General features: G+C 70.7%; 50 protein-coding genes, 3 tRNA genes and 1 pseudogene (2 of these 54 only partly in view). 27 read left to right on the top strand and 27 right to left on the bottom strand.

Annotated elements, in window-relative coordinates; translation table 11 throughout:
• Nucleotides 1–424: the 5' portion of an SSI family serine proteinase inhibitor gene (locus OEIGOIKO_RS19835; protein ID WP_125055183.1), read on the bottom strand. It extends 167 nt beyond the left edge of the window; the window shows 424 of its 591 coding nt (coding positions 1–424); it begins with the start codon at nucleotides 422–424; its stop codon lies off the left edge, out of view.
• A 470-nt stretch (nucleotides 425–894) separates the two neighbouring features.
• On the opposite strand from OEIGOIKO_RS19835, the gene OEIGOIKO_RS19830 reads away from it, so the two are divergent.
• The 7 genes from OEIGOIKO_RS19830 (at nucleotide 895) to OEIGOIKO_RS19800 (ending at nucleotide 5,306) form a co-directional block, all read left to right on the top strand.
• Nucleotides 895–985: transfer RNA gene (locus OEIGOIKO_RS19830), tRNA-Ser, on the top strand.
• 261 nt (nucleotides 986–1,246) lie between these two features.
• Entirely contained in the window at nucleotides 1,247–2,020 is a 774-nt protein-coding gene (locus OEIGOIKO_RS19825) for an HD domain-containing protein (RefSeq protein WP_125055182.1), read from the top strand.
• 132 nt (nucleotides 2,021–2,152) lie between these two features.
• Nucleotides 2,153–2,225: transfer RNA gene (locus OEIGOIKO_RS19820), tRNA-Arg, on the top strand.
• A gap of 722 nt (nucleotides 2,226–2,947) precedes the next feature.
• Nucleotides 2,948–3,199 (top strand): hypothetical protein, encoded by a 252-nt coding sequence (locus OEIGOIKO_RS19815; RefSeq protein WP_246177431.1) that lies wholly within the window; start codon nucleotides 2,948–2,950, stop codon nucleotides 3,197–3,199.
• Entirely contained in the window at nucleotides 3,199–4,446 is a 1,248-nt protein-coding gene (locus OEIGOIKO_RS19810) for a putative T7SS-secreted protein (protein WP_125055181.1), read from the top strand. Before OEIGOIKO_RS19815 ends, OEIGOIKO_RS19810 begins: the two co-directional genes overlap by 1 nt.
• Complete coding sequence (locus OEIGOIKO_RS19805; protein WP_125055180.1) at nucleotides 4,443–4,946, top strand: hypothetical protein; 504 nt, start codon at nucleotides 4,443–4,445, stop codon at nucleotides 4,944–4,946. Before OEIGOIKO_RS19810 ends, OEIGOIKO_RS19805 begins: the two co-directional genes overlap by 4 nt.
• A 286-nt stretch (nucleotides 4,947–5,232) precedes the next feature.
• Nucleotides 5,233–5,306 (top strand) — tRNA-Met (locus OEIGOIKO_RS19800).
• Between the two features lie 63 nt (nucleotides 5,307–5,369).
• Here the strand turns inward: OEIGOIKO_RS19800 and OEIGOIKO_RS19795 are convergent.
• Nucleotides 5,370–6,149, bottom strand: a complete 780-nt coding sequence (locus OEIGOIKO_RS19795) for an NAD(P)H-dependent oxidoreductase (protein ID WP_125055179.1) — start codon at nucleotides 6,147–6,149, stop codon at nucleotides 5,370–5,372.
• A 151-nt stretch (nucleotides 6,150–6,300) separates the two neighbouring features.
• Between OEIGOIKO_RS19795 and OEIGOIKO_RS19790 the strand changes: the two genes are divergently transcribed.
• The 3 genes from OEIGOIKO_RS19790 to OEIGOIKO_RS19780 all read left to right on the top strand — a co-directional run bounded on the left by OEIGOIKO_RS19790 (nucleotide 6,301) and on the right by OEIGOIKO_RS19780 (nucleotide 9,390).
• Nucleotides 6,301–7,371 (top strand): GlxA family transcriptional regulator, encoded by a 1,071-nt coding sequence (locus OEIGOIKO_RS19790; RefSeq protein ID WP_125055178.1) that lies wholly within the window; start codon nucleotides 6,301–6,303, stop codon nucleotides 7,369–7,371.
• A gap of 5 nt (nucleotides 7,372–7,376) precedes the next feature.
• Nucleotides 7,377–8,393 (top strand): DUF2797 domain-containing protein, encoded by a 1,017-nt coding sequence (locus tag OEIGOIKO_RS19785; protein ID WP_125058803.1) that lies wholly within the window; start codon nucleotides 7,377–7,379, stop codon nucleotides 8,391–8,393.
• Between the two features lie 118 nt (nucleotides 8,394–8,511).
• Nucleotides 8,512–9,390, top strand: coding sequence for an amidohydrolase family protein (locus OEIGOIKO_RS19780; RefSeq protein ID WP_125055177.1), 879 nt, complete (start codon nucleotides 8,512–8,514; stop codon nucleotides 9,388–9,390).
• Between the two features lie 6 nt (nucleotides 9,391–9,396).
• Here the strand turns inward: OEIGOIKO_RS19780 and OEIGOIKO_RS19775 are convergent, their stop codons facing one another.
• Complete coding sequence (locus OEIGOIKO_RS19775) at nucleotides 9,397–9,948, bottom strand: NADPH-dependent FMN reductase (RefSeq protein WP_125055176.1); 552 nt, start codon at nucleotides 9,946–9,948, stop codon at nucleotides 9,397–9,399.
• A gap of 278 nt (nucleotides 9,949–10,226) precedes the next feature.
• On the opposite strand from OEIGOIKO_RS19775, the gene OEIGOIKO_RS19770 reads away from it, so the two are divergent.
• From OEIGOIKO_RS19770 to OEIGOIKO_RS19735, 7 genes and pseudogenes are all read left to right on the top strand, one after another.
• Nucleotides 10,227–10,976, top strand: coding sequence for a response regulator transcription factor (locus OEIGOIKO_RS19770; protein ID WP_125055175.1), 750 nt, complete (start codon nucleotides 10,227–10,229; stop codon nucleotides 10,974–10,976).
• 522 nt (nucleotides 10,977–11,498) lie between these two features.
• Entirely contained in the window at nucleotides 11,499–13,166 is a 1,668-nt protein-coding gene (locus OEIGOIKO_RS19760) for a sensor histidine kinase (RefSeq protein WP_246178059.1), read from the top strand.
• A gap of 26 nt (nucleotides 13,167–13,192) precedes the next feature.
• Nucleotides 13,193–14,752 carry a bifunctional glycosyltransferase family 2/GtrA family protein gene (locus tag OEIGOIKO_RS19755; RefSeq protein WP_125055174.1) on the top strand — a complete coding sequence of 520 codons (1,560 nt, stop codon included), beginning with the start codon at nucleotides 13,193–13,195 and terminating at the stop codon, nucleotides 14,750–14,752.
• Nucleotides 14,749–17,033, top strand: a pseudogene (locus OEIGOIKO_RS19750) (ArnT family glycosyltransferase). The gene OEIGOIKO_RS19755 and the pseudogene OEIGOIKO_RS19750 overlap by 4 nt, the downstream one beginning before the upstream one ends.
• Nucleotides 17,034–17,160: 127 nt before the next feature.
• Entirely contained in the window at nucleotides 17,161–18,786 is a 1,626-nt protein-coding gene (locus tag OEIGOIKO_RS19745) for an MFS transporter (RefSeq protein WP_246177430.1), read from the top strand.
• A 43-nt stretch (nucleotides 18,787–18,829) separates the two neighbouring features.
• Nucleotides 18,830–19,690 (top strand): TetR/AcrR family transcriptional regulator, encoded by an 861-nt coding sequence (locus OEIGOIKO_RS19740; protein WP_125055173.1) that lies wholly within the window; start codon nucleotides 18,830–18,832, stop codon nucleotides 19,688–19,690.
• Between the two features lie 169 nt (nucleotides 19,691–19,859).
• The gene (locus OEIGOIKO_RS19735; RefSeq protein ID WP_030017571.1) at nucleotides 19,860–20,096 is read left to right on the top strand and encodes a chaplin; all 237 of its coding nucleotides are present in this window, start codon (nucleotides 19,860–19,862) and stop codon (nucleotides 20,094–20,096) included.
• 99 nt (nucleotides 20,097–20,195) lie between these two features.
• On the opposite strand, the gene OEIGOIKO_RS19730 is transcribed toward OEIGOIKO_RS19735, so the two are convergent.
• From OEIGOIKO_RS19730 to OEIGOIKO_RS19710, 6 genes are all read right to left on the bottom strand, one after another.
• A complete protein-coding gene (locus tag OEIGOIKO_RS19730; protein WP_125055172.1) occupies nucleotides 20,196–21,053 on the bottom strand; it encodes a YceI family protein in 858 nt (285 codons plus the stop codon).
• Between the two features lie 211 nt (nucleotides 21,054–21,264).
• Nucleotides 21,265–23,760 carry an MFS transporter gene (locus tag OEIGOIKO_RS19725; RefSeq protein ID WP_461791929.1) on the bottom strand — a complete coding sequence of 832 codons (2,496 nt, stop codon included), beginning with the start codon at nucleotides 23,758–23,760 and terminating at the stop codon, nucleotides 21,265–21,267.
• 89 nt (nucleotides 23,761–23,849) lie between these two features.
• Nucleotides 23,850–24,323 (bottom strand): MarR family winged helix-turn-helix transcriptional regulator, encoded by a 474-nt coding sequence (locus tag OEIGOIKO_RS19720; protein WP_125045919.1) that lies wholly within the window; start codon nucleotides 24,321–24,323, stop codon nucleotides 23,850–23,852.
• 233 nt (nucleotides 24,324–24,556) lie between these two features.
• The gene (gene tgmC / locus OEIGOIKO_RS19715) at nucleotides 24,557–25,696 is read right to left on the bottom strand and encodes an ATP-grasp peptide maturase system methyltransferase (protein WP_246177429.1); all 1,140 of its coding nucleotides are present in this window, start codon (nucleotides 25,694–25,696) and stop codon (nucleotides 24,557–24,559) included.
• Nucleotides 25,693–25,884, bottom strand: a complete 192-nt coding sequence (locus tag OEIGOIKO_RS42895) for a hypothetical protein (RefSeq protein ID WP_246177428.1) — start codon at nucleotides 25,882–25,884, stop codon at nucleotides 25,693–25,695. Before OEIGOIKO_RS42895 ends, tgmC begins: the two co-directional genes overlap by 4 nt.
• On the bottom strand, nucleotides 25,881–26,558 hold the full coding sequence (locus OEIGOIKO_RS19710; RefSeq protein WP_125055169.1) for a TetR/AcrR family transcriptional regulator: 678 nt from the start codon (nucleotides 26,556–26,558) through the stop codon (nucleotides 25,881–25,883). The genes OEIGOIKO_RS42895 and OEIGOIKO_RS19710 overlap by 4 nt, the downstream gene beginning before the upstream one ends.
• A 64-nt stretch (nucleotides 26,559–26,622) precedes the next feature.
• Here OEIGOIKO_RS19710 and OEIGOIKO_RS19705 point away from each other — a divergent pair, with 64 nt between their 5' ends.
• Nucleotides 26,623–28,131 (top strand): monooxygenase, encoded by a 1,509-nt coding sequence (locus OEIGOIKO_RS19705; protein WP_125055168.1) that lies wholly within the window; start codon nucleotides 26,623–26,625, stop codon nucleotides 28,129–28,131.
• A 27-nt stretch (nucleotides 28,132–28,158) separates the two neighbouring features.
• On the opposite strand, the gene OEIGOIKO_RS19700 is transcribed toward OEIGOIKO_RS19705, so the two are convergent.
• A complete protein-coding gene (locus OEIGOIKO_RS19700; protein WP_125055167.1) occupies nucleotides 28,159–28,824 on the bottom strand; it encodes a class I SAM-dependent methyltransferase in 666 nt (221 codons plus the stop codon).
• Between the two features lie 232 nt (nucleotides 28,825–29,056).
• Here OEIGOIKO_RS19700 and OEIGOIKO_RS19695 point away from each other — a divergent pair, with 232 nt between their 5' ends.
• The 3 genes from OEIGOIKO_RS19695 to OEIGOIKO_RS19685 all read left to right on the top strand — a co-directional run bounded on the left by OEIGOIKO_RS19695 (nucleotide 29,057) and on the right by OEIGOIKO_RS19685 (nucleotide 30,472).
• Complete coding sequence (locus OEIGOIKO_RS19695; RefSeq protein WP_125058801.1) at nucleotides 29,057–29,362, top strand: ArsR/SmtB family transcription factor; 306 nt, start codon at nucleotides 29,057–29,059, stop codon at nucleotides 29,360–29,362.
• Nucleotides 29,362–30,099 carry a cation transporter gene (locus tag OEIGOIKO_RS19690; protein WP_125055166.1) on the top strand — a complete coding sequence of 246 codons (738 nt, stop codon included), beginning with the start codon at nucleotides 29,362–29,364 and terminating at the stop codon, nucleotides 30,097–30,099. Before OEIGOIKO_RS19695 ends, OEIGOIKO_RS19690 begins: the two co-directional genes overlap by 1 nt.
• A 151-nt stretch (nucleotides 30,100–30,250) precedes the next feature.
• Entirely contained in the window at nucleotides 30,251–30,472 is a 222-nt protein-coding gene (locus OEIGOIKO_RS19685) for a hypothetical protein (RefSeq protein ID WP_125055165.1), read from the top strand.
• Between the two features lie 36 nt (nucleotides 30,473–30,508).
• Here the strand turns inward: OEIGOIKO_RS19685 and OEIGOIKO_RS19680 are convergent, their stop codons facing one another.
• Entirely contained in the window at nucleotides 30,509–30,853 is a 345-nt protein-coding gene (locus OEIGOIKO_RS19680) for a hypothetical protein (protein WP_125055164.1), read from the bottom strand.
• A complete protein-coding gene (locus OEIGOIKO_RS19675; RefSeq protein WP_125055163.1) occupies nucleotides 30,850–31,032 on the bottom strand; it encodes a hypothetical protein in 183 nt (60 codons plus the stop codon). The genes OEIGOIKO_RS19680 and OEIGOIKO_RS19675 overlap by 4 nt, the downstream gene beginning before the upstream one ends.
• Before the next feature lie 267 nt (nucleotides 31,033–31,299).
• Here OEIGOIKO_RS19675 and OEIGOIKO_RS43955 point away from each other — a divergent pair, with 267 nt between their 5' ends.
• Nucleotides 31,300–31,800 carry a GntR family transcriptional regulator gene (locus OEIGOIKO_RS43955; protein ID WP_371859027.1) on the top strand — a complete coding sequence of 167 codons (501 nt, stop codon included), beginning with the start codon at nucleotides 31,300–31,302 and terminating at the stop codon, nucleotides 31,798–31,800.
• Nucleotides 31,801–31,836: 36 nt separating this feature from the next.
• Here OEIGOIKO_RS43955 and OEIGOIKO_RS19660 read toward each other — a convergent pair whose 3' ends face one another.
• The 3 genes from OEIGOIKO_RS19660 to OEIGOIKO_RS19650 form a co-directional block, all read right to left on the bottom strand.
• Nucleotides 31,837–32,394, bottom strand: coding sequence for a Uma2 family endonuclease (locus OEIGOIKO_RS19660; RefSeq protein ID WP_125055162.1), 558 nt, complete (start codon nucleotides 32,392–32,394; stop codon nucleotides 31,837–31,839).
• A 99-nt stretch (nucleotides 32,395–32,493) separates the two neighbouring features.
• Complete coding sequence (locus OEIGOIKO_RS19655) at nucleotides 32,494–32,943, bottom strand: MarR family winged helix-turn-helix transcriptional regulator (protein WP_125055161.1); 450 nt, start codon at nucleotides 32,941–32,943, stop codon at nucleotides 32,494–32,496.
• A 194-nt stretch (nucleotides 32,944–33,137) separates the two neighbouring features.
• Nucleotides 33,138–33,989 (bottom strand): hypothetical protein, encoded by an 852-nt coding sequence (locus tag OEIGOIKO_RS19650; protein ID WP_125055160.1) that lies wholly within the window; start codon nucleotides 33,987–33,989, stop codon nucleotides 33,138–33,140.
• A gap of 459 nt (nucleotides 33,990–34,448) precedes the next feature.
• Between OEIGOIKO_RS19650 and OEIGOIKO_RS19640 the strand changes: the two genes are divergently transcribed.
• The gene (locus tag OEIGOIKO_RS19640; protein WP_125055159.1) at nucleotides 34,449–35,093 is read left to right on the top strand and encodes a CatB-related O-acetyltransferase; all 645 of its coding nucleotides are present in this window, start codon (nucleotides 34,449–34,451) and stop codon (nucleotides 35,091–35,093) included.
• Between the two features lie 47 nt (nucleotides 35,094–35,140).
• On the opposite strand, the gene OEIGOIKO_RS19635 is transcribed toward OEIGOIKO_RS19640, so the two are convergent.
• The 6 genes from OEIGOIKO_RS19635 to OEIGOIKO_RS41665 form a co-directional block, all read right to left on the bottom strand.
• On the bottom strand, nucleotides 35,141–36,262 hold the full coding sequence (locus OEIGOIKO_RS19635) for a methyltransferase domain-containing protein (RefSeq protein WP_125055158.1): 1,122 nt from the start codon (nucleotides 36,260–36,262) through the stop codon (nucleotides 35,141–35,143).
• Between the two features lie 359 nt (nucleotides 36,263–36,621).
• Entirely contained in the window at nucleotides 36,622–37,506 is an 885-nt protein-coding gene (locus OEIGOIKO_RS19630; RefSeq protein ID WP_246177427.1) for a hypothetical protein, read from the bottom strand.
• Nucleotides 37,507–37,781: 275 nt separating this feature from the next.
• On the bottom strand, nucleotides 37,782–38,618 hold the full coding sequence (locus OEIGOIKO_RS19625; protein ID WP_030017597.1) for an RNA polymerase sigma factor SigF: 837 nt from the start codon (nucleotides 38,616–38,618) through the stop codon (nucleotides 37,782–37,784).
• Nucleotides 38,619–38,809: 191 nt separating this feature from the next.
• Entirely contained in the window at nucleotides 38,810–39,619 is an 810-nt protein-coding gene (locus tag OEIGOIKO_RS19620) for an RNA polymerase sigma factor SigF (RefSeq protein WP_174857188.1), read from the bottom strand.
• 245 nt (nucleotides 39,620–39,864) lie between these two features.
• Nucleotides 39,865–40,158: a Dabb family protein gene (locus tag OEIGOIKO_RS19615; RefSeq protein WP_125055156.1), complete on the bottom strand. Its 294-nt coding sequence runs from the start codon at nucleotides 40,156–40,158 to the stop codon at nucleotides 39,865–39,867.
• A gap of 82 nt (nucleotides 40,159–40,240) precedes the next feature.
• Nucleotides 40,241–40,405 carry a hypothetical protein gene (locus OEIGOIKO_RS41665; protein WP_167515140.1) on the bottom strand — a complete coding sequence of 55 codons (165 nt, stop codon included), beginning with the start codon at nucleotides 40,403–40,405 and terminating at the stop codon, nucleotides 40,241–40,243.
• 620 nt (nucleotides 40,406–41,025) lie between these two features.
• Between OEIGOIKO_RS41665 and OEIGOIKO_RS19610 the strand changes: the two genes are divergently transcribed.
• Both OEIGOIKO_RS19610 and OEIGOIKO_RS19605 read left to right on the top strand, forming a co-directional pair.
• Nucleotides 41,026–41,394, top strand: coding sequence for an ArsR/SmtB family transcription factor (locus OEIGOIKO_RS19610; RefSeq protein WP_125055155.1), 369 nt, complete (start codon nucleotides 41,026–41,028; stop codon nucleotides 41,392–41,394).
• A 7-nt stretch (nucleotides 41,395–41,401) separates the two neighbouring features.
• On the top strand, nucleotides 41,402–44,446 hold the full coding sequence (locus OEIGOIKO_RS19605; protein WP_125055154.1) for a P-type ATPase: 3,045 nt from the start codon (nucleotides 41,402–41,404) through the stop codon (nucleotides 44,444–44,446).
• Here OEIGOIKO_RS19605 and OEIGOIKO_RS19600 read toward each other — a convergent pair.
• Complete coding sequence (locus OEIGOIKO_RS19600; RefSeq protein WP_125055153.1) at nucleotides 44,437–46,098, bottom strand: LCP family protein; 1,662 nt, start codon at nucleotides 46,096–46,098, stop codon at nucleotides 44,437–44,439. The genes OEIGOIKO_RS19605 and OEIGOIKO_RS19600 overlap by 10 nt on opposite strands.
• Before the next feature lie 135 nt (nucleotides 46,099–46,233).
• Here OEIGOIKO_RS19600 and tatA point away from each other — a divergent pair, with 135 nt between their 5' ends.
• Entirely contained in the window at nucleotides 46,234–46,479 is a 246-nt protein-coding gene (tatA, locus tag OEIGOIKO_RS42890; RefSeq protein ID WP_246177426.1) for a Sec-independent protein translocase subunit TatA, read from the top strand.
• A gap of 41 nt (nucleotides 46,480–46,520) precedes the next feature.
• Nucleotides 46,521–47,024 (top strand): hypothetical protein, encoded by a 504-nt coding sequence (locus OEIGOIKO_RS19590; protein ID WP_125055152.1) that lies wholly within the window; start codon nucleotides 46,521–46,523, stop codon nucleotides 47,022–47,024.
• A 100-nt stretch (nucleotides 47,025–47,124) separates the two neighbouring features.
• Here the strand turns inward: OEIGOIKO_RS19590 and OEIGOIKO_RS19585 are convergent, their stop codons facing one another.
• The 5 genes from OEIGOIKO_RS19585 to OEIGOIKO_RS19565 form a co-directional block, all read right to left on the bottom strand.
• Nucleotides 47,125–48,123: a pirin family protein gene (locus OEIGOIKO_RS19585; RefSeq protein ID WP_125055151.1), complete on the bottom strand. Its 999-nt coding sequence runs from the start codon at nucleotides 48,121–48,123 to the stop codon at nucleotides 47,125–47,127.
• Between the two features lie 22 nt (nucleotides 48,124–48,145).
• On the bottom strand, nucleotides 48,146–49,342 hold the full coding sequence (locus OEIGOIKO_RS19580; RefSeq protein ID WP_125055150.1) for an acyltransferase family protein: 1,197 nt from the start codon (nucleotides 49,340–49,342) through the stop codon (nucleotides 48,146–48,148).
• A 456-nt stretch (nucleotides 49,343–49,798) separates the two neighbouring features.
• Nucleotides 49,799–51,553, bottom strand: coding sequence for a trypsin-like serine protease (locus OEIGOIKO_RS19575; RefSeq protein ID WP_170251771.1), 1,755 nt, complete (start codon nucleotides 51,551–51,553; stop codon nucleotides 49,799–49,801).
• 164 nt (nucleotides 51,554–51,717) lie between these two features.
• The gene (locus OEIGOIKO_RS19570; RefSeq protein ID WP_125055148.1) at nucleotides 51,718–52,221 is read right to left on the bottom strand and encodes a hypothetical protein; all 504 of its coding nucleotides are present in this window, start codon (nucleotides 52,219–52,221) and stop codon (nucleotides 51,718–51,720) included.
• Nucleotides 52,222–52,789: 568 nt separating this feature from the next.
• A protein-coding gene (locus OEIGOIKO_RS19565; protein WP_246177424.1) for an ALF repeat-containing protein crosses the window boundary here: on the bottom strand, nucleotides 52,790–55,500 show its 3' portion. 664 nt of this gene lie beyond the right edge of the window; only the last 2,711 of its 3,375 coding nucleotides appear in the window; its start codon lies beyond the right edge, outside the window; its stop codon occupies nucleotides 52,790–52,792.

Raw genomic sequence — 55,500 nt, 5'->3', positions numbered from 1 at the left:
CGCCCGCGAACAGGTCCTTGCCCCACCGCGACAGACTGTCGAGCTTGTCGCAGGCGCCGCGCGCGTCGGTGTGGGTGCCGCGTGCCGGGTGGCAGTACAGCTCGTACGTACCGTTCGTGGCCGCCTTGCCGGAGTCGCTGACCGTGATCGTGAGGTGGTCGGAGGAGCGCGACAGGCGGGGGAGGGGGGCGGTGAGGGTCGAGGAGCCGACGGAGAGGTCGGCGGGGGTGGCGGGGGTGGCGGGAGCGGCGAGGGACGCCTGGGATGCGGGCGTGGCCGGGGATGTGGGCGTGGCCGGGGATGCGGGCGTGGCCCGGGCCGAAGCGGCCACCGGGGCCGAAGCGGCCACCGGGGCCGTCAGGGCGAGGGTGGCAGCGGCGGTCGTGGCAGCCGTGGCGAAGCGGGACAGTCGATGGAACGGCATCGCGTACTCCAGAAGGTGCGAGGTACCGGGACGAGGCGCGAGGTACGGGGGCAGGACCGGTGGCGACGGCGGGGACGACGGGGGCGGCTGCGGTGGAGGCGGTGGCAGCGGCGGCAACGGCACGGAGCAGACCCCTACCAGGACCACCCATCCCCTTCCCGCCCTTCCCGCCCTTCTCTCCCTTTCCGTCCCTCTCGCCCCCTTCCGCCCCCTCCCGCCCCTCATGTCTCCGCAGCGTCTAACGCGCCGACGGGCCCGACGTTGCGCGCGGCCGGCCACCCGTCGCGATGTTTGGACCCCGTTCGATTTGCCGGGCGATGATTCATGCGGAACGCGCCCGAACCACCCCGTAAAGACCTTTGCCGGGCCGCCCGTCGGCCGAGTACCGTGGGGGTCGATTGGTGACAGCCCGCCGAGCTGTGCCATCATCTGGTCACGCCACATCGCGCTTGCGCGCGGTCGGGGTGTGTGGAGGCGTCGCCTAGTCCGGTCTATGGCGCCGCACTGCTAATGCGGTTTGGGTTTTAAAGCCCATCGAGGGTTCAAATCCCTCCGCCTCCGCTCCGTTTCGTTCAGGCCCTGGTCACTCCGACCGGGGCCTGAACGTTTTTCTCCCTCCGGTCGGCACACGCCCTCCCCGCACGGCACGCTCCCTACCTCGTACGAAGCGCCCCGCCATCCGTCATCGGAGCGCCTTACCTCGTACGAAGCGCCCCCGCCATCCGCCACCGGAGCGCCCTACTCCGTATGAGGCGCCCCCACCCTCCCCACCTGACCGAAACCCTCCGGGCGCGGCCCCCGCTCCCGAGCGACCCTGTCCCCATGGCGCCCGACCGCGAAAACCCCAACCACCACCCCCCACCCAAGCCCTACACCCCACCCTCACCCCCACCCCCATCCCCACCCCCACCCCCAGACCCCACCGCAACCCGCCGCTCCACCCACACAGCCCACACCACCCACACCCACATCGCCGGCATCCCCCTCCCGGACTCCGCCCTGGCCAGAGAGGCCACCGACCTGATCCGGAACACCACCGACGCACTGATCTACCACCACTCCCGCCGGGTCTACCTCTTCGGCGCCCGGCACGGCCGCGAGCGAAACCTGCCCTTCGACGCGGAGCTTCTCTACATCGCCGCCCTCTTCCACGGCCTCGGCCTGACCGACCGGTTCCACGGCTCCCGGCAGCGCTTCGAACTGGATGGCGCCGACGAGGCCCGCAGCTTCCTCGCCGCCCGCGGAGCCCCAACGGCCCGCACCCACCTCACCTGGCAGGCCATCGCCCTGCACACGACTCCACAGGTCCCCCACCGCATGGCCCCGGAGATCGCCCTTCTCGCGGTCGGCTACGAACTCGACGTCCTCGGCATCGGCTACGCCACCCTCCCGCCGGACACCCGCGACGAGATCCTCACGGCCCACCCCCGCCCCGGCTTCAAGCGCCACATCCTCCGCGCCTACCACCGGGCCCTCGCCCGCCGCCCGGAGACCGCCCTGGGTACCCCCCTGGCCGACGTCCTGACCCGCCTCGATCCGGACCACATCCGTCCGGACTTCGTACGGATCCTCGAAGACTCCGCCTGGCCCGAGTAGCCCCCACCGCCCACCTCCACGGCATTTCCGCAGGTCAGGAGGGGTGTGGTGATCGGATTTCGCCTCACGGCGAGGTTCGTGTAATGTTCTTTCTGCAACGCCGACCGGCAAGAAAAACCGCCGGAAAGCCAAGCGCTCGTAGCTTAACGGATAGAGCATCTGACTACGGATCAGAAGGTTGCAGGTTCGAATCCTGCCGAGCGCACAGCAGGCCAAAGCCCCCGCCGGGTCATCCGGGCGGGGGCTTTGTCGTGCCGTACAGCAGCCAGGCGGCAGTGACGGCGCACCGAGCCTGTCAGCCGCTCTCACCGGCGGCGCGGTCGACGGGTCCGGCAGCTTCGCGGCAGAGCACTGCCTGGCGCTAGGGAGCCGGGTCGCGTCCTGAACGTCGTTCTGGAATCGGGGGCCAGTCCGAGGGCGTGGGCCACCGGGCTTCGGCCAATCAACATCCTGGTCATGAGCGCCCGACGGGCGTGTCTGCACGAGAACGAGGATCAGCGGCGAACGTAGCGGTGACGCGAAGACGGAACCCTCGGTGATCGTTGGGGGCGACGCTTTGACCGTTCGCATGCCGCGGACCATTGGAGATGGGCGGTGTCCTCTCTGCGGTGCCGGAAAGGGTGAAGGCAAGAACACCGAATGGCAGTGCGTGGTCAACTGTGCAGCCTGCCTCGTTATGGCCGGCGATGCCGAGCCTGAGTGAGCCGACGCGAGGCCGTCGATCGATCGGTGAGGCCGGCCCTTGCGGCTGGCCCGTCGTGTCCGTTGTTGCACTTCTCCTCTCGATTGAGGGGTTTGATAGGTTCATGCCACGCGGCGCGGTGCAGGTTTGAGCGGGGGGTGTTGATCATGCCGGCGGACGGGTTCTCCGTGGACCTCGATGCGCTACGTGAGGCCGCATCCGGGATACGCACCACTCTGGATGCGATGGCCACCAAGAAGGTCAGCGACATCGATGCTCCCAAAGAAGCCTTCGGTCACGACGCACTGGCATCAGCAGTTGTCGACTTCTGTGACCGGTGGAACATCGGCGTGTCGCACTTGGCCTCTGACGGGGCAGAGGTTTCCGACCGGCTGAACCACTGCGTCAAGAGCTATGAGAGGGCTGAGCGGCATATCAAAGCCTCAGCTCAGGGAATTCTTCAATCCTCATCCGGAAAAGACCCGGGGGAAGGCTGATGGCCCAGCTCGGAGAGACGACGAACTCCGTTGATCTCATCCCCGGCGCACCGGATTCTCTGGTTGCGACTGCACAGTCTTTGCTCGCCTACGGTGATGTGCTTGTAGCGACCGGTAAAGGGCTGGCGAGAATCGAGACCGAGGATGGCTGGCGCGGCAAAGCCGGTGATGCCTTTCGTGATCGTTTCCATGGTCAGCCGGCCAAATGGATCGAGGCAGGCGACAATTTCCATGCCGCCGCAAACGCCCTCAACGACTACATTCACGTCCTGCGTGCGGCTCAGAAGCGCGCTGACGGTGCCATGTCGCGATTCGCGCGCGGCGAGGCGGCCACCGCGACTGCCAAGAAAGTCCATGCTCAGAACGTCGCTGAGGCGCAGAACGAAGGAAGCAGCACTGAGATACCTTTTGATGATCCTGGCGAATCGGACCGGGCTGCTGCCCGTGAGGATCTTGAGTCTGCGCGCAGCGATGTCGAAGGCGCGGGGCAGGCCGCTGCCACACGGATGAAGAAGGCCACGGAGGCCGCCCCGGAGCGGCCGGGCTTTTGGTCCGAGGTCGGCGATTTTTTCAGCGATGTGGGCGATGGGCTGATGGATGGGGCCAAGGTCGTCGTCAATGACCTCGCCTCTTTCGGAAACGCCATGATCCAGCATCCCGGTGACAGTGCGGCGATGGCCGGTGGCATGCTCCTGGCCGGGGTCAGTGCCGGCGGTGAAGCGCTCGGTGTCGCCTTGGACGCCACAGGCGTCGGTGCCGTGGCCGGAGTACCGCTCAATGCGGTCTCCGCTGCCGGGATCGCCACTGGTGTCGGTCTGGTGGGCGTCGGCGCGATGGACCTCGCCCAGCATGCCAAAAGCGATTCCGCGGTCGAACCTCTGCAGAGGAACAGCGAAGGGTCAGGCGCCAGTGGGTCAGAACAGCAGCAAGCGTCCGAGCTGATTAAGAACGGGCAGCACTACAAAGGCACTGGTGGCCGCTCTGGGAACAATTTGCCGGTGGAGGGTGGCCCGGAAAACGGCACACTCTACAAGGTAAACCCGGAGACCGGAAAAGTAAGCAACTACACTACTTACGATTCCGGAGGGCGCCCTTTGAAGCGTGTAGACTTGGAGGGTGACTCGCATGGCGGGGTGGAGACGCCGCATGTCGTAGAGTATACGCACAACATCAATCCGAAGACCGGTGAAGTTTTCGTGCGCCCATCGAGAAAGGTGCGCGCAGCATTCCCCTGGGAGATCCCGTGAGCAGCAGTAAACCGGCGTGGTCCGAGCGTGAGCTGCCGGTGTTCTTCAGGAAGTGGCGCACTGAATGGAAGGACGAAGGTCTTTCGCCGGATAATTACCTTGATTTTGAGGGTGGGTTGCGTTTCGTTCTCGCTGCCGCCTGGCTGTTCTGCCCTGAGACGGTCGAATACCGTGGCTGCGTGTTCCTCAAGGAAAACTTCACTCAGGGGACTGCCGACGACTGGTTCACGAACCTGGAAGACGATAGGCGCCGGATCGAACTCGTCGTCAATCATGTCGAGTTGTGGTCCATTTTCAGCAATACCCCTTTGGCGGACAGTGATCAGCTCGGTGAGGAACTGCCTCAGCTCGCGCTGGCCCTGGGTGAGTGTTGGCAGGGAGTCCTGTCCGCGCGTTACCCCGACCGGGAAGTCACCGTCGAGGTGAGCGACGAAGAGGACGGTTCCTACGGGCCGACCGTCACCTTTTGGACATCTCCGACCGTCTCGGCCTTCGGCTAGAGGACTGCAAGGGTCGAGAACGTAGCTCGGCAGGTCGCCCGATCTACGGTTCGGGAAGGTGCAGATTCGCATTCTGCCGGTGCGCAGCAGGTCGAAGCCTCTGCCGGGTCATCCGGGTGGGCGCTTCGCCGTGCAGTGCGGAAGCTGAGTCCTGCCTGCGGCTGCGTCACCCGCCGGTACGGAGCCCCGTCCGCCCCGTTCTCGACCCGGTCGGCACGAGCGGGTGAGGGGGCAGGGGTAACGATTTCCCATGGGGGCGGGTGTGGCGTAGAGTCTGAGGAACCGACGCGGGGTGGAGCAGCTCGGTAGCTCGCTGGGCTCATAACCCAGAGGTCGCAGGTTCAAATCCTGTCCCCGCTACTGCGAAGACCGGTCCGGCACGGAAACGTGCCGGGCCGGTCTTTTTTGCATGGCGTGTTCGGGTTATGGGGCGTCCGTGTAGTGCAGGGCCAGGCCGGTGGAGTGCGGGGCGAGGTCCGGGTGGAGGGTGAGGGTTTCCGGGTCGTAGTCGGGGGAGTTCTGGCGGCGGAAGGGGAGGGGCGGGGTCGAGGGGAGCTCCAGGAGGCGGGTGCGGAGGCGGGCTGCGGTGTCCTCGAAGGCGGCGGGGGTCGTGCGGTCCGCCGAGGGGACGAGGAACGGCGGGGCCACGCTCATGCCCGTGTACCAGAAGGTGCCGTGGTGGAGGGGGAACAGCAGGTCGTCGAGGTCGCCGTTGACGCCGCGGGGGCCGATCGAGGAGGGACGGGCGCCGGCGGTGACGACGGCCATGGCGCGCTTGCCGGTCAGCGGGCCGTCGCCGTAGCGGAGTGCCTGCCCGGTGGCGGGGTCGTCGATGCCGTACGCGAAGCCCCTGATGAAGACGCGGTCGAACCAGCCCTTGAGGATCGCCGGCATTCCGTACCACCAGAGGGGGAACTGGACGACGAGGGTGTCGGCCCAGGTGACCTTCTCCTGTTCGGTGCGGATGTCGGGGCTCAAGGTGCCGTGGGTGTAGGCGCGGTGGGCGGCGCTGCTGATGTGGAGGCGGTCCGTGGGGGAGTGGCCGAAGTCGTCGGCGTCGACGACCGGGTTCCACTTCATGGCGTAGAGGTCGGAGAGCTGGACCTCGTGGCCGTGGTCGCGCAGGGTGCGGATGCCTTCGTTCTTGAGGGAGCTGTTGAGGGAGCGTTCTTCGGGGTGGGCTGCCAGCCAGAGGACCTTCATGGGGGCTCCAAGGGGAGGGGAGAGGGAGGGGAGAGGGAGGGGAGAGGGAGGGGAGAGGGAGGGGAGAGGGAGGGGAGAGGGAGGGGGAGGGGGAAGGTTTTTGGGGTGGGTCGATCTTCTGGTGGGGGGTGGGGGCGGAACGAGTGGCCGGATGGCCAAGGTGTGTGAGGATCGGGCCATGAGTGTCTTCGCGGAGGACGGGCGGCACCGGGTCGCCGTACTGGTGCGGCACGGGCTGCTGCCGATGGAGCTGGGGATCGTGCACCGGATCTTCGGGCAGGCCGAGACGGCCGACGGCCGGCGGTTGTACGAGGTGGTGACGTGTGCGCCGGAGCCGGGGGAGATCCGTACCGATGTGGATTTCACGGTCAACGTGCGGTACGGGCCCGAGGCCCTCGCGGAGGCGGACACCGTCGTGGTGCCGGCCTCGCAGCAGGACTACGGGAGGGACGACGGCTGCCTGAGCGAGGAGATGGCGCGGGCGGTGGCGCGCTTTCGTCCGGGTGCGCGGGTCGCGTCGATCTGCACGGGGTCGTTCGTGCTGGCGGCGGCCGGTCTGCTGGAGGGGCGGCGGGCGACGACGCACTGGGGGTCGGCGGAGCAGTTTCGGCGGCTGTTCCCGGAGGTGGAGCTGGATGCGGATGTTCTGTATACGGATGAGGGGGGTGTGCTGACGGCCGCAGGTGTCGCTTCCGGGATTGATCTGTGCCTGCACATGATCAGGTGTGATCACGGGGCGGCGGTGGCCAATGAGGTGGCCCGCCGTACGGTCGTACCGCCGCACCGGGAGGGCGGACAGGCCCAGTTCATCCGCCGCCCGGTCCCCGAACCGCAGTACTCCTCCACGGCCGCGGCCCGGGCCTGGGCGCTGGAGCACCTGGACCGGCCGGTGACCCTGCGGGAACTGGCCGCGTGCGAGGCGATGAGCGTACGGACCTTCACCCGGCGGTTCCGGGAGGAGGTCGGGGTCTCCCCGTTGCAGTGGCTGACGCAGCAGCGGGTCGAGCGGGCGCGGCAGTTGCTGGAGGAGACGGAACTGACGGTGGACCGGGTGGCGTCGGACGCCGGGTTCGGTACGGCGGCCTCGCTGCGGCAGCACCTTCAGGCCGCGATCGGCGTGTCGCCGAGTGCGTACCGGAGCACTTATCGGGGGGCTGCGGCGGGAAGTGGGACGGTTGGGGTGGGGGATGCTGACGTGAGCAAGGTGGGTGTCGGGGCGTGAGTGGGGTGGTGGGTGGTTGGTGGTGTACGGGGCCGAGTTGGGACGGGGGCGAGCCGGGGCTCGGGTGGTACGCACCGGATCGGGGTGTACGGCGGCGTAGTGCCTTGCCGGCCGGCAAAGGTCTGGCTTTTGCGGTGGTGGGGGAGCGGCGGTGCCTCGGGGTGCGGAGGGGAGCGCGGTGGACGGCCTGTCCGTACGCGGCCGTGATCGACGGTAGGCGCACGCGGGACCAGTGCGCGGACTGCGCTCGGCTCGACCGCTCGCGGTCGGTGGCGGCGGACACGATGGCCGACGATCCGCGTACGTACGGCGTCTACCTGGCGTACTTCGGGCCCGGCCTGCTGAAGGTGGGGATCACGGCGGCCGAGCGTGGCGCGGCGCGCCTGGTGGAGCAGGGGGCGGTCACGTACGCATGGCTGGGCTACGGGCCGCTGATGGCCGCGCGGCGGGCGGAGACGCTGTTGGGCACCGCCTTGGACGTACGGGACCGGTTCGGCAAGGCGGAGAAGCGGGCGGCGCGTACCGCGCTGCCGCCGGTGCCGGAGCGGGCCGCGGCGCTGGCCGAACTGCATGGCGCGGCGCGGGGGCTGGCGGGGTGGCCGGAGGCGCTGGAGCCGGTTGCGTTCGCGTGGACGGACCATACGGAGGTGTTCGGGCTGGGGCGGATTCCGGCGACGGGGGTCGGTGAGGTGGAGGGGTTGGTTGCGGGGGATGAGGTTGTGGGGACTGTGGTGGCGGGGGTGGGGGCTGATGTGTATGTGCGAGGCGCTGGGGATGCCGGGGGTGCTGGGGATTCCGGGGGTGCTGGGGTTGCTGGGAATGTCGGGGGCGCCGGGGGCGCCGGGGGCGCTGGGGGCGTGGGAGGGACTGGGGTGTTGGTGGTGGATGGGCGGTTGTTGGCGGGGTGGGTGTTGCGCGGTGCGGTGGGTGGGGTGACTACGGCGGGGGTGCGAGCGGCCGGGAAGGGGGCGGGAGGGGAGGACAGGGGAGGTGGGGAAGGGGCGCAGGGGAGTTTGTTCTGAGGGGGAAGGTGGATCAGGGGCAGGGGTGGCTCCGGGTAGGTGCTGGGTGCAACGATCGGCTGGTGGGTCGGTGGGGGCCGGGGTTGTGCCCGGTCCCGTACGGCGGGAGGACGTGGCCATGGCGGTGGACGGTGACGAGCGGGTCGAAGCGTTCTGGCGGGGGCTGGGGCTGCCGGGGCTGATCGACGTGCACACGCACTTCATGCCGGAACGGGTGCTGGCCAAGGTCTGGGCGTACTTCGACGCGGCCGGGCCGCTGGTGGGGCGTGCGTGGCCGATCGCGTACCGCTACGAGGAGGACGAACGGCTCGCCGTACTGCGCGGCTTCGGCGTCCGCGCCTTCACCTCGATGGTCTACCCGCACAAGCCGGGCATGGCTCAGTGGCTCAACGGCTGGGCGGCAGACTTCGCGGCCCGTACGCCGGACTGCCTGCGGACCGCCACGTTCTTCCCGGAGGCCGGGGCCGAGGACTACGTACGGGCCGAACTGGGCGACGGGGCGCGCGTGTTCAAGGCGCATGTGCAGGTGGGGGCGTACGACCCCGGGGACGCGCGGCTCGACGGGGTGTGGGGAGCGCTCGCGGAGGCCGGGGCGCCGGTCGTCGTGCACTGTGGTTCCGGTCCCGCGCCGGGCAAGCACACCGGGCCGGAGCCGATCGGGCGGCTGCTGGCCCGGCATCCGCGGCTGCGGCTGGTCGTCGCGCACATGGGGATGCCCGAGTACACCGACTTCCTCGGCCTGGCCGAACGGTACGAGGGCGTGCTCCTGGACACGACGATGGCGTTCACGGACTTCGCCGAGCGGGCCGCGCCCTTCCCCCGTACGGAGCGGGGGCGGCTTGCGGAGCTGGGGGAGCGGATTCTGTTCGGCAGCGACTTTCCCAACATCCCGTACGGCTACGCGCATGCGCTGGAGGTGCTGGCGCGGTTGGAGTTGGGGGACGACTGGCTGCGGGGGGTCTGTTACGGGAACGCGGGGCGGGTGTTCGGGATCTGAGCGGGGCTAGGACGGAGTGGTGGTGGGAGCGGCCGCAGCGGTGGTCAGTGCTGCCAGGGCCGCGCGGAGGTCCTGGAGGGTGGCGGGGTCGGTGACGGTCCCGGTGGCCGGGTCGGTCTTCGCGCCGATGGCGGTGAGGTCGCGGCAGGCGGCCGGGACCACGGTGGCGGACATCATGCGCAGGGTCTCGCGCAGCTGCTCGTGGGCATACACGGCGCCGGTCGGTGAGGGCGAAGCGGTCAGTACCGCGGTCGGCTTGTCCAGGAGTTCGGCGCTGCTGACGAGCCAGTCGAGAGCGTTCTTGAGGACGCCGGGGACGCCGTGGGCGTACTCCGGGCTGACGATCAGTACGGCGTCCGCGTCCGCCACGGCGTGGCGCAGGGCGGCCACCGGGGCGGGCGGCGTGGCGCCCTCGGCGTCCCGGTCGGGCTGGAAGTGGGGAAGCGCGGCGATGTCGGCGGCGGCTGACGTGGCGTCGGTGAGTGCGAGGGCGGACCGCAGGACGGCACCGTTGGAGGAGCGGGCGCGCAGGCTGCCGTTGAGGGCGAGGATCTTCATGCGGTGACGGTACGGATTGACGTCGGGGTGAAGGGAAGGGCGGAGGGGCCCGGCAGCCCGCCGAGAACCCGCCGAAAGCCACTCAGGAGCACAAACCCGCAGGTCAGGGCGATTGTCAGTGGTAGGTGCCATGCTGATTCCAGTGGTGACCGGCTGGACCGCGCGGGGGGCGGCCCAGTCCGGTTCCACTGACACCGTGCTGTGGTGACGGGTGTTTCTCAGGAGATTCACAGATACGCGCAAGACGGCTCTCAGAGGGGGTGGTCAGCCTCGACAGCATGACCGTGACAGCGTCCACATCCACCGCCAAGAAGCCCGCTGAGCTGCTGCGTCCGGACGGGAGCCCGGTGCGGGTGCTGGTCGTCGACGACGAGGCGTCGCTCGCCGAACTGCTCTCCTTGGCGCTGCGTTACGAGGGCTGGGACATCCGCGCCGAAGGTGACGGCACGGCCGCGCTGCGGGCGGCACGTGAGTGGCGGCCGGACGCGGTGCTGCTCGACGTGATGCTGCCGGACATGGACGGCCTGACCGTACTGGGGCGGCTGCGCCATGAACTGCCCGAGGTGCCGGTGCTGTTCCTGACCGCGAAGGACGCGGTCGAGGACCGGATCGCCGGGCTGACGGCGGGCGGCGACGACTATGTGACCAAGCCCTTCAGCCTGGAGGAGGTGGTGGCACGGCTGCGCGGACTGCTGCGCCGGGCCGGCGCGGCGGCGGGCCGCGGTGAGTCGCTGCTCGCGGTGGGCGATCTGCTGCTCGACGAGGAGAGCCACGAGGTGTGGCGGGGCGGTCAGGAGATCCACCTGACGGCCACCGAGTTCGAGCTGCTGCGGTACCTGATGCGCAACCCGCGGCGGGTGCTGAGCAAGACGCAGATCCTGGACCGCGTGTGGAGCTACGACTTCGGGGGCCAGGCCAACGTCGTGGAGCTGTATATCTCGTACCTGCGCCGGAAGATCGACGCGGGCCGCAGCCCGATGATTCACACGCGCCGGGGCGCCGGGTATCTGATCAAGCCCGGGGGGTAGCGGGTGTCCGGGTCAGCCGGGGCGGGTGCGGCTGGGGCGGGTGCGGGACCGAGTACGGCGGGGGCAGGTGCCGGGTCGGTCACGGCGGGGGCAGGCGTCGGCCCAACGGCTGCGGCTGCGGCTGCGGCTGTGTCGGGGGCGGGTGGCGAGCCGCCGATCGCCTCGGGGGCTGAAACCGGGGCGCAGGCTGCCGCGAGGGTGGACGGTGATCGGCCGATCGCCGCGTGGGCCGGCACCGGGCCGCCGATTCCCGTACGGGCAGCCTCCGGGGCGTCCGACGCAGGCCCGTGTGATGCAGGCCCGCGTGCCGTGAGCCCGTGTGCCGCAGACCCGCGTGATGCAGGCCCGCGTGCCGTGAGCCCGTGTGCCGCAGACCCGCGTGATGCAGGCCCGTGTGCCACAGACCCGCGTAAGCCGAGCCCAAGTGCCGCAGGCTCGCGTGCTACCGGCCCGCGCGTCCACCGGCACCGGCGTCCCCGCCAGTTCAGGCTGCGGCCGCGGCGATGGAGTCTGCGGACCCGGCTGGTGGTGTCGGCGGTGCTGCTGATCGCGGTGGTGTGCGCGGTGATCGGTACGGTCACCACCATCGCGCTGCACTCGTACCTCCAGAACCAGCTCGACGGCAAGCTGCGCGAGTCGGCCCAGCACTCCGGGGGCCGGCAGGGCGACTTCACCGGACACCGGGACCTCGGGTTCATCGCGGGCCCCGGCCAGCCCATCGGCACGGTCGGGGCGCGGGTCTCCGCCGAGGGGGACATCACCGCCGCCGCCCGCAGTATCGACGCGCGCAACCCGCTGCCCGCGCAGAACCTGGTCACGCTGACCGACGAGCAGAAGCAGGCACTGGCCGCCGTGCCTCGGGACGGACGCCCGCACACCGTCACCCTCCCCGATCTGGGCGACTACCGCGTCGAGTCGGCGCCGGACGACTCCGCGCTGGTCGGCCTGCCGGCCGGTGAGGTGCAGGACGTCGTCGCGCGGCTGGTCGTGGTGGAGGTCTGTGTGACCGCCGCGGGCCTGGTGGCCGCCGGTCTCGCGGGTGCCGCCACGGTCCGTATCGCGCTGTGGCCGCTGCGTCGGGTCGCCGCCACCGCCACCCGCGTCTCCGAACTGCCGCTGCACCGCGGCGAGGTGGCGCTGCACGAGCGCGTCCCGGCCGCCGAGGCGGACCCGCGTACGGAGGTCGGGCAGGTCGGCGCGGCGCTCAACCGGATGCTCGGGCACGTGGGGTCGGCTCTCGCGGCCCGGCAGGAGAGCGAGACCCGGGTCCGCAGATTCGTCGCGGACGCGAGCCACGAGCTGCGCACACCGCTGGCCTCGATACGCGGTTACGCCGAGCTGACCCGGCGGGGCCGCGAGGAGCCGGGGCCGGCCACCCGGCACGCCCTGGGGCGCATCGAGTCCGAGGCGGAGCGGATGACCGGCCTGGTGGAGGACCTGCTGCTGCTCGCCAGGCTGGATTCCGGGCGCCCGCTGTCGTACGAGTGCACCGACCTCGTACCGCTCGTCGTGGACGCCGTCAGCGACGCCCGGGCCGCCGGCCCCCGCCACAGGTGGCGCCTGGAGCTGCCGGCCGACCCGGTGCCCGTACGGGCCGACGCCGACCGGCTGCACCAGGTGCTGGTCAATCTGCTGGCCAATGCCCGTACGCACACGCCCGAGGGCACCACGGTCGTCGCCTGCCTGCGGCGCGAGATGCCGATGCCGGGGGCGGGGCACTTCGTCCGGCTGGAGGTACGGGACGACGGCCCCGGGGTGCCGCCCGAGCTGCTGCCGCACGTCTTCGAGCGGTTCGCCCGGGGTGACGCGTCCCGTTCCCGTACGGGCCGGGAGACGGACCGCGAGACGCGCCGGAAGACGGGCCGCGAGACGGACCGCGAGACGGGCCGCGAGACGGGCCGCGAGACGATCCGCGAGACGATCCGCGACGCGGACGGCACAGGCGGTACGCGGAGCACGGGCTCCCGCAACAGCGGCAGTACGGGCCTCGGGCTGGCGATCGTGGAGGCCGTGGTCGCGGCGCACGGCGGCACGGTCGGGGTGGAGAGCGTCCCCGGGCGGACCGTCTTCCGGGTCCGGCTGCCCGCCGGCGGACCCGCGCGCGACGTCACACGCGCCCCCCGGCATCCCCATACGCCCCTTGGATACGCCCATTCACAGCCCGGGCACAGCGGCACCACACAAGGGTGACAGCGCGCTCCGGAAGTGTCGATGTCATGACGACGACACAGCCGGCCCATACCCCCCTGGGTTCCCTGCCGCCCCGTGAGCATCTGCGCCTCGGCCAGATCGACACGGTGCTCGATGTCGTGATCCCCGTCTACAACGAGGAGTCCGACCTGGAGCCGTGCGTCCGCCGGCTCCACGACCACCTCTCCCGCACCTTCCCCTACGGCTTCCGGATCACCGTCGCGGACAACGCGAGCACGGACCGCACGCCCGAGATCTCCGCGTCGCTGGACGAGACGATCGACGAGGTGACCGCCGTACGCCTGGAGGAGAAGGGCCGCGGCCGGGCGCTGCGCACCGTCTGGTCCCTCTCCGACGCCCCGGTGCTCGCCTACATGGACGTCGACCTGTCCACCGACCTGAACGCGCTGCTGCCGCTGGTCGCCCCGCTCATCTCGGGCCACTCCGACCTGGCGATCGGCTCACGCCTGGCGCGCAGCTCGCGGGTGGTGCGCGGGCCCAAGCGGGAGTTCATCTCCCGCTCCTACAACCTCATCCTGCGCGGTTCGCTGGCCGCTCGCTTCTCCGACGCGCAGTGCGGCTTCAAGGCCGTACGGAGCGACGTCGCCGAGCGGCTGCTGCCGATGGTGGAGGACAGCGGGTGGTTCTTCGACACCGAGATGCTGGTGCTCGCCGAACGCGCCGGGCTGCGCATCCACGAGGTGCCGGTGGACTGGGTGGACGACCCGGACAGCACCGTGCACATCGTGCGGACGGCGACCGAGGACCTGAAGGGCGTGTGGCGCGTGGGGCGCGCGCTGGCCACCGGAGCGCTGCCGCTCGACCGGCTCGCGCGCCCCTTCGGCGACGATCCGCGCGACCGCGAACTGGTCGGCGTACCGCGCGGGCTGGCCCGGCAGATCATGGGCTTCTGCGTGGTCGGCGCCCTGAGCACCCTCCTCTACCTCGGCCTCTACTCGCTCTTCCGGCTCGGCGTCGGGCCGCAGCCGGCCAACGCCGCGGCCCTGCTGCTGTCGGCCGTCGGCAACACGGCGGCGAACCGCCGGCTGACCTTCGGCGTACGGGGCCGCGAGCGCGCCGTACGCCACCAGGCCCAGGGACTCGTCGTCTTCGGCATCGGACTGGCCCTGACCAGCGGATCGCTGGCCGCGCTGGACGCCGCGACCGGCGACCCCGCACACGGCACCGAGATGGCCGTCCTGGTCGCCGCGAACCTCGCGGCGACACTGCTGCGGTTCCTGCTCTTCCGGGCGTGGGTCTTCACGGACCGGGACCGGGATCGGAATCGGGACCGGGATCGGGATCGGGATTGGGAGCAGGGGCGGGAGCGTGAGCGAGAGCGGAAAGGCGGGGACGGTCGGGAAGCCGTACAGGACCGCCACACCGCCGTCCCGGACCGCCCCGCCGCCGTACGGGAACACCCCACTCCCGCACCGGGCCACCTCACCCCCGTACGGAACCACCCCATCCCCGCGCCGGATGCCCCACATCCCAGCCTCGCACCGGATGCCCCACATTCCACTCCCGCACCGGACGCCCAACATCCCACCCCCGCACCGCGCCACCCCGGCAGGAGCCCTCGATGACCACGCACCACCCCCGTCTCACGGGACCGGGCGAGACGCCAGGCCCCCATGCCCGGGAGACCGAGCCGCCCGGCCCCCGCATTCAGGACGCCGAGCCACCTGAGCCGTCCGAGCCACCTGGGCCGTCCGAGCCACCTGAGCCGTCCAAGGCGCGCGAGCAGCAGTCCGAGGCGCGCGAGCCGTCCGAATCCGCCCAGGAGACCGCCCCGCCTCCCGCCTCCCCCCGCTGGGCCCGACCCGCCCTCATCGCGCTGATCCTGGCGTCCGCCGCGCTCTTCCTCTGGGACCTCGGCGCCTCCGGGTACGCGAACCAGTTCTACTCGGCGGCCGCCCAGGCCGGTTCCGCGAGCTGGAAGGCGCTCTTCTTCGGGTCCTCCGACGCCGCCAACTCCATCACCGTCGACAAGCCCCCGGCCGCCCTGTGGCCGATGGCCCTGTCCGTACGGCTCTTCGGGCTCAGCTCGTGGTCCATCCTGGTGCCGGAGGCACTGATGGGCGTCGCCACGGTCGGGGTGCTGTACGCGGCCGTACGGCGTCGCTTCGGCGCGGGCGCTGGACTGTTCGCGGGCGCGCTGCTCGCCCTGACGCCGGTCGCCGCGCTGATGTTCCGCTTCAACAACCCCGACGCGCTGCTGTGCCTGCTGATGGTCTGCGCCGTGTACTGCGTGCTGCGCGCGCTGGAGGACGCCCGCACGAAGTGGCTGCTGCTGGCGGGTGTCTGTTTCGGCTTCGCCTTCCTGACCAAGACGCTGCAGGCGTGGCTGATCCTGCCGCCACTGGCGCTCGTGTACGGGGTGTGCGCGCCCACGCGGCTGCGCCGACGGTTCGGCCAACTCCTGCTCGGCGGGCTGGCGATGGTCGTGTCCGGCGGCTGGTGGGTCGCGATCGTCGAGCTGTGGCCGGCCGGCTCGCGCCCGTACATCGGGGGGTCGCAGAGCAACAGCTTCCTGGAGCTGACCTTCGGCTACAACGGGCTCGGCCGCATCAACGGCAACGAGGCGGGCAGTGTCGGCGGCGGCCGCCCGGGCGGAGGCGGCGGAGGCGGGGGAAGCTGGGGCGACACCGGCTTCACCCGCCTCTTCGGCTCCGACATGGGCGGCCAGATCGCCTGGCTGCTGCCCGCCGCCTTCCTGCTGCTGGTCGCGGGGCTGGTCGTACTGCGGCGGGCCGGGCGGACCGATGCCGCGCGCGCGGCGTTCCTGGTGTGGGGCGGCGCGCTGCTGATCACGTTCGCGACGTTCAGCTTCATGTCCGGGATCTTCCACCAGTACTACAACATCGCGCTGACCCCGTACATCGCGGCGCTGGTCGCGATGGGGGCGACGCTGCTGTGGCGGCGGCGCGGCCGTACCGCCGCCGTGCTGGTGCTGGCGGGCACGGTCGCGGTGACGGCGGCTTGGGCGTACGTCCTGCTGGCCCGCTCGCCGCAGTGGCTGCCGTGGCTGCGCTGGTCGGTGGTGGCGGTCGGCGCCGTGGCGGCGCTGGGGCTGCTGCTGTCCGTACGGCTGGGCCGGCGGCTGGCCGTGGTGGCCGCGGGGCTGGGGATCGCCGCCGGGCTGGGCGGGCCGGTGGCGTACGCGGCGAACACGGTCGGCACTCCGCACACCGGGTCGATCGTGACCGCGGGTCCGAAGGTCGAGGGCGCGGGGGCCGGCACGGCGGCATGATCATCGTCGGGGGGCCCGGACCTGGCGGCAAGGGGGGCAAGGGAGGACAGGGAAGCAAGGGCGGCCAGGGCGGACCGCCGCCCGGCGCTCAGGGCCAGGGCCAAGGCCAGGGCCAGGGCCAGAACCCGGGACGGCAGGCCCAGGGCCGGAGCCAGCCCCAGCCCGGCGGCCCCGGCCGCCCCCAAGGCCCCGGTGGCCCCGGTGGCCCCGGTGGCGGCCCCTACAACTCCCTGGGCGGCCTCCTCAACGGCCAGCAGGTCAGCGCCAAGGCCAAGGCCGCCCTCCGGGAGAACGCCGCCGACTACACCTGGGCCGCCGCCGCCATCGGCTCCCAGAACGCCGCCAGTTACCAGTTGGCCACCCGGCTGCCGGTCATGCCCATCGGCGGGTTCAACGGCAGCGACCCCTCACCGACGCTCGAACAGTTCAAGGAGTACGTACGCCAGGGCAAGATCCATTACTTCGTCGGCGGAGGCGCGGGCGGCGGCTTCTTCGGGGCGAACGGTGCCCAGAAGTCCGCGTCGTCCGACATCACGAGCTGGGTCGAGAAGAACTTCAAGAAGGTGACCATCGGGAGTACGACGCTGTACGACCTGACGAAACCCGCCTCGTGATGTAGTCGGCGCACCCCCATCGCGCCTATGCACACCCCTCCGTAATAGAGATGTACGGCGTATAGCGCTCCCTGTACGGTGTAGATGTCCCGCTGCTCCGCTCGATCACTCCGTACAGGGAGCCTGTATGTCCTCCGTGGCCTCCGGCGCCACCCCACCCCTGAGCCCGGCCCGCAATCCCACCCGCTGGCTCATCCTCGCCGTCATCTGCCTCGCGCAGCTGACCGTCCTGCTCGACAACACCGTCCTGAACGTCGCGGTGCCCTCCCTCACCGAGGAGATGGGCGCGACCACCGCCGACGTCCAGTGGATGCTCAACGCGTACTCCCTGGTCCAGTCCGGCCTGCTGCTCACCGCAGGCAACGCCGCCGACCGGTACGGCCGCAAGAAGATGCTCGCCCTCGGCCTGGTGCTGTTCGGCGTCGCCTCGCTGGCCGCCGCCCTCGCCCAGTCGCCCGGCCAGCTGATCGCGGCCCGTGCCGCGATGGGGGTCGGCGGCGCGCTGCTGATGACGACCACGCTCGCCGTCGTCATGCAGATCTTCGACGACGCCGAGCGCCCGAAGGCCATCGGCATCTGGAGCTCGGTGAACTCCCTCGGGTTCGCCGCCGGACCGCTGATCGGCGGCACGCTGCTGGCCCACTACTGGTGGGGCTCGCTGTTCCTGATCAACATCCCGGTCGCGCTCATCGGCTTCGTCGCCGTACTGCGGCTCGTGCCCGAGTCGAAGAGCGCCGACGGGGACCGGCCCGACCTGGTGGGCGCGCTGCTGTCCATGATCGGCATGGTCGGTGTGGTCTTCGCGATCATCTCCGGGCCCGAGAGCGGCTGGCTCTCCGGGCGGGTGCTGGTCTCCGCCGCGGTCGGCGTCGTGGGCCTCGCCGTCTTCACGCTGTGGGAGCTGCGCATACCGAACCCGATGCTGGACATGCACTTCTTCCGCAACAGCCGGTTCATCGGCGCGGTGTCCGGCGGCATCCTGGTGGCGTTCGGCCTGGGCGGCTCGATGTTCCTGCTCACCCAGCACCTGCAACTCGTCCTCGGCTACGGGCCGCTGGAGGCCGGACTGCGGATGGCGCCGCTGGCGCTGATGGTCGTCGCGCTGAACTTCACCGGGCTGGGCGTCAAGCTGCTGCCCAAGCTGGGCACCCCCGGCATGATCGTGGTCGGGATGAGCCTGCTGGCCGGCGGGCTGACCGCCATCGCGACTCTCGGCAGCGACAGTTACGGCGGCATGCTGCTCGGCCTGCTGATGATGGGTGTCGGTGTGGCGTTCGCGATGCCCACCATGGCCAACGCCATCATGTCGTCGATCCCGGTCGAGAAGGCCGGTGTGGGCGCGGGCGTGAACGGCACGCTGATGGAGTTCGGCCAGGGCCTGGGCGTCGCCGTCCTCGGCGCGGTGCTCAACTCCCGCTTCGCCGCGCTGCTGCCCGCGGTCGCGCTGGGTGCCGGCTCGCTGCCGGCCGCGCTGGCGATGGCCCGTACGGACGCGGACCGGGCGGCCGTCCACGACGCGTTCGCCTCCGGCATCGGCACCAGCCAACTGGTGGGCGCGGCCGCCGTCTTCCTCGGCGGGCTGCTCGCGGCGTTCCTGCTGCGGCGCGCGGAGCGAGGGGCGCCCGCCTCCGGCAGCGGCGCACCCGCGTCCGCCGCTGCGGGAGACGAAACGGAACGGCCGGAAGCTGCCCTGGCAGCCGCCCCGGAAGCCGACCCGGTACGCCCGGGCCCGGCCGCCGCCCGGCCGGAATAGCATCGACTCCGTACCACTGCGTGAACGAGAGGGAGGGCGCGAGATGGCAGTGACTTCGAGCCGCGCCGAGAAGCAGCCGAAGAGCGTGTGGCTGACCGAGCGCCCCCCGGTGAAACGGAAGGCTGACCAGCCGGCCGGACTGGACCTCGACAAGATCGTCGCGGCCACGGTCCGGCTGCTGGACGCCGAGGGCCTGGCGAAGTTCTCCATGCGCCGTCTCGCCGCCGAACTGGGTGTCACGGCCATGTCCGTCTACTGGTACGTCGACACCAAGGACGACCTGCTGGAACTGGCCATGGACGCGGTCGCCGGCGAACTGGACCTGCCCGACGAGTCCGACGAGCAGGCCGACTGGCGCGACCAGCTGCGCCACCTCGCCTTCGAGTACCGCAAGCTGCTGCTCGCCCACACGTGGCTGCCGAAGCTCCTGGGGGAGTACCTCAACTTCGGGCCGCGTTCGATGGCGTTCTCCAACGCGACGCTGCGGGTGATGGCGCGCAGCGGCCTGTCGAAGCAGTCGACGTCGGGCGCGCTGGCGGCGGTCTACCAGTTCGTCTACGGCTTCTGCAGCATCCAGGGCCAGCACCGGGCCCGCTGCCGGGCCGAGGGCACCACCCTGGACGAGTACTTCCACCGGGTGGTGGAAGCGGTGCAGGGCCACCCGCGGTTCGCGGAGACCATGGAACTGTCCGCCGACGGCAGGTACGCCCGCGAGGACATGTCCGCCGAACAGATGCTGGACGACGACTTCGCCTTCGCCCTGGAGCTCCAGATCGCGGGCATCGAGGCGATGCGGGAACGGCAGCGGGCGGCGGCGAAGGCCGCCGACGGCGAGAACAAGGACGGCAAGGACGGCAAGGACGGCAAGGACGGCAAGGACGGCAAGGACGGCGGTACGGACTAGGACGCCGTACGCCCCTATCACCCGCCACGCCTCCCCGTGCTCCCCGCGCACCCGAACGGATGAAGAGCGCCCGCCGAACGTGGGCATCGACGGGCGCGCCGGTTTTTGACCGCCGCGCCGTGTCTACCTCTTATCTGATCATTTCTCAGCGCAGCGTAAGGAGCTCCACATGCGCGTTCGTACTGCCATCAGCGCGGGTGTCCTGACCGTCGCCGCCGTCCTCGGCAGCGTCGGTACCGCCGTCGCCGACGCAGGTGCGGGGGCCAAGGTCGCCAACTCGCCCGGCATCCTGTCGGGCAACGCCATCCAGGTTCCGATCGACCTCGGTCTGAACCTGTGCGGCAACACCATCGACGTCATCGGACTGCTCAACCCCGCCACGGGCAACAAGTGCAAGACCAACTGACGGAACCCCCTGCACGACGGTGCCCCGCCCCTTGCGACGCAAAGGGCGGGGCACCGTCGCATGCGGCCCCGGTCGGTCGGGGGGTGGGGCCGCGTGTCGTCAGGCCGTGGGCAGGTTCTCGCCCTGTACGGCCTGGATGTCCAGCTCGACCCGCAGGGTCGTGCCGATCGCCGCGATACCGGCGGCGACGACCTGGTTGTAGTTCATCTTGAAGTCCTCGCGGCGCAGCTCGGCGGTGGCGTTGAAGGCCGCCCGCACACCGCCCCACGGGTCGGGTCCGGTGCCGAGGTAGCTCAGGTCGAGGTCCACCGCGCGTACCACGCCGCGCAGCGACAGGTCGCCGTGCACGGTCCAGCGGTCCGGGCCGGCCGGCTCCAGGCCGGTGCTGACGTACGTCATCTCCGGGTACTGCTCGACGTCGAGGAAGTCCCCGGTCCGCAGGTGCCCGTCGCGCATCCCGTTGCCGGTGTCGATCGAGGCCGTCTTGATGACCGCCCGGACCGACGACTTGTCCAGGTCCTCGGCGATCTCGATGCGGCCCGCGAAGTCCAGGAACCGGCCGTGCACGCTGGTGATGCCCAGGTGCTGGGCGGTCGCCGCGACCGTCGAGTGCATCGGGTCGATGGTCCAGGCGCCGGGCGGCGGCAGTTCGGCGCCGCCCTGCCGCGCCAGCGTCACGTTGCCGACGTCCATCCGGCCGCTGGCCGTGACGATCGCGCTGGAGGCGACCGGCGCGTAGCCGACGGCCGTCACGATCACGGTGTACGGGCCGGGGGCCAGCGGCTGCGCGTCCCGTACGGCGCCGTTCTCGTCGGCCGCCGCGCGCAGCACCTGGGTGCCGGTCATGTCGGTGACGGTCAGCACCGCGTGCTGCACCGCCCAGCCGTCCCGTGTACGGACCTGTGCGCGTACGCCCGCGCCGTTGGCCGCTCCCGCTGCCGCGCCCGTCGAAGTCATTCCCACTCCCGTTCTTGCCTCTCACATGTCGGGCTCCGGGCGGCGGCACGCAGGCCGTCCCCTGCCTGTGCGCGTACCGCCGCCGGAGCCCTGGGGTCCGGCCCGTGCTGCCTCTCCGCTCAAAAGGACAGCGGGCCGGGGTTCGTGCGCCCCGGGGTGAGCCGGGGCTCCCGGGGGCCCGCCGCCGTACGGCCGGCCCCCGGGCCCGGGATCACTCGCCGGGGTGGGCGAGCTCGACGTCGTAGCCGTCGACCCCGCGCGCGTCGACCGTCAGGCCGTTGGCGACCGGCGGGTAGCCGCTCGCGATGACCGTGTAGTCGCCCGCGTCCAGGTCGGTGAAGGCGTACGCGCCGTCCTCACCGGTGGTGGAGGTGGCCACGACGTTGCCCGCCGCGTCCACGAGCGTGACCCGCGCGTCCGGCAGCGGGCGCCGGTCGGCTCCGGCCCGTACGACGCCCTGCACCCGGGCGCCGGACAGCAGCTCGATCTCCATCCGGGTGGAGCCCTGCCCGCCGACCTCGACCGGCAGCGCCGTCGGCCGGAAGTCGGCCGCGTTGACGGCGATGGTGTACGTGCCGGGGGCCAGCTCGTCGAAGGAGAAGAAGCCCTCCTCGCCGGTCTTGCCGGTGGCCAGCACCTCACCGCGCACATCGGTGACCACGACCATCGCGTCCGTCACCGGCTCGCCGGTGACCGCGCTGCGGACCTGGCCGCCGAGGCCGCTGGTGCCGCTGAGCAGGATGTCGTAGGCCAGGGCCTGCTCGCCGACGACGACCGTGGACGCCTGCGGCTGGTGGCCGTCGGCGGCCGCGATCAGCACGTACGAACCGGCGCCGGGGGCGTTCAGCACGTACGAGCCGTTGGCCTGGACCACCGAGCGGCCCAGCTGGCTGCCGCTGAGCGAGATCAGCGTGACCGCCGAGTTCGCGACCGGGTGGCCCTCCGCGTTGCGGACCGAGCCGTGGATCGCCGGACCGGCCGGGACCTCGTCACCGCCGCCCGCCGAGGCGTACGCCGCCAGCGGCTGGGTGGTGGCCGACGCGGACGGCTGCTGCGCCCAGGAGGGCGCCTGGCCGTCGTCCTGGCCCACCGGGGCACCGGCGCCCACGAGGGCGGGCTCCGGCTGCGGCTGCGGGGCCGCGGCGGTGGCCGCACCGGCAGCGGCGGGTGCCGCGGCCGGCTCGTCGGACTGCGCCAGACCACCCTGGGTCTTCAGCGCGACCTCCTTGATGAACAGCGTCAGCAGGAAGGCGAGCAGCGCGCACGGAGCCGCGTACAGGAAGACGTCGGCGACGCCGTGCCCGTAGGCGCTCTCCATGATCGTCCGGAACGGGGCCGGGAGGGCGTCCAGGTCCGGGATGCCGCCACCGCCGCCGGCGCCGCCCTGCGCGAACTTCGCCGCGGCCTGCGGGCCGAGCTCCTGCACGCCGTCCTTCACGTAGTGCGTGACGCGGTTGGCGAGCACCGCACCGAGCGCCGAGACGCCGACCGCACCGCCGAGGGAGCGGAAGAAGGTCACAACGGAGGAGGCGGAGCCGAGGTCCTTCGGGGCGACCTGGTTCTGCGTGCAGAGCACCAGGTTCTGCATCATCATGCCGATGCCGAGGCCCATCAGCGCCATGAAGATCGCGATGTGCCAGTACTCGGTGTCGTACCGGATGGTGCCCAGCAGGCCCAGGCCCGCGGTCACCAGCACGCCGCCGGAGACCAGCCACGCCTTCCACTTGCCGGTCTTGGTGATGACCTGACCGGAGACGGTCGAGGAGATGAACAGACCACCGATCATCGGGATCGTCATGATCCCGGACATGGTCGGCGACTCACCGCGCGCCAGCTGGAAGTACTGGCTGAAGAAGACGGTGCCGGAGAACATCGCGATACCGACGAACAGCGAGGCCAGCGAGGCGAGGGTGATCGTCTTGTTGCGGAACAGCCGCAGCGGGATGATCGGCTCGCTCGCCTTGGACTCGACGTACACGAAGATCGCGCCGAGCACGATCGCGCCGCCGACCATGGCGAAGGTCTGGCCCGAGATCCAGTCGTACTTGTCGCCCGCCAGGGTCACCCACACCAGCAGCAGCGAGACCGCCGCGCTGATGAAGAAGGCACCCGCCCAGTCGACCTTCACGTCCCGCTTGACCACGGGCAGCTTCAGGGTCTTCTGGAGGACGATCAGGGCGATCACCGCGAACGGCACGCCGACGTAGAAGCACCAGCGCCAGCCCATCCAGCTGGTGTCGGTGATGACGCCGCCCAGCAGCGGGCCGCCGACGGTGGCGACCGCGAAGGTGGCGCCGATGTAGCCGCTGTAACGGCCGCGCTCCCGCGGGGAGATCATCGCGGCCATGACGATCTGGGCCAGCGCGGACAGACCGCCCACGCCGATGCCCTGCACGACCCGGCAGGCGATCAGCATGCCGGAGTTCTGCGACAGACCGGCCACCACCGAGCCCGCCACGTAGATCACCAGCGCGATCTGGACCAGCAGCTTCTTGCTGAACAGGTCGGACAGCTTGCCCCACAGCGGGGTGGTCGCGGTCATCGCCAGCAGCGACGCCGTGACGACCCAGGTGTAGGCGCTCTGGCCGCCCTTGAGGTCATGGATGATCTCGGGCAGCGCGTTGGAGACGATCGTCGAGGACAGGATGGCGACGAACATGCCGAGCAGCAGCCCGGATATCGCCTCCATGATCTGACGGTGCGTCATGGGCGCCCCGTCGGGAGCCGGGTGGCCCCCGTGCTTGGCGTGGCCGCCCCGCACACCGGATGGTGTGGTCGTAGCCATGTAATTCCTTTTCATTCCGCGGGTGTGCGGGTGGTGGGTTCGTGATGCGCCCGGGTCCGGCAGTCGCCGAAGCTCGTACGGAGCCGGGCGAGCAGTTCGTTGAGCCGGCCGACGTCGCTGTCGGACCAGTCGTCCAGATACCGGGCGAGTGATGCTGTGTAGCGCTCGGAGAGCTCCGCGAGGAGCGACCGGCCGCTCGGCGTCAGGCGCAGCAGCCGCGACCGCTTGTCCAGCGGGTCGGGCTCACGCTCGATCCAGCCGCGCTCGGCGACGTGGGCCACGTGCCGGCTCGTGACCGACATGTCGATCGCGAGCAGCTCCGCCAGCTTGCTCATCCGCATCTCGCCGTACCGGTCGAGCAGGGTGAGCACTCCGGCCGAGGCGGGCGGGCAGTCGGGCGGCAGAATCCGCCCCATCTCACGCTTGACGGCACCGATGGCACTGAGCTGCCGGGCCAGCTCCTCGTACTGACTCTGAGCGGCCATGGGCACCTCCGCACTTCTTCTTTTGTTGCCTTGAGCAACCGTAGAACCACTTGGTTGCTGAAGGCAAACGATTCTGCGGCAGAGGAGGTAAAGGAAGCCAAAAGGTTGGCAAGATCAATGGTCAAGGGGGTGGGGTGGGGGTGTGAAGGGGCAGGTCAGGGGGCCTTGGCGGAATGACGGGGCGGAACGGGCCGTGACCTCCACGGCCACTCGTTGATCTCTCCCACCACGGTCTACACAGGCAGGAACCAGCGTGGACCGTCAGGGCTCCCGAGCCACACGTACTGCTCTTCGGGAGCGGCCGTCATGCCGAACGCAGTGGTATCCGGAGCACCTTCCTTCTGCCAGGTCAGGACGGCGTCCTCGACTTGGTCCCACAGGCGCAGGGGGCCGCGCTGATGCACCGCTGTGTCCGCGCCCCCGCCTTCGGTCCAGGCTTGTGAGCCGGTGGCGACGTCGATCAGGACGTAGTTGTCGCCGGTGCTGACCAGCTCGGCGGAGGGGGCGCCGAGCTGGGCGACGAAGCGGCCCGTGGGATCGGTGAGAAAGCTGGGGTCGATGCGGGCGGGCCGGGTGTCGCCGGGGTGGCGGTAGAGGGTGGGGCGTGGTGGGCGTTCGTGGGGTCGGGCGAGCATGTACGAGACGGAGTCGCCGCCGGCCAGGAAGCGGCCGTGGGCGTCCCCGTTCTCATCGAGGGTGAGCCGGATCATGCCGGAGGCGAGCATCCAGCCGCTGAGGGTGCAGGTGATGCTTCCGGCGTCGGTGATCTGAAAAATCCAGGAGCGGGGGATGGTGCGAACGGAGCAAGTGGCCACAACGGCGTCGTATTCGGCGGCTTCCTGATGCCCGCGCAGTCCGTCGCCCTGGATGAGGGTGGGTGCGTAGCCGGCCGCGTGCAGACGCGTGGCGGCGCGGCGGGCGACGCCGGTGTCGTACTCGACGCTGACGACGTGGTCATGGCCCAGGCTGTGGCACAGGAGTGCGGTGGAGTAGCCGGTGCCTGTGCCGATCTCCAGCACCTTGTCGCCGGAGCGCAGCCCGGCGGCGTGCAGGGTGCGTACGACCAGAGTGGGCCGGGTGCCGGAAGAGGTAGGGACACCCGTCACCGGGCCCGGAGCGTCGGCCGCGTCCACGCCATCGACCTGCGTCACCCAGGTCTGGTCGGTGTAGACCATGCGCAGCCACTCCTCTTCGCCGAGACGGGCGCGGTGGACGGGTTCCCAGCCGGGCGGGGCGGGTCGGTAGACGGAGTGGTCCATGAACCGTTCGCGGGGCACTGCGGCAAGCGCCGCGATCCAGACCGGGGCAGGTGGCGGGCTCGCGGCGGCGACCTGGTCGGCGAGGGCATGGCGCAGTGCGGCGGAATCGTTCACGGGGCTTCCCCTGTGTGCTGGAGATGGCCGGCCAGGGCGGTGGCGATCTGTTCGGTGATGGTGTCGCCGCAGAACGCACACTGGCCGTTCGGATTGCATTCGTACATCCGCGGTCGTTCGTCGGCGTCGAGGCCGAAGTCGAAGGCGCCGAAGACCAGGCCGAAGGCATCCATGTAGGCGCGCATCATTTCCTCGCCGGCGGCGCGTGCCGTGCCCGCAGGCCCTCGATGAGCAGATCGAGACCGAATTCGAAGAGTCCGGTGAAGTCCGTGCTGGTGAGGGTGGGGAGGGTGGCGCTGAGGTGGGGGTACGTCCCTGCCGTCACGGCGTCGCGGAGGACGCTCGCGCCCTCGGGGACCCCGTCCTGCGCCTGGACCGCCGCCTGCTCCTCCAGGGTGTGGCCCACGGTGTAGTTGACCACCGTGTAGAGCGCCCGAGCCGCCGCATCGTCGGCGAAGCCCGCCTCGCGCAGTACGCCCACGAACGCGTCGGCGAAGCCGAGGACGCTGGCTCCCGTCGCGTGGGTGCCCGCGAAGACGCGCGCGCCGTCGCGGTGGGCGAGCAGGGCGTTGCGCTCCGCGCGGGCGAGGGCGGCCAGTCGCTCGCTCCAGTCGCCGCCGTCCGTCGCGGTCGCTTCCGCGACGCTCTCCATCATCCGCTCCGCCATGGCGGTGAGCAGATCCTGCTTGGTCGCGAAATAGCGGTACAGGGCGCCTGCCTGTACGCCCATGGCGTCGGCGAGCCGTCGCATGGTCAGCGCGTCCAGGCCCGACTCATCGAGCAGGTCGAGTGCCGTTTGCAGGGTACGGGCGCGGTCGAGTCGGGCGGGGCGGCCGCGGACCGGGCTTGACGGAGAGCTCATGGCTCTCACTATAGTGAACGCCGTTCACGTGAACGTTGTTCACTAAATAGGGAGGGTCACTCCGATGAATGTTGATGTGGCTGTCGTGGGCGCGGGACCGACCGGGCTGATGCTCGCCTGCGAACTGGCGCTGGCCGGCGTGCGCACCCGTGTCTTCGAGCGCCGTACCGAGCCGCAGCGCGACTCGCGGGCCCTGAGCTTGCACCCGCGCAGCGTGGAAGTGATCGACCAGCGTGGGCTGCTCGACCGTTTCCTCCCGCTCGGGCGCACCGTGCCCGGCTGGCACTTCGCCCAACTCCCCACCCACCTGGACTTCTCCGTACTGGACTCCCGGCACGGCTACACCCTCTTCCTCGCCCAGGCGCACACCGAGGCGCTGCTGGCGGAGCGTGCCCGGGAGCTGGGCGTCGAGGTCGAGCGCGGGTGCGAGGTCGCCGGGCTGAGCCAGGACGCCGACGGGGCCGAGGTGGAGGTGTGCGGTCGGGACGGTGACGTCGCGACGATACGGGCCCGTTACGTCGTCGGCTGCGACGGCGGACGCAGCGTCGTACGGCAGGCCGCCGGCATCGCCTTCCCGGGTACGGACGAAACCCTCACCGGCGTACTCGGCGACTTCGCGGTCACCGACCCCGCCGCCCTCGACGCCGCCCGCGCGCGGGGCGTACTGGTCGCCCCCATGGAGGACGGCGTCGTCCGGCTCGTCCTCATCGACCCGGAGCGGATGCGGGTGCCGACCGGCGAACCCGTGACCCTGGAGGAGTTCCGCGAGTCCCTGACCCGGATGTGCGGAACCGACTGCGGCGTCGCCGAACCCCGCTGGCTCTCCCGCTTCGGCAACGCCACCCGGCTCGCCGAGAGCTACCGCGCCGGGCGCGTGCTCCTGGCGGGCGACGCCGCCCACATCCACTTCCCCGCGGCGGGCCAGGGTCTCAACACCGGCCTCCAGGACGCGATGAACCTCGGCTGGAAACTGGCCGCCGAGGTCAACGGGTGGGCACCGCCCGGTCTGCTGGACACGTACGACGTGGAGCGCCGGCCGGTCGGGCAGACGGTCACCGAGAACACCGAGGTGCAGACCCTGCTGGCCGAGCTGACCCTCGTACGGCAGTATCAGCGGCCTGCTGCGGCCCTGCGCAAGCTGTTCGGCGAACTCCTCGGCATGGAGGAGGTCAACCGCACGCTTGCCACCCAGGTGTCCGCGCTCGGTACCGCCTATCCGGCGGCGCCCGGTTCCGACCCGCTGGTGGGGCGGCGGATGCCGGACATCGGCCTGAAGGCCGCCGCGTCGGAGGCGGTACGGGTCTACGAGCTGTTGACCGCGGGCCGGTTCGTGCACCTCGATCTCGCGGGGGACGATCCGGACTTCGAGGCGGCCGTCACCGCGGGGTGGGGCTCACGCGTCACCGCCGTGACCGTCGGCGACCGGGAGGCCCACCCGAACCTGGCGGGCGTCGCCGAGGTGTTGATCCGTCCGGATGGGCATGTCGCATGGGTGAGCCGTACGGCCGGGGCCGGGGACCGGCGTGCGGAGCGGCGGGCGGCGCTGTCGGCCTGGGCCGGGCTGCCTTCCTGAGTCGTCGTCCGGGCCTCGGCATTCGGATCACTGTGGCAGTCGCTGGGTGACGCGCCACAGGCGGCGGGGCAGATCCCCCTCCTCGAAGGCGTGGACCTCCTCCAGCTGCCAGCCGTCGGCCAGGGCGTCGACCAGCCGACGGGGGAAGAAGTGCACGGCGAAGCCGTCGTGTTCATAGATGTCGTCCCCGTGCACGAGGCCGGAGCCGTAATGCGCGTCGCCGGTGTGGCGCACGGTGTAGACGAAGGTTCCGCCGGGTCGCAGTACGTGGCGGACCTCGTCGACCACGGTGTGGATCTCCGCGGTGGAAAGGGCCATGCACAGCAGCATGTGCGCGAAGACGCCGTCGGCCGAGGAGTCCGGCAACGGCAGCGGTGTCCGTACGTCGTGCGCCAGGCAGGTCACGCGCTCGGCCAGCCCCTGGGCGACGGCCGTCCGCCGGAGCTGTGCCAGGCCGGAGGCGGAGAAGTCGGCGGCCCGGACGGCGAAGCCCTCGCGGGCGAAGTGCAGGGCGTCCCTGCCGTGGCCGGCCCCCAGCTCCAGCACGTCCCGCGCCCCGGCGGCCCGGAAGGCAGCGGCGGCGTACCGCGCGGGCGCGCTGGGCTCCTGGCCGTACATGGCGGGATGCGCGTCGTAGGTGCGCTGCCAGTGCGCGCGTTGTGCCGCGGCCAGGTCGGGGCTGTCGGCTTGCATGGGGTGCCGCTCCTTCGGGGGCGAGTTGCGGCCGGGCCGCTTCTGCCGGTGTGGGCCGGTTCCGGTGCCATTCCGGCCGACTGTAGGCATGCGGGGCCGGCCGCGGGCACCGCCATCCCGACGGTTCACCACTTCCTGAGTTCACGGAAACGTGTACTGTCGTCATGTGCTGACTGCCGCGAACGCCATCGACAACGCCATCGACACCGACAACGCCATCGACATTGACGTAATGGTCCGCTTCGGCCGTGCGCTCGCCGACCCCATCCGCTGCCGCATCCTGCTCGCCCTGCGGGACGCCCCCCGCTATCCGGCCGATCTCGCCGACGCCTTCGACATCTCGCGCACCCGGCTGTCGAACCACCTGGCCTGTCTGCGCGACTGCGGCCTGGTCGTTACCGTTCCCGACGGACGCCGCACCCGTTATGAACTGGCCGACGAGCGCCTCGGCCACGCGCTGGACGACCTGCGCGCGGCGGTGGTCGCCGTCGAGACCGACCGCACCTGTCCGGATGCCGGAACGAAGGGCTGCTGCTGATGGCGACCGGCACGTCCCTGCCCCTCGGCCCGTCCCCGGCCCGCCGCGAGACGCTCACCCGACGGATACGGATGCTGGTCGCGGCAACCATCACGTACAACGTCATCGAGGCGGTCGTCGCCCTCACCGCGGGCAGCCTCGCCTCCTCCACCGCCCTGACCGGCTTCGGCCTGGACTCGGTCATCGAGGTGTCGTCCGCCGCCGCGGTCGCCTGGCAGTTCTCCGCCCGCGAGCACGCCGTACGGGAGGCGCGGGAGAAGACCACGCTGCGGATCATCGCCGTCTCCTTCTTCGCGCTGGCGGCCTATGTGGCCGTCGACGCCGTACGCGCCCTGACCGGTACCGGCGAGGCCGAACGTTCTCTGCCCGGCATCGTGCTGGCCGCGCTGTCCCTGGCCGTGATGCCGTTCCTGTCCGGCGCCCAGCGCGGGGCCGGCCGTGAACTCGGCTCCGCCAGCGCGGTCGCCGACTCCAAACAGACGCTGCTGTGCACGTACCTGTCCGCCGTCCTGCTGGTCGGCCTGATCCTCAACGCGACCCTGGGCTGGGCCTGGGCCGACCCGGTCGCCGCGCTAGTGATCGCCGCCGTGGCGGTGAAGGAGGGCCGCGACGCCTGGCGCGGTGAGGGCTGCTGCGCGACTCCCGCCGGCACGGCGGCCGGACCCGCCGACGCCGGGCCCGCCGGTGCCCAAGCGGACGCGTGCGATTGCCGTCCCGGCTGCGACTGCTGCGTTTGACCGTCCCAGGCGGTATCGATGCCCGGCACCCGACAGGCCACCGCCGGACAGCCGACGCCACCCGAGCACCGCAACCGCGCGGTGAACTGTGCTGTGACGCACGAGGCCCAGGGGTGTGCCGTCCATGCCGGGTTCGCTAGTGTCCTGGCCTATGGCGAACTACCAGCAGAACCCGGCCAACGGCCAGCCCGACCCGGCCGGCAGCACGCAGATGTTCCGCGCCTTCGTGGACGAGGGCGCCCCCGAGCAGCCCGGTGGCCGCCGGGCAGCGGCCCAGCAGCAGTCGTCCGGCGGCCCCCGCATCGGCGTCATCGTCGGCGTGATTGTCGCGATCGCGGTCGTCGTCGGCGCCGCCTGGCTCGCCCTGAGCTGACCGGCCCGTCCCCGGCCACGTCGCCCTGACGGCCCCTCACTCGGCCGCAACCAAGCGGCCGACGCCCCCCTTTCCGCTCGCACCGCCCAGGCCGGGAATCCGCCGGCCTCGGCTGTCGGCGACCCGCAACGCGTCGTGCAGCGCCTCGACCAACCGATTGGCGAGAAAGCGCAGTTCACTGGCGGACGCGTCGGGTTCGCCCAGCATCACCCCGGCGTGATCGAGCAGCTCCGTACCCATGTCGAGCTGCGCTGCCTCCATGTCGTCCGCGAACCGCGCCACGTAGCCGTCACCGTCGGTCGACAGCAGACACTGCTTACCGCCCTCCTGCGACCAGGGCAGCAGCCGCATGCCCGGTACGGGCCCCTCCGCCGCGCTCATACGGCGAACTCCCCGTGCATCGTGCGGATGCGCGCGAAGCGGTGGGCTTGCCGTTCGGCGTACTGCGCTTCGTAGGCGGTGAGGTAGGGGCGTACGAGGGGGGAGGTGTTGGTGTTCAGGGGGGTGTCGAGCGGACTCGGTGCGCGGCGTACTGGCCGCGCGGGGCAGGTGGGGCGCACAGGCGCGTGGAGGGTAGTGACGGGGGCAGACGCTGGCGGTGCGAGGTGATACCTCAGCCAGGTCATGGCGCGGCGGATACGGTGGTGCACGTCGACGCTCTTTTCGTAGATGGGTGGCGTTGGCCGCGCCCCGGCAGTGGTGGTGCACTCGCCGGGGCGTTCTCAAGCCTACCTATGGCTGATATACCAGTCTAGAAGAACAATGTCTCAACCCTCGAACAAAGTATCTCGCCTGCTGTACGGCAGCTTGCTTAGCTTGATGAGGTGATGGAATTCGTCCCTGACCGGCCCCGCTGGCACCAGGTTGCCGATGTGATCCGCGAGCGCATCGCCGACGGCACGTACGCGCCCGGGGAACGCGTTCCGTCAGTGCTCCAACTCGAAGAGGAATTCGGCATCGCGGGTGTCACTGCTCAGAAGGTGCACCGAGGACTGCGAGCCGAGGGGCTGATCCACACCCAACCTGGCTTGGGTTCGTTCGTATCGGGCCGGACCGGGGATGAGCAGCCGAAGATGGTGAATCCTCGCTCCAAGTGGGAGCAGATCGCCGACGTGGTCCGTTCGAGGATCCTCAGCGGCGAGTACCCGCCGCGCCACTTGGTCTCCGAGGTCCGGCTGGAGCAGGAGTTCGGCGTAGCGCGCATGACCGTACGCAAGGTCACCGCCGCCCTCCGAGAAGAGGGGCTGATCACCACAACGCCCGGCATGGGCTCTTTCGTCTCGCCGAATCTGCCGAAGGAGCCTGGCGAGGGTTCGGGCGAAGCCTGATCGGACGAGTCCGCGATGGCGCCGAGCAGCCGTCGGTCACCAGCCGCTGGTGTCCAGGTCCAGGCCGAACGGGTCCGGGATGTGCAGCGGGGTGCCGTACGGCAGCGGGCCGGTGATGCGGGTGTACCCGAGCCGGCCGGGCTCGGCGAACAGGGTGAGCGTGCGTTGCTGTCGGTCTACGAGCAAGTACAGCGGCGCCCCGTACTCGGCGTAGCGGCGACGCTTGATGCTGCGGTCGGTGTCGGCATCCGCCTCTGACGTGACCTCCACGATCAGCAGCGTCTGGTCGGGACGGAGGGCACCGGCGTCCTTGGCTACGGCAGCCGGGACGACGGCGAGGTCGGGTACGTACCAGTTGGGTGAGCCGGGCAGGTCGAGGTCGCCGGAGCCGATGATGCAGTGGAGGTCGGCGGCGCGGGTGCCGAGCTGACGGCGGAGGCGCTCGGCGACGGTCTCGTGGGCCCAGGACAGGGATAGCGGCTCGATTACACCCTCGATGAGCTGGGACCGGCCGCCGTGGGCATGCCGGGCCGCGCGCTTCAGGGCGTGCTCCGGGGCGGCGCCGTCACTGTGGTCGGCCGGCTTGGTGCGCATGCGCACATCTTCATGGAGAACGATGGCCGGTCTCGCGCCCATTCAGCGCCGTCACCCGGCCGTGTTCGTACGGCTTCCGGCCGGAGCCATGGGGCCGGGCTACTCCGACCGGAAGGGAAACGGCCCCCCGGGGGCCAGCGCGCGCTCGCAAGCGGTGTCCAGGGCCGCCTTCTGGTCCTGCCCCGCGGCCTTCAGGAACTCCTCGTCCAGCTCGGACAGGATGCCTCGCGCCTGGGTGAGCAGCGCGCGGCCCTTGTCCGTCAGCTCCAGGCGCGCGCGGTGGCCCTGGCCGCGCAGGTTGCGTTCGACCGCGCCCAGTTCCTCCAGCATGAGGACGGTGGCGCGCATGCTCTGGCTCGTCACGCCCGCGCGGCGGGCCAGGTCGCTGTACGACAGGTCGGGGTCGCGGGAGATGTGCCCGAGCGCCCCGAACAGCCGCATCGACAGGCCGATGCCGGTGAGCCGCGTTTCCAGCCGCTCCTGGAGACGCCTTCCGGTGGCGATCACCATCATGACCGTCGACAGGGCACTCTCCGGCGCCTTGCTCACCTGTGACTCTCCCTACCGGTGTGCGCGAGTACGGGGCTCTTCCGGTATCAGTGTCCCAGGTGGCGGGGGCGAGACGGTTCTGATGCCGGCAGCCGCGGCTCGATTGCCCGCCACCGCGCATCGCTCAGCTCATGGCCTCGCCGATGCCCGACGTCGGCCCGGCCCGCAGCTTTTCCATCCTCCGGCAAGAGCCATCAGAAGCGCCCTGGCCGGCGAGCGGTTTCGGTTGGCCGGCTCGCCTGCCGGTTCCGGTGGAGCAGCCAGGCCCTGGCGGCCACGACCGGTACGACAAGGGCGGGCACGATCCACCACGGAATGCCGAGCAGGAGACTGGCAGCCGCCACGGCGACGCAGGCGACGGTCATGGTGATGAGCAGCGGCTTGCCGTACCCGCCCAGGCTGTACGGCGCATGGTCACGGGGCCGGGTCAGCTGGACCGCACCGAAGACAAGTGCCATGACAGCGAAGACGCCGAGAGCCGTTCCGATGGCGGCCGCCGCCTGCGGCTCGTCGCGGGGTTCGTCCGAGGTGCTCTGACGCAGCCCCTGCGTGCTGACCGTCATGATGCCGCCGCGCCAGACGGTAGCGGTGACCTGGTCCCCCGGCCGGAGCCGTTCGAGTACCGGCTCCGTGTTACCGAAGGCCACCGTCCTGTTCCAGTACGGGGCGCCGGTGAGGGTCGCCTCGTATCTCACGTTCTTTCCGCCGCCCTGGATCACCGTGTCCTCGACGGTGAAGGTGACCTCGCGCCGACAGTCCTCCAGCCTGCGCACCGCCGTGTGGGCGAGGCACGCCTCGGACGCTTCGTAGTCCCTGTACCGCGCGGCGTCGGTGGGCAGCCACACGGCGAACACGTAGGAGCAGGCCAATGCCGAGAGGAGGGCCCAGAGGACCAGTGCCGCGCCACCGACCCGTGTCCGTACCGAGGACCGCCGTGTCCGTACCGAGGACTGCCGTGTCCGTACCGAGGACTGCCGGCGAGACCGCTCGCTGTCCCGCCGTTGGTCGTCCGTCCTCCGGGACGTGTGCGTCCTCGTCATCGTCATGGGTCGGCTCTCCTTGCCGGACCGGTAGCCGCGCCACTCGCGCTGCGCTCCGGGCCTGTCGCCTCAGCTTCCCTGTTCCGGGAGTCGGCGGGCATGCGCACAACAGGTAGACATCACCGCCTCTTCCCTTCCGCACTCCGGCAGTTCCGCGGAGACGGAGATCCCTCGGAAGCGCCCTGATCCTTTCGCGGCAATCCGTATCTCCTGTCCGCCGTCGTGGTGGACGAGGACGGGATGGCCGCTGACGATGTGGATGCCCGCTTCCGGCGCGCCGTGGTGGTGGTTGGCCGCCGAGCTGAGCGGCGGGTTCTCGACCCTCCCCATCCAGCGCAGGACGGCATGTTTCCGCGCCGGAAGGCCGACTCGGGGCCGGTGGACGGTTAACCGATCGCCAGCGGTGACGGCGGCTGCGATCATGACGCGACCCACCCCCTACCCCTTACGAGAGGGCGATGCCCGATGCCACTTGTCCCCGCTGACCCGAACGTCGTGCACCCGATGCCCGGCCAGCCGCGGGTGGTACTGCTGAAGCCCCTCGTCACCTCGCCGCTGATCGAGGTCGGAGACTTCTCGTACTACGACGACCCGGACGACCCGACCGCGTTCGAGACGCGGAACGTGCTGTACCACTACGGGCCCGAGAAGCTGATCATCGGCAAGTACTGCGCGCTGGGCGAGGGCGTGCGGTTCATCATGAACGGCGCCAACCACCGGATGGACGGCCCCTCGACGTTCCCCTTCCCGATCATGGGCGGGTCGTGGTCCGACCACTTCGACCTGATCAGCGGGCTGCCGGGCAAGGGCGACACGGTGGTCGGCAACGACGTGTGGTTCGGATACCGGTCCATGGTCATGCCGGGCGTACGGATCGGGCACGGCGCGGTCATCGCCTCCGGGGCCGTCGTCGTGGACGACGTACCCGATTACGGCATCGTCGGCGGCAACCCGGCCAAGCTGATCCGACGCCGCTACGACGAAGCGGACACCGCCCGGCTGCTCGAACTCGCCTGGTGGGACTGGCCGGTCGAGCACATCACCAAGCAGGTGCGGACGATCATGTCGGGGTCGGTGGAGGAGCTGGCGGAGGTGGCGCCGAAGCCGTAGGACGTAGGGCAGCAAGCGCGGGTGCGCCTCCGCGCGCCTTCGGCTCCTTACCGGCCCACCGGCCAGCTCGGCCCGTCCTCCTCCGACCCGAACCACGTCCGCTGCTCGTCACCGTCCACCGTCATGCCGAAGTCGAAGACTTCCGGCCTGCCCGCCGCCAGCCACCACTCATAGGCCCGCTCGGCCTCGGTGGCCAGGTCGCGGTCGCCCCACTGGTACGTCTCCCCGGCGCACACGTAGGCCCAGGCAGTGTCCGTCGACAGCCACCAGGCGGGGACGGCGTCCGGCGTCGGCGTACGGGTCGCGTGGACGCCGGGCAACTGGAGGCCGAGGGCGAAGCGGGCGTGGAAGCCGTCGAGGAAGTCCGGCGGGAGCGTGGCCGTGCCGTACCGGCTCTCCGACCACCGCTGCGGGGTGTAGACGCGCGGCAGCGGGCTGTCGGCGCGGCGCTGGCCACGCAGGTCCATGAACGTCAGCGGCATGCCGAAACGGCCACCGGCGGCACGGCGGTCGGCGCTGACGGTCAGGACGGCCAGGCCGGCGGGCTGGAGCGTGGACTTCCACGGCGTGACGATGCGCGCGCCGGGGGCGGACTGGGCGATCCAGGCGGCGGGGACGCGGGACAGCGACGCCGTGCAGAGGACGCGGTCGTACGGCGCCTCCGGCGCATGGCCGTGCTCGCCGTCCGCGCAGATCACGCGGGGCCGGTAGCCGAGGCCGTGGAGCCGCGCGCGGGCCGCGTCGGCGAGGGCACGGTCGACTTCGACGGTGGTGAGGTTGGCGGCGCCGACCCGCTCGCACAGCAGCGCCGAGTCGTAGCCCGTACCCGTCCCGATGTGCAGCACCCGGCTCCCGGGGTCCGGGTCGGTGGCGGCGAGGGTGGTCAGTACGGCGTCGGCCGCGCTGAGCGAACTGGTGGGCAGCCGGCCCGTACCGTCGGCGTGCGCGGGCTGGCCGTCGTCCACCTGCGTGACCACGGGCTCGGTGGGGTGGTGCACCAACGCCGCCCACCGCTGCTCGTCGTCGGCGCGCGCGACGGGGTGGTACCGGTCGTCGTCGGAGTGCCACACCCAGACCGTGTCGGGCGCGAACGCGTCCCGGGCGACGTCGCGGAAGGCCGCGCGCATCCAAGGGCGCTCGAACGCGCCCTTGGAGTCGAGCAGACGCATCGTCCGGGTGTGGTGATGTGACAGGTCGGCCGTCACCGGTGCTTGCCGCCACCGGGCTTGGACACGTCGGGGTGCTGCCCGTCGCTGTCCCGTGGCGACGGCTGCTGCGGTCGGGGATTCGGGGGAGGCGGCTTGCCGTGCGAGCCCATAGGTCCCAGCTCCTTGTGCAGGCAGCGTGAGCTGCGGTTCTGTGCGGTAGTCCGCGTGGACCTACCGGCTGTATCGCTGTCCCGATCATTCCCGCTGAGGCTGGTGTTCAGTGGGGCGCACGGGAGCACGGCTCGGGGAGCTCGTAGCGTGCGGGCAGTGTCGTCTGCACCGCCCCTTCCCGATCGCTCTGCCTGGACGGCCCGGACCTGTCAGCGCCAGTCCACCTGCATGTCTCGCGTCTCGATGTGCATCCCCAGCGGTACGCGCCAGGCGGCGACGCAGACGCGCCAGGTGGCGGTGCGGTGGGTGTGGCCGGTGATGGGGGTGGGGAGTGGGTGGGTGGAGGCGCGGGTGGTCCAGTCGATGCCCAGGGCGCCGATGATGTGGGTGCCGAAGGTGACGGTGCCTGAAGTGACGGGGCGGTCGCCGGTGTTGCGCAGGGTGAGGGAGACGTTTTCGCACCAGCGGGCGTTGGCGCTGGTGCGGTTGACGGGGCCGGTGGTCAGGTGGGGTGGAGTGTTGGGTTTGGGGGCCGGAGTGGGTGCGGGAGTAGGAGTGGGGGTTGGGCGGGGCCTGGGGGCCGGCCCTGGGGCCGGGGGCTGCGCAGGGGGTTGCTGAGGGGGTCCTTCGGAGGGGCGTCCGGGCCGGGAGCTTGGTGGTCCGGGCTGCGTGCCGGGGGTGGAGACGGTGTCGCGGCCGGCTGCACGGTTGCTGCCGCTGCCGCTGCCGCTGCCGCTGCCGCTGCCGCTGCCGTTGTCGCTGTCGTGGCTCTTGGGTGCGGTCGGGGGAGTGCCGCCTGATCCGGGTGTGGCGGATGTGCCGGAGTCCGTCGGCGATGAGGAGGCGTACGGGGGTGAGCCGTTGCCCGTCGCGGGGGCTCCGTCTCCGTCCAGCGGAGTGAGGGTGATCCCGTCGTGCGGGGGTATCGGTCTGGTCGGGGACCGGTCGTCCGCCGGGCCGGCGGCGCCCAGTGCGGCGTGGCCTCGGCCGGTGTCGCTGCCGCAGGCGGTGAGCAGCGCGGCCAGGAACAGGGCGGTGGCCGGCAGGAGGACGCGCGGGACGGGTGATGCCCGCGGGAGGAACGAGGCGCGCAAATAGCGTGGGGCATCTGGGGCGCGCAAATGGCGTGGGGCGTGTGGGGCGCGCAACAGGCCTGGGGCGCGCGGGGGCAGGTGAGCCTGTGGGGTGGAGCGGGTACGGGGAGCACTTGCGGTTCTCGGGGCGCGCGTGATCCGTCGCATCGGGCCAGTGTCACTGACGACGCGTCAGTTGCATAGGCCCGGTACGGCAGGGCGTCGGCCCGTACGGGAAACGGGAGCCGGACGGTGGCGACCGGCTGGTTCGCCGAGGGTGTGGGCCGTGCCCCGGCTCAGTCCGAGATCAGGCCGTCGCGCAGTGTGGCCAGGGTGCGGGTGAGCAGGCGGGAGACGTGCATCTGGGAGATGCCGACCTCTTCGCCGATCTGGGACTGGGTCATGTTGGCGAAGAAGCGCAGCATGATGATCTGGCGCTCCCGGGGCGGGAGTTTGGCCAGCAGGGGCTTGAGGGACTCGCGGTACTCGACGCCCTCCAGCGCGCTGTCCTCGTAGCCCAGGCGGTCCGCGAGGGAGCCCTCGCCGCCGTCGTCCTCGGGGGACGGGGAGTCGAGCGAGGAGGCGGTGTAGGCGTTGCCGACCGCGAGGCCGTCGACGACGTCCTCCTCGGACACGCCGAGGCACTGGGCCAGTTCGGTGACGGTGGGGGAGCGGTCGAGCTTCTGGGCCAGTTCGTCGCTGGCCTTCGTCAGGGCGAGGCGCAGCTCCTGGAGGCGGCGCGGGACGCGGACCGACCACGAGGTGTCGCGGAAGAAGCGCTTGATCTCGCCGACCACCGTCGGCATCGCGAACGTCGGGAATTCGACGCCGCGTTCGCAATCGAAACGGTCGATGGCCTTGATCAGACCGATCGTGCCGACCTGGACGATGTCCTCCATCGGCTCGTTGCGACTGCGGAAACGTGCCGCCGCGTAGCGCACCAGCGGCAGGTTCAGTTCGATGAGCGTGTCGCGTACGTACGTGCGCTCCGGGCTGTCCTTGTCGAGCGTGGCCAGCCGCAGGAAGAGGGAGCGGGAGAGCGTACGGGTGTTGAGAGCGTCGTCGTCGTGCACATGTGGTGCCGGCGCGGGAATCGCGGGAAGCACCTTCGAGCTGCCCAGTTCTACGGACATGCCACCCCCTTGAGGTCGCGGTCGGGTCGCTGCGGCGCCCTCGGTCCGCGGCGGAACCGAGAACTTATGCCTCCACCTGAATACCGGAGGCGGCGCCACGGCAAACGCGGTTCCTGCAGAATGTCACATGTCGGCAACACGCTGTAGCGCCATGTCGACATATCTGTGCAGGAACGGGTAGCCCGTCCCGGTTAGGCTTCGATCCTGTTTGCGGACCGCAGTCGTGCGAAGCTCCGCGACAGTAGCCGCGACACATGCATCTGCGACACCCCCAGCTCGGCGCTGATCTGAGATTGCGTCAAGTTGCTGTAGTAACGGAGGAGCAGGATGCGCTGCTCGCGCTCGGGGAGCTGGACGAGGAGGTGCCGGACGAGGTCCCGGTGCTCGACCCCGGCCAGCTCCGGATCCTCGTACCCGAGCCGGTCCAGCAGGCCCGGCAGCCCGTCACCCTCCTGGGCGGCCTCCAGAGAGGTCGCGTGGTACGAGCGGCCCGCCTCCAGGCAGGCCAGCACCTCGTCCTCGCCGATCTTGAGCCGTTCGGCGATCTCCGCGGTCGTCGGCGACCGGCCGTGCAGCACGGTCAGGTCCTCCGTGGCGCCGTTGACCTGCACCCACAGCTCGTGGAGCCGGCGCGGTACGTGGACGGTGCGCACGTTGTCCCGGAAGTAGCGCTTGATCTCACCGACCACGGTCGGCATCGCGAAGGTGGGGAACTGGACCCCGCGGCCGGGGTCGAAGCGGTCGATGGCGTTGATGAGGCCGATCGTGCCGACCTGGACGACGTCCTCCATCGGCTCGTTACGGCTGCGGAAACGTGCCGCCGCGTACCGGACCAGCGGCAGGTTGGCCTCGATCAGGGCGGCGCGCACCCGGTCGTGCTCCGGCGTGCCCGGCTCCAGGCTCGTGAGCTCGGCGAACAGCACCTGCGTGAGTGCCCGTGTGTCCGCGCTCCTGCTCTCGCGGGATGGCGCCTTGGGCGCAGTTCGGGCCGTCACGGGCACGCCACCCTTCTCAGTCCATTCAACCGGCAAAAGCGGTCATAGCATCACAAGACATGTGCACTGTGTGCAAGCACCGCATAACGCCGTGTTGATGGCAGAGTTGATCGCGGAGTTGATCGTGGAGTTGATCGACGAGCAGGCGTAGGCACGGCCGGGACGGCAGGAAGAAGCCCCTCGCCCGCGAGGCGGGACGAGGGGCGGGACGAGGGGCGGGCGAGACGCGTGCGCGCGGCCGGGGCCGCGGCTCAGAACTCGTAGTCGGCGATCACCCAGGTGGCGAACTCGCGCCACTGTCCGGCGGCGGCCTGATGGGCCGGGTGTTCGATATAACGCTTGAGGGCGTCGGCGTCGGCCACGGCGGAGTTCACGGCGAAGTCGTACGCGATCGGCCGGTCCGTGATGTTCCAGGCGCACTCCCAGAACTCCAGCTCGGGGATCTGGTCGGCCAGCTCCCGGAACGCCTTCGCGCCGGCCACGACCCGCGGCTCGTCGCGTCCGACACCGTCGTTGAGCTTGAAAAGAACCAGGTGGCGTATCACTGGGCGGTCCTCCGTACGGTCGGCCCGTGGCCGTCCCGCGCCGTACGTCCCGTTCCGCACGTCTGCGTACGGCCGGCGCGTCCTACGAGATCAGCTGGGTCATGAACTCGCCGACACCGTGGGCGGCCGACGAAATGCCCTCGAACCCTATCTGCACTAGATCGGCGGCGCGGGCCGGGGACGTGATGATCGTGTACAGGACGAAGACGGCCACCACGTACAGCGCGATCTTCTTCGCTTGCGCCATCTGACTGTCCCCGTCTCCCCTACGGCAGCTCCCGCCCGCCCTTCCCCAGCGTGCAGACCGGGTGAGTGTAACCACTTCCGTAACAGGGGCGGAGCCGGTGGGACGGGGAGGGGAGGAAGGCGGATAGGGGGCGGGAAGGGAGTGGGAAGGGAGTGGAAGGGGGTGGGGCGCGCGGGCCGGCCGTGACTTTGAGGACCAAAGGCCCTTGGAGGCAGGCCCTTTGCCTGCGTTCCGTGAGGGGCGCGCCGAGCAGGATGGTCGTGTGCCCCGCGGATCTGGCAGGAATGCGCGGGGCGCGGGACCCGAGCCTCGCTGCGGGGTCCACGCCGCAAGCTTCCCCCCTGACGGCGGCGCGGACTTCGAGGCCCGGTCCACCATCGGGGGAAACGGCATGTCCCCCCGTTGCCGTTTCCCCCGACCGCACTACGGAGCCCCGGCTCCGGGTCCTCGGGCCCGGGACCGGGGCTTCTGCCGTACGGGGTCTGGGGCGCGCCGTACGGGAGCGGGGCCGGAAGCAGGTCCTCATTCGTACGGGAGTGCCGGACGCCCGGCACCTAGACTGGGACCTTTCGGGGGCACGGGCCCGCCCCTGGGCGGCCCTGGGCGGATGGAGAGCGGCTGTGACGAGTGGCGTCGAGGACGTGGCGGATCCGTCGGCCGAGGTGCTGACGGAGGCCGCGGCGACGTTCGGGCTGCTCGCGTCGCCCGCGCGCCTGCACATCGTCTGGGTGCTGGCGGGCGGCGAGTGCGACGTGAGCGGGCTGGCGGAGCGGGTGGGCGGCGCGCTGCCCGCGGTGAGCCAGCACCTGGCGAAGCTGAAGCTGGCGGGGCTGGTGCGGTCGCGGCGCGAGGGCCGCCGCGTGGTGTACCTGGTGGACGACCCCGACGTGGTGGCGATGGTGCGGTGGCTGGTGGGGCAGCTGACCGACCGGACGGGCCGGTCCGACGGCCCGGCGGTTCCGGGACGCGTCCGTGGCCTGGGCGCCTGAGAGGGCCGTGAGCTCGGCGGCCGCCCGTACGGAAGGGGAGGCGGAGCCGGGCCGGCACACCACCGCACCACCGGGCGTACGGGCGGACAGCGGCGCCCGGCTGCGCGACACCCCCGGGCTCACGGCGCTGGAGACGCTGCGGTCCCTGGAGAGCGGGCCGCGCGGCCTGACCGAGGCGCAGGCCGAGGAGCGGCTGCTGCGGTACGGCGACAACACGGTGCCCGAACAGCGGCCGGCCGGCCGGTCCTGGCGCTTCGTGCGCAGCCTGCGCGATCCGTTCACGACCGTACTGCTCTGTCTGGCCCTGGTCTCGGCCGCCGTCGCCTCCTGGGGGACGGCGTGCGTGATCGCGGTGCTGGTGGTGGTCAGCGCGGTGCTGCGGTCCAGCGGCGAGTACCGCGCCGAGCGGTCCACGGCGGCGCTGCGCGAGCTGATCGCCACGACGGCGACGGTGCAGCGGAGGCCGGGGGCGACCCGGGAGATACCGGTCGACCAACTGGTGCCGGGCGATGTGATCCGCCTCGGGCCGGGGGACCTGGTCCCCGCCGACCTGCGGTTGCTGCGGGCGAGCGGGCTGACGGTGCGCCAGGCGCCGCTGACGGGGGAGTCGGCGCCGGTGGCGAAGTGGCCGGTGGAGGCCGGAACCGGCGCCTCCGGTACGGCCGGGGGCGCCTCCGGTACGGCCGGGGACGCCTCCGGTACGGACGCCCCCGGTACGGACGCCTTCGGTACGGACGCCCCCGGTACGGACACTTCCGCCCCGGGCCTCTTCGAACGGCCCGAGCTGTGCTTCCAGGGCAGCAGCGTGGCGTCCGGCAGCGCCACCGCCGTGGTGCTGGCGACCGGCGCGGACACGGTTTTCGCCGGTACGTACCGGACCGGTACGTACCGGACCGGTACCTACCGGCGGCCGTCCGGAAAGGACGCGGCCCCCGGGCCGGGGGCGCGCGGCACCCGGCGTGCGCGTCCCACGAGCGCCTTCGACCGCTCCGTGAACGGCGTCTCCTGGACCCTCATCCGCTTCATGCTGCTCACGCCCCCGCTGGTGCTGATGGCCAACGCCGCGCTGCGCGGCCGCGGCCTGGAGACGCTGCCGTTCGCCGTCGCGGTGGCGGTCGGGCTCACGCCCGAGATGCTGCCGGTCATCGTCACCACCGCGCTCGCCCGGGGCGCGGCGCTCCTCGCGCGCGGCGGCGAGGTGATCGTCAAGCGGCTGCCCGCGCTGCACGACCTCGGCGCGATCGACGTGCTGTGTACGGACAAGACCGGCACCCTCACCCAGGACCGCCCGGTCCTGGACTGCGCCTTCGGCACGGACGGGCGGCCGGCGCCCGAGCCGCTGCACTGGGCGGCCGTCAACAGCCTGTGGACACTCCAGCTCGCCGAGCTGCCCACGCCGGACGCGCTCGACGAGGCGGTCCTGGAGGCGGCCGAAGACGACTTCGACGAGCTGCTGGCGTACGAGGGCATCGCCGCGCTGCCCTTCGACCCGGTACGCCGTACGTCGTGCGCGGTGGTCCGTACGGACGCCGCCGCGGGGGCCGGCCTCCGGCTCGGCACTCACACGCTCGTGGTCAAGGGCGCGCCCGAGGCCGTACTGGAGCGCTGCGCCCGGGTCCGTACGGACCGTGCGGGGGGCGAGGACACCGACCTGGACGACGCGGGCCGCGCCCGCCTGGCCCGGCTGGTCGCGGACCGTACGGCGGACGGGCTGCGGCTGCTGGCCGTCGCGGTCGCCGAGCGGCCCGCCCGGCCCGGCCGCCGCTACACGACGGCGGACGAGCGCGGCCTGACCCTCGTCGGCTTCGTCGGCCTGCGCGACGCGCTCGCCCCGACCGCCGCCGCGGCCTGCGCGGGGCTGGCGCGGCGCGGTGTCGCCGTGAAGATCCTCACCGGCGACCATCCGGGCACCGTCACCCACGTCTGCCGGGAACTCGGACTCGACACCGGGCCCGGCGCGGTGGTCACGGCCGACCGGACCGACGGCCTCACGGACGCGGAACTCGCCCGGCTCGCCGCCCGCACGACGGCCTTCGCGCGCTGCACACCGGAGCACAAGGCGCGAATCGTGGCGGCGCTGCGGGCGGGGTCGGGCCCGGAGCCGGGTCCGGAGCCGGGTCCGGGGCCGAGTACGGGATCGACTACGGGATCGAGTACGGGATCGAGTACGGGCCCGGTGGAGACCGTGGTGGCCCCGCCCCGTACCGTCGGCTTCCTCGGCGACGGCGTCAACGACCTGCCCGCCCTGCACGCCTGCGACGTGGGCATCGCCCCGCGCGACGCCGTCGACGTGACCCGTGAGGCGGCCGACGTGGTCCTCGCCTCGAAGGACCTCGGCGCCATCGACGGCGCGATCGTCGCGGGCCGCCGCAGCAGCGCCAACATCGCCACGTACCTGCGCATCACCCTCTCCTCCAACCTCGGCAACGTCATCGCGATGCTCGGCGCCGGGCTGCTGCTGCCGTTCCTGCCGATGCTTCCGGCACAGGTCCTGGTGCAGAACCTGTGCTTCGACGCGGTCCAGCTCGCGTTCGCCTTCGACCGGCCGGGGCCCGCCGCGCTGCGCCGCCCGGCCGTCCTGCGCCCCGCCGACCTGCTCCGCTACATCACCGGTTTCGGCCTGCTCAACGCGGCGGCCGACCTGGCCACGTTCGGCGTGTTGGTCCTCGCCGTGCACGGGTTCGGCGACCCGGGCGGCCAGGACGCGTTCCACGCCGGGTGGTTCACGGAGAACCTGCTGACGCAGGCGCTGGTGATGTACCTGCTGCGTACCGGACGCCGCTCGGCGGAAGGCCGGGCGCCCGGCCCGATCCGGATCGCGGTGTGTGCGCTCGCCGTGATCGGGCTGCTGCTGCCTCCGTCGCCGCTGGGCCCGCTGCTGGGGATGGCGCCGCTGCCTCCCCTCTATTACGGGCTGCTGGCGGCGGTGCTGGTGCTGTACGGGGCCGGGCTGGCGTGGGCCAAGGACCGGTACGACCGTAAAGCGGCCGGGGAGGACCCGGAGGCCACGGACCACAGGGCCGCCGGCCCCGGTACGTCGCCTCAGCCGTAGGACAGGTCCGAGCAGATGTTGTCGTCGGCCGAGCGCGCCTTGCCGGCGATGTCCGACGGCGACCCGGACGCCGACGACCCGGACGCCGACGACCCGGGCGAGGGGTCCGGGCCCGGGGCGGAGGCGGCGGGGGACTCCAGCGCCGGATCGGACGCGTACGTGGCGCCCAGGACGACGTTGACGCCCGCGGTGGCCGTCGGCACCAACTGGGCGCCGCGGAAGTGCGCGGCGACGGTCTTGGCCTCGGCCTCCTTGCCCGCGCCGTACTCGACGACGGTGGTCGCGTGGTCCTGGGTCCGCGCGGTCGACGTGCCGGTGACGGTGAAGCCCGCGGACTTGAGCTGGTCGGCGGCGCGGGCGGCGAGGCCGGTGGCGGTGGTGCCGTTGTAGACGGCGACGCTGACGCCCGTACCTGTACCCGTACCGGGGCTCGCGTCCGTACCCGTACCTGTGCCCGTACCCGTACCTGTGCCCGTACCTGCGCCTGTTCCCGACGGCGACGGGCTCGAAGAAGCCGCCCCGCCACCCCCGGCGGACCCCGGTCCGCCCGCGTCCTTCCCGTCCAGCGTGCGGTCCGCCTTGATGTCCGCCCAGAGCCGGTCCGCCTCCGGGTGCACGATCGCGACCCGGGCACCCTGGTAGCGCCAGGGCAGCGTGACGAACTTGGTGTTGTGCAGGTCGATGTCCTTCAGGGACATCGCGAAGGAGAGCAGCTTGTCGGCCGAATCCAGGCCGGGGTCGACGGTCATGGACTGGGTGGCGGCGTTGGCCAGCGGCAGCAGGGTGGTGGGGTTGAAGCCCTGCTCCTTGACCTTCTTGATGAGCGAGCCGACGAACGCCTGCTGGCGCTGGATGCGGCCGATGTCCGAGTTGTCGCCGATGCCGTGCCGGATGCGGACGTAGTCGAGCGCCTGCTGACCGGAGACGTTCTGCGGGCCCTTGGCGAAGATCCGCTCGCCTCGGGAGTGCCGGTTCGGGTTCAGGTCGCCCTGGTAGATGTCCTTGGGCAGGCAGACGGGTACGCCGCCCACCGCGGACGTCATCTTGGAGAAGCCCTCGAAGTCGACGACGACGGTGTGGTCGACGCGTACGCCGGACAGCTTCTCCACCGTGTTCTGGGTGCAGGCCGGATTGCCCCGCGCGCTCTCGCCGACCGAGAACGCCGCGTTGAACATGGCGTTGTGCTGCGCCCCGGTCCACTTGCCGTTGGGGAGCCGGCACGGGGGTATCTCCACCAGGGTGTCCCGGGGGATGGAGACGGCGACCGCGTGCTTGCTGTCGCCGTATATGTGCAGCAGGAAGGCGGTGTCCGAGCGGCCCACGTCGCCTTCGCCGCCGCCCAGCGAGCTGTTGTCGCCGGACCGCGAGTCGGAGCCGATGACCAGGACGTTCTGTCCGCCGGCGCCCTCGGCGGGGCGCTGCGGACTGACTCCTTCCGCGCCGAAGGTGGTGATGTTGCCGTTGAGCTTGAAGTAGAACCAGCCGGCGCCCGCGGTGATCAGCACGAGCAGCGAGACGGCGACGATGCCGGCCGTACGCAGCGGGCGCCGCCTGCGTACGGCCCGGCCCTGCGCGCGGCCCGCCCCGCTCCGGTCCGTCCTCCTGGACCGTCCGGAGCTTCCGGCCACCGCCTTGTGGCTGCTTGCTGTCATGTGTGCACCTCACCCGCGTGGCTTTGTGCCGGGGAAGACGGAAGAACCGGCCCGTTGGTTGTACAGTTGCGCAATGTAGCAAGTTATAAAGCGGACAAGCGGCCGAGCGCAGGCTGGACGAGAGGCGGGACGGCGATGCTGCGGAACGGACTGGAGCCCTGGCACCTACTGATCGTGGCGATCGTGGTGATCCTGCTGTTCGGCTCGAAGAAGCTGCCGGACACGGCGCGGGCCCTCGGCAAGTCGCTGCGCATCCTCAAGAGCGAGACCAAGGCGATGAAGGACGAGACCGGCGACGACAAGAACGCGCCGGGCGCGAGAGTCGTACGGCCGGGGGAGGCGCCGGCGGCCGCGAACGACCGTGGCCCGGCCGCTCACTGACCGGCCGCTCACTGACCGGCCGGTCTCCCGGCGGTTCCATAATGGTTGACGCGCGTCGCGATCAGCGTGCCGCGCCCCGCACCGACCACGAGGGGATACCGGACCGGATGAGCACCGAGCGCAAGCCTTCCGCACACACCGCACGCGCCGCGCATGCCGTACGCGCAAAGGGTGGGCGGATCACCGCAGTTGTCGTGGCCCTGCTGCTCGGCCTGATGGGCGCCGCGGGCTCGGCGGCAGCGGCGGCGCCCGCCGCTCCGGCGGTCGCCCACAGCGCCCAGCAGCAGGCCGGCAGCGCGCCGGCCGCGCAGGCGGAGGCCGCTCCGGCCGCCGGCCATCATGTGACGACGGCGGTCTTCGGCTCCAAGGACAAGGACAAGGACAAGGACGGCGACAAGAAGGACAAGAAGAAGAAAAAGGGCTTCTTCAAGAAGCTCGGCATCTTCCTCATCGTGCTGCTGATCATTTTCCTGGTCGTCATCATCGTGGTGATCTGGCTGATCGTGCACTTCGTGCGCAAGGCGTTCCGCCGCCGCAACAGCTGACGTACCGCGCGACATCGCGCGCCACCGCGTAATCCGCGACGCCCCCGCCGCAGGTCCGACCTTGTGGCGGGGGCGTCGTGCTGCCGGAGCCTGTTGCCGCTCAGCGCACCCGGCCGCGCGGCTTCAGCCCCACGGTGGGGAGTTCGGGTGCGGGCAGCCGGTCGCCGTCGTAGCCGCGCACCTCGCCGAACCGGGAGCCGGAGCGGGAACCGTAACCGTAACCGGAACCGGATCCGGAGCGGGAATCGGAGCTGGAGCCGGTCATCCAGTCCCGCCGGGCCTCTTCGACATCCTGCTGGGAACGGCCGACGAAGTTCCACCACATGACGATCTCCTCCTCGAACGGCGTGCCGCCGAGCAGGACCGTCCGCGCGGGCGTGTCCGACGTGTTCGTCAGCGTGAGGCGGTCGCGGCCGGGGGCGGCGTAGCCGAGATCGGCCGGGCGCAGCGGTGTGCCGGACAGCCGGACGGTGCCGTGGTCGACGAGCAAGCCGTGTTCGAAGGCCGGGTCGACGGCGAGGGTGGCCGTCGCCCCCGGGCCGAGGACGATCTCGGCGCCGAGCAGCGGGCTGAACGTACGTACCGGGGAGGTGACTCCGGCGAGGGTGCCGAGAAAGACGCTGACCTCGGCCCCGCCGACCCGTACGGAACCGGGTACGTGGTGCTGGAAGTCCGCCCGGGTGTTGCGGTGTTCGCCGGGGAGCGCGACCCACAGCTGCACACCGTGCAGCACGGTGGTCCGCTCCGTCGAGACCTCCGAGTGGCTGATGCCGTGGCCGGCCGTCATGAGGTTCAGTTCGCCGGGCCGTACGTACGCGTGGGTGCCCAGGCTGTCGCGGTGCTCGATCTCGCCGCTGAACAGCCAGCTCACCGTCTGCAGGCCGGTGTGCGGGTGCGGGGCGACGTCCATGCCGCCCGTCGCGGCGACATCGTCGGGGCCGTAGTGGTCGGCGAAGCACCAGGCGCCGATGAGGGTACGGGAGCGCTGCGGCAGCGTACGGCGTACGGTCATCGCGCGCGGGCCGCCCAGGGGGACGTCGCGCGGGGTGAAGACTTCGATGCCGGGCAGCTCGGCGGGCCGGGCTTCCTCGTCGCTCATGTGCGTAGCCTTCCCGGGCAGGTCATCGTGACGAAGTAATTGTACGTTCAACTTCATTGCCCGTGGGGCTGCCTGCTGCCCGGGGATCGCCGGGTACCGATATCCGTACCGGCGGCCTTTCGGGCTGCCGGACGGGCTCGCGCCGCGAGGTCATGTGCCGGCGGGCGTCGTCGACCCCCTTCCGCATGACGGCCCGCAGCCACGTCCCGACGGGGCGTTCGACGAAGCGGTGGACGATCCAGGCGGCGACCAGCATGAGCGCCGTCACCGAGAGCACCAGGACCGGCGCGGAGACCCGGTTCCGGAAGTGGTGGATCAAGGTCATGCCGATGTTCATGTGGATGAGATAGAGCGGGTACGTGAGCGCGCCCGCGGTGGTGAGCCACTTCCACCGGATCCGGTCGAACGCGCCGAGGGCGATCGCGCCGACCAGGGCGAAGCCCACGACGATGATCAGGCGGGCCGGCCAGCCGGGCAGGGCGGACGCGGCGGCCTTGCCCAGGCTCGTGGCCATGCGGTAGTCGATGTACCGCTGGGCGAGCACCAGTTGTACGGCGATCAGGGCCCACAGGACCGCGTTCTGCCCGTGGCGCCGCATGAGGTGGAAGACGATGCCCGCGATGAAGAACGGCGCGTACTGCGGCATCGCGAACGCGGTCAGCAACGGTGTGTTCAGACCCGGGGCGAGCGCGGCGGCCGCCGTCCACACGCCGCACAGGATCAGGCAGTTGCGGTAGGTGACGCCGAACCACACCACCGCGACCATGATCAGGTAGAACTTGAGCTCCACGAAGAGCGTCCAGTACACCGGGTCGACATCGGGGGAGTCGTTCCCGGACTGGAGCATCGTCAGGTTGTTGATCACCCGGTCCAGGCCCCGGAAGGAATCGACCTCCGGCCACAGCTTGACGACCACCGTCGTGAGCAGGATGCCCGCCCAGTAGGCGGGGAACAGCCGGGAGACACGGGAGACGGCGAAGTCGCCCAGCGAGCGGCCCCACACGCTCATACAGATGACGAAGCCGCTGATGAGAAAGAAGATCTCGACACCGAGCCAGCCGTACTGGGCCGCGGCGCGGGTGGCCGGGAAGATCGTGCCCGTGTCGTGTCCCCAGGGCTTGGCGAGTGCGACGTAGTGGTAGAAGACCACCATCAGCGCGGCCAGCAGCCGTAGCCCGTCCAGCGCGGCGAGCCTGTTTCCCGAGCGGAGCCCGGCCATCGTGTACCCCCTGAGTGCCCTGGTGGCGGGTGCTCCCCCACTGCGGAGGAAGGCGAGCACAAGGCCGAACCGGGGCGATGCCATGGGCACGGAATGCCGGGGAAGTCCGGCAGTGCCCGATTGTGTCTGCCTAGGACGATGAACTCAGGCCACGGGTGGTTCATCACAGACCGGTTTCCTGACGACCCGTGTCGGCTTTGGCAAGTCCGGCAATTCGCGCCACATTCGGAACACCGGCCACGTGGGCGGTCGGCTGCTCGGGCAGACTCTGTACCGAGCAGCGCCCCAAAACCATCAGGAGCCCGGCGAAGGCGCGGCCGGGTGCAACGGGCTGTACGCCGACGACGCTGGAGGCGAGACGGCCTTCCGTAAAGCCCCAGCAGCCGGGCGAACACGACAGCGGTGTGGATCCCGAGGCATCAGGGACCCACACCGCACTCGGTTGATCAGGTAGGACTAGCCGGCCTTCCAAAGGACGCCTTGGCCCTGCCCGCCGCCGGCCTTGTAGACGACCAGCTTCCCGTCATCGTCCAGACGCAGGAAGGCCTCGGGGTTCTTGGAGGTCTTGGTGGACCAGAGGTCGCCGCCCTTGCCCTGTCCGCCGTTGGCCTTGTAGACGACGAAGTTGCCGTCGTCCTGCATGCGGGCGTAGTTGCCTACGCCGGAGGTGCCGCTGGCCCACAGAAGTGTGCTGTCATCCCGCCGGTACAGGGCGAGGTTGCCGTCGTACCGCATGATCAGCAGGCCCGCCTTGGAGGACATCCACTGTCCCGCGCGCAGGTCCTGGCCGCCGGCGAACGTGTTGGGCCGGCCCCAGGTGGCCGCATCCCACAGCGAACCGCCCTTGCCCGGGACGCTGTCCTTCTTGTACACGACGAGATTGCCGTCGTCCTGCAGGTGAAGGAACGCGCCGGGGTTCTTGGAGGTCTTGGTGGACCAGAGGTCGCCGCCCTTGCCCTGTCCGCCGTTGGCCTTGTAGACGACGAAGTTGCCGTCGTCCTGCATGCGGGCGTAGTTGCCCACCCCGGAGGTGCCGCTGGCCCACAGGGTCACGCCGCTTTCACGGTGCTGGAGGACCAGATTGCCGTCCCGCTGCATCAGCAGCGTGGTGTTCTGGTTCTCGATCCACTGGCCCGGCCGCAATTCCATCCCGGTGGTGAGGGACGTGGGCCGGCCGAAGGTGTCACTGCTCCACAGGGAGCCACCCTTGCCTTGGCCACCGTCCTTCTTGTAGACGACCATGTTCCCGTCGTCCTGGAGGTGCAGGTAGGAACCCGGGGAGCGGAAGGTGTCGGAGGCCCAGAGGTTGCCGCCTTTGCCCTGCCCGCCGGTCTTCTTGTAGACGACGAGATTGCCGTCGCTCTGCATTTGGAGGTAAGCGCCAGGGTTGCCGAAGGTCTGAGTGGCCCACAGGACCTGGCCACCCGCCTTGTGGTACATGGCCAGGTTGCCGTCCTTCTGCATACGCAGTTCAACGCGGCGGCCCTCCAGCTTCTCGCCGGGGTTGAGCCGCTGCCCCGGCATCAGCAGTGAACTCTGGAAGTGACCGCGCATCCAGGAGTTGAGCCCGTCGACACGGATGGCCGAGGCCTGACCCGGTCCGGTCACGTCCGACCCGAAGCAGCCGGCACTGTTGGAGCCGGCAGCGAGAGCGACCAGTTCGGAGCCGTTCTCGTCCTCGCGGACGACGGGGCCTCCGGCGTCACCCTTGCATATGCCGCCGGAGGGCCCTGCCGACGTCAAGGTGAGGGCGTCGTCGCCGACCTTGCCGGTGACGAGGGCCGTCGTGTGCAGCTGGAGGGGGGCCCACTCGTCCTTGGTCCGGCCGAAGCCCGCTGCCGTCAGCGTCTTCCCCCCTTCGGCAGGAGCATCGGCCACGGGAAGCGAGTCGACCCCCACAGCGGGACGCTCCAGGCGGGCCAGCACCACGCCACGACTGGGGTGCGGCACCAGTTCGCTGACGTCGCTGACGGTGCCTTGCGTGCTGGTCAGGTCGGTACGGCCGACAGTCACCGTGGTCTTCAGGCGCGGCTTGCCGGGGGAGAGCACCTCACCGGGCTTCTCGGTGAAGCAGTTGCTCGCGGTCAGAACCCACTGCGGGTCCACCAGCACTCCCGAGCAGCCGCGTGCGTGCTCACCGAACATGACCTGAGCGGTGTAGGAGTATGTACCGTCCTTGGCGCTTTCACCGACGACAGCATGAGCGGGCACGGCGCTCAACGCGCTGAGCGCGGTGCATGAGGTGAGCAATGCGGCCGCTGCGCGTGGGCGTATTCGAGACAAGGTATTCCGATCAGTTATCTGCTGTTCAGCAGGGGGACAGATGAGTTCGGCGGAATTCGCGGACAAACGGGACGTGGTCAGCCCGCGGCGGATCAGCTGGAGGTGGTTATCTCCACGAGCGTGTGGTTGCGATGCTCCGGGTCGGCGGTCTCGCCGACCGCTTTCCACTGGTCCTTGTCCAAGGCGATGTTCTGCTCACTGCCGTCAGCAGTCAGAACCAAATCTGCCCGGTGGGCGGCGTCCGCCTTCGCCCCGTACACCGAGGGAATCTCCAGACTGAGGTAGCCGGTCTTCCCGGTGGTGCGGAAGCATATTTTATCTTTGGTGCGAGAAAATACTTCCAGCAGGCTGCCGCTGGTTGTGCAGTCGGCGAGCGTGATGTGACCATCGCCGCGTTTGAGGACGATGCCGAGTTTTTTCTCGATCGCCTCGGCCTGTGGGTAGTGGAAGTCCTCCGCAGGAAATTCCAGCTGACTGTCGGCGGCGTTGGCCGGAGGGCTGGCCATGGTCTCCGTGGCATGCGCCATGCTGACGACAGCTGCGGCGCACACGGCGATGACCGACCCGGTGACGGTCAGGCGTCGCGCTAATTTCACGTTTTTCCTCCGAAGTTGAAGGTTTGGGGGCGTGCGTCATAGGTCTCTTGGGGTGACGGTAAAACGCACTGCTGTGGTGCACCACGGTCCAAAGTTGCGGAAGGCGCCAGGAATTGAAGCATGAGTCCGTAATGCGCATGACGCAGAAAACTGTACATAACCCCTAAATCCGCACATCAGGTGTTTGTGGCCTTTGTCACCACAACCTTTGCGGGGGTTCGGGTGTCTTTGCGGGATGAGCCGGACCGTACGTCGACAAGGCGGCTGGCGGTGCAGTGGTCAGGGGTGGTCAGGGTGACCAGCCGCGGGCTCGGTGTCTGCCTCAGCCGAGAGCGGATTGCTGTGCGCTTTCGTTTCGTCCTTTCTTCCGTCGGGTCCGCTGAGATTTCTGCGTTGGCTGTCATCGGCGCTTTCGATGGGCAGGCGCCTCAGGGTCACCAGGATATTCATGGTGGTCTGTAGTGAATTGGCGGCCCTCGCAAATCATTCCAGCGCATGCCGTCGAGGTTCGAATCGGCAGACCGTCCGGAGTGAGGCGAGTACATGTCTCGCCTCACTCACGAAACATCTACCAGGTGAGCCAGCCGATCACCGTGGTCGTCGCATCATGCGCGAAGTTCGTCATGCGTTCACCGATATTTTCGACCTGGGGGCCGAAATTTTCGACCAGGCCGAACTTCTTGAGCAGCTTGCCTGTCCCCATGAAGATGCCGCCGACCGCGAACATGCCGAGAGCCGAATGAAAATCATTGCTGTCCGACCCGTACTCTATGAAATTCAGCAGGGCGCTTGCCCCTTGCAGCCCCCATGACACCAAGCCGGCTGCCGCAGCGGCTCCCCCGAGGACTGGGAAGGCGATCGCGCCGAGCCCGAGTACGACCCCGGCCGAACCGGCGATCGTGCTCCAATGCCCGGTGACCTGCGCCCAGTCCTTGACGCTGGATATGTCCTCGGGCCACACACCCCAGTCCACATACCAGGGCTTGTCGTTGTCGGCGTGCTGGGACGGATGCGTCCCGTTCGCCTGGTGCTCTTTCGCCTTCTCTGCCGCCTTCTTCGCCGCGGCCTCGACCTCGGCCTTCCGCTTCGCAAACTCGATTCTGTGCGCCTCGTCGGCGGCGGCCGCAGCTGCCTTGGCGTCCCGGCCGGCCTGGAGTGCAGCAGCCTGAGCCTGGGAAGCGGATGCCTGCGCTCGCCACGCGGACGCTACCGCCTGCTGAGCGGATGACGACGCCTGCCGCATCGAATAGTTAGCTACCCGGGCCGCCACTCGCGCCGTGGCCGAGGCCTTGCTCGCTTCCTTGGCCGACCGGGCCGCGGCGGCCGCGGACCTGTCAGCGGCGTCCGCGTTGGCCCTCGCCTCTTTCGCCGAGGCTGTGGCATCCGCGGCGTAGGTGTTTGCCTTCGCCGCCCAGTCGGATGCCTCCTTGGCCGCGTCGCGGGCTTCCGCTGCCGCCTTGGACGCCCGGGCGGCGTTCTCCAGTGCCTGCGCGGCGACCCCGGCAGCGAGGGCGATGGAGGCCCGGACGGCGGAAACGTGGGTCGCTTGGTCCTGATCGATCCGTGCGACGGCGTATTTGTCGTAGCTGACGAAGCCACGGCGCATACGGGCGGAGCCCTCCAGGACGATTCTCGCCGCCGACTGCATGTAGGCGCCGCCCGAGTTGAGAAGGCTGAACACCTCGACCCGGTCGTCCTCCTTCACCGCTTCCGCCAGTTCCGCGGTGACGAACCGGTGCAGCGCCTCGGCGCTCCCGTCTCTCAGAGCCGCCTCGGCCTTTGCCTTGACCGCCTTGCCCGGGTTCTCGCCGAGGATTCTGAACACGGTGACGCGGTTGTCCGTGGCCGCTGCTTCGATGACTCCGTGCTCAAGGAAGCTGCGGACCGCGTCAGGGGCGTCGCTGGCAAGCGCCCTGTGGGCTGCATCGGCGACTGCGGCAGTCGCCGACTTGGCGACCGCCAGGACGCTTTCGCGGTCGTCCTGCTGCTGGGCGAGAAGACGGTCGGTGTCGATCCAGTTGATCACGTCCTGATCGGTGCCGGCGAGCGCGAACTCCGCGGCTTCCCTGGTCCACGTGCCGGTCGAGTCGAGCAGTTCGACAGCGGCCTGCCGGCCGGCCGCGACGGCCTTGGCGGTGTCCCCGGCCTGCAGCGCGGCCTCGGCGCCGGCGATTACGTCCGTGATCCTCTTCGCGGTCTTGTCCGCCTGCGTACGCTCCTTGTCGGCGCGGGCGGCGTCGTCGACCTCGGCCTTCGCCCTGAGGCGGGCCTCCGCCACGCCGAGCTCGGTGTCTGCGGCGATACGGGCGGCTTCCGCCTCGCGGGCCGCCTTCTCCACCTGCTGGGCCTTCTTGACCGCATCGGCGGCTGTGGTGGCTGCTGCCACCGCTGCTTCGGCGTAGGAGGCGGACCGCTTGGCGTACTCCACTGCCTTGCCTGCGTTCTTCGCCGCCTCGTCCGCCGCGTCCGCGGCCTTTTCGGCGTGATCAGCGGCACTGTTGGCGGCGTCGCGTGCCACACGGGCGGCCTCGGCTGCCTCGTTCGCCAGGGTCCGGGCCGTACCGGCGGCCCGAGTGGCCCGTGCGGCGGCGGCATCGGCCTCGGCGGCAGCTTGCTTCGCCTTGGCCGCCTGGGACTGGGCAGCGCCGGCGGCCGCGGCGGATTCGGCAGAGGCACGGGCGGCCGCGGCGGCGTTCCTGGCTGCACCCGCGGCGGAGGAGCCGGCTGCAGCCGCCTGCCGAGAGGCAATCGTTGCCTGATCGGCCGCCTGGGCCGCGGTACGCGCCCGGGCAGCGGCGTTCCGAGCACCCTGGGCTGCCGCCCGGGCGGCGGACGCCTTGGATGCGTCCCTGGACGCGGCTATGGCGGCGCTGTAGGCGCGGGAAGCGGCGTGTCCAGCCATCGCCGCGGCGGCAGCGGCGGCCTGGGCGGCCTGGGCGGCGCGGTGGGAGGCGGACTGAGCGGTGCGCGAGGCAGCAATAGCGGCGGCAGCGGCGTCCGCGGCCCCGTCGGCGGCTCTGGCTGCATTGTTCGCCGCTAGAGCCGATTTGCGTACGTCCTGCTGGGCGGCCTTCGCCTGCTCCGCCGCCAGGAGGGCGGCATCCTTGGCCTTGGTGGCGGCCTTCTGCGCGCGCTCGGAGGCCGTGACGGCCTTTTCCGTCTGCAGCTTGGCCTGCCGGCCTTCTCGCTGCACGATGTCGACCAACTGGTCGATCGTCGCCGCTTCTTCGTCACGAGCGCGGGCGATGTACTGGCCTGAGGTGAGGAACTGGTGAATTG

The sequence above is a fragment of the Streptomyces paromomycinus genome (assembly GCF_003865155.1).
Taxonomy (GTDB): Bacteria; Actinomycetota; Actinomycetes; order Streptomycetales; family Streptomycetaceae; genus Streptomyces; species Streptomyces chrestomyceticus.
This window is presented reverse-complemented; position numbering and strand designations above follow the sequence as displayed.

Excerpts from the sequence above, each read along its gene's own strand:
- OEIGOIKO_RS19825 (WP_125055182.1), top strand. The coding sequence starts at position 1,247 with ATGGCGCCCGACCGCGAAAACCCCAACCACCACCCCCCACCCAAGCCC.
- OEIGOIKO_RS19815 (WP_246177431.1), top strand. The coding sequence starts at position 2,948 with ATGGCCACCAAGAAGGTCAGCGACATCGATGCTCCCAAAGAAGCCTTC.
- OEIGOIKO_RS19810 (WP_125055181.1), top strand. The coding sequence starts at position 3,199 with ATGGCCCAGCTCGGAGAGACGACGAACTCCGTTGATCTCATCCCCGGC.
- OEIGOIKO_RS19795 (WP_125055179.1), bottom strand. The coding sequence starts at position 6,149 with ATGAAGGTCCTCTGGCTGGCAGCCCACCCCGAAGAACGCTCCCTCAAC.
- OEIGOIKO_RS19790 (WP_125055178.1), top strand. The coding sequence starts at position 6,301 with ATGGCCAAGGTGTGTGAGGATCGGGCCATGAGTGTCTTCGCGGAGGAC.
- OEIGOIKO_RS19780 (WP_125055177.1), top strand. The coding sequence starts at position 8,512 with ATGGCGGTGGACGGTGACGAGCGGGTCGAAGCGTTCTGGCGGGGGCTG.
- OEIGOIKO_RS19775 (WP_125055176.1), bottom strand. The coding sequence starts at position 9,948 with ATGAAGATCCTCGCCCTCAACGGCAGCCTGCGCGCCCGCTCCTCCAAC.
- OEIGOIKO_RS19770 (WP_125055175.1), top strand. The coding sequence starts at position 10,227 with ATGACCGTGACAGCGTCCACATCCACCGCCAAGAAGCCCGCTGAGCTG.
- OEIGOIKO_RS19755 (WP_125055174.1), top strand. The coding sequence starts at position 13,193 with ATGACGACGACACAGCCGGCCCATACCCCCCTGGGTTCCCTGCCGCCC.
- OEIGOIKO_RS19745 (WP_246177430.1), top strand. The coding sequence starts at position 17,161 with ATGTCCTCCGTGGCCTCCGGCGCCACCCCACCCCTGAGCCCGGCCCGC.
- OEIGOIKO_RS19740 (WP_125055173.1), top strand. The coding sequence starts at position 18,830 with ATGGCAGTGACTTCGAGCCGCGCCGAGAAGCAGCCGAAGAGCGTGTGG.
- OEIGOIKO_RS19735 (WP_030017571.1), top strand. The coding sequence starts at position 19,860 with ATGCGCGTTCGTACTGCCATCAGCGCGGGTGTCCTGACCGTCGCCGCC.
- OEIGOIKO_RS19730 (WP_125055172.1), bottom strand. The coding sequence starts at position 21,053 with ATGACTTCGACGGGCGCGGCAGCGGGAGCGGCCAACGGCGCGGGCGTA.
- OEIGOIKO_RS19725 (WP_461791929.1), bottom strand. The coding sequence starts at position 23,760 with ATGACGCACCGTCAGATCATGGAGGCGATATCCGGGCTGCTGCTCGGC.
- OEIGOIKO_RS19720 (WP_125045919.1), bottom strand. The coding sequence starts at position 24,323 with ATGGCCGCTCAGAGTCAGTACGAGGAGCTGGCCCGGCAGCTCAGTGCC.
- OEIGOIKO_RS42895 (WP_246177428.1), bottom strand. The coding sequence starts at position 25,884 with ATGATGCGCGCCTACATGGATGCCTTCGGCCTGGTCTTCGGCGCCTTC.
- OEIGOIKO_RS19710 (WP_125055169.1), bottom strand. The coding sequence starts at position 26,558 with ATGAGCTCTCCGTCAAGCCCGGTCCGCGGCCGCCCCGCCCGACTCGAC.
- OEIGOIKO_RS19705 (WP_125055168.1), top strand. The coding sequence starts at position 26,623 with ATGAATGTTGATGTGGCTGTCGTGGGCGCGGGACCGACCGGGCTGATG.
- OEIGOIKO_RS19700 (WP_125055167.1), bottom strand. The coding sequence starts at position 28,824 with ATGCAAGCCGACAGCCCCGACCTGGCCGCGGCACAACGCGCGCACTGG.
- OEIGOIKO_RS19695 (WP_125058801.1), top strand. The coding sequence starts at position 29,057 with ATGGTCCGCTTCGGCCGTGCGCTCGCCGACCCCATCCGCTGCCGCATC.
- OEIGOIKO_RS19690 (WP_125055166.1), top strand. The coding sequence starts at position 29,362 with ATGGCGACCGGCACGTCCCTGCCCCTCGGCCCGTCCCCGGCCCGCCGC.
- OEIGOIKO_RS19685 (WP_125055165.1), top strand. The coding sequence starts at position 30,251 with ATGGCGAACTACCAGCAGAACCCGGCCAACGGCCAGCCCGACCCGGCC.
- OEIGOIKO_RS19680 (WP_125055164.1), bottom strand. The coding sequence starts at position 30,853 with ATGAGCGCGGCGGAGGGGCCCGTACCGGGCATGCGGCTGCTGCCCTGG.
- OEIGOIKO_RS43955 (WP_371859027.1), top strand. The coding sequence starts at position 31,300 with ATGGAATTCGTCCCTGACCGGCCCCGCTGGCACCAGGTTGCCGATGTG.
- OEIGOIKO_RS19660 (WP_125055162.1), bottom strand. The coding sequence starts at position 32,394 with ATGCGCACCAAGCCGGCCGACCACAGTGACGGCGCCGCCCCGGAGCAC.
- OEIGOIKO_RS19650 (WP_125055160.1), bottom strand. The coding sequence starts at position 33,989 with ATGACGATGACGAGGACGCACACGTCCCGGAGGACGGACGACCAACGG.
- OEIGOIKO_RS19640 (WP_125055159.1), top strand. The coding sequence starts at position 34,449 with ATGCCACTTGTCCCCGCTGACCCGAACGTCGTGCACCCGATGCCCGGC.
- OEIGOIKO_RS19635 (WP_125055158.1), bottom strand. The coding sequence starts at position 36,262 with ATGCGTCTGCTCGACTCCAAGGGCGCGTTCGAGCGCCCTTGGATGCGC.
- OEIGOIKO_RS19625 (WP_030017597.1), bottom strand. The coding sequence starts at position 38,618 with ATGTCCGTAGAACTGGGCAGCTCGAAGGTGCTTCCCGCGATTCCCGCG.
- OEIGOIKO_RS41665 (WP_167515140.1), bottom strand. The coding sequence starts at position 40,405 with ATGGCGCAAGCGAAGAAGATCGCGCTGTACGTGGTGGCCGTCTTCGTC.
- OEIGOIKO_RS19600 (WP_125055153.1), bottom strand. The coding sequence starts at position 46,098 with ATGACAGCAAGCAGCCACAAGGCGGTGGCCGGAAGCTCCGGACGGTCC.
- tatA (WP_246177426.1), top strand. The coding sequence starts at position 46,234 with ATGCTGCGGAACGGACTGGAGCCCTGGCACCTACTGATCGTGGCGATC.
- OEIGOIKO_RS19590 (WP_125055152.1), top strand. The coding sequence starts at position 46,521 with ATGGTTGACGCGCGTCGCGATCAGCGTGCCGCGCCCCGCACCGACCAC.
- OEIGOIKO_RS19585 (WP_125055151.1), bottom strand. The coding sequence starts at position 48,123 with ATGAGCGACGAGGAAGCCCGGCCCGCCGAGCTGCCCGGCATCGAAGTC.
- OEIGOIKO_RS19580 (WP_125055150.1), bottom strand. The coding sequence starts at position 49,342 with ATGGCCGGGCTCCGCTCGGGAAACAGGCTCGCCGCGCTGGACGGGCTA.